Genomic DNA, 56,735 nt, shown 5'->3' on the forward strand with positions numbered 1-56,735 from the left:
CCGGTCCGTACAGGCTCTTTTCCAAAGTGACCCGCTGTAAAAGCGGAACCAACAGTGGCCGTGACCTAAATAACGGATATGTACTCGGTCTGATCCAGCATCCCGGTCGGCCCTGAAGCCGCCATCGGGAGCAAGCCCCCTCCCACATTTACCGCCCCCACATCCGAATCACGGGGCATCAGTGCAATGACGCCCGGGTAATCAGATAGCTCACCAACTGCGGCTCATCCTCCAGTTCAATCATCTGCACCGGACGCGGCAGGTTATCCAACACGGTGCGCCAGAATGCCTGGGATACCTCGTCCTGATCATAGAAACGCACCAGCCAATTGGCCGCGCCGCTGCACAGCACCTGGCTGGCGATGGCACGGCCGATGCCCTTGCGACGATAGCGCTTGAGAATGAACAGGTCGGCCAGCTCCAACGCGTCGATGCCCGGCAGTTCGCTGCCTTCAATCAACAGGAAACCAGCGATATAGCCATCGACCAGCAACAGGTTGGCGCTCCACTGCGGGTCTTGCCAATAGCGGGCCAGGTGTTCGTCATGGATATAGAAACGGCCATCGGCCTCGACATCTTCCTGCTCCCAATCCGAAGACTCGTAGGCGTAGTACTGGTACAGATTGCGAATCAGCTCGGCGTCTTCAGGGCCGGTCTGGATCAATTCAACGGTGGTTTCAGGCATGGGGCTCTCGGTGGAAAAACGCAGGGCGCCATTGTTCACAAAAGTGCCTGCCACGCCAATGGCTTGTCGAATCCTTTCTATTGGCTGAACCGAATGCAAATAGCGGTTGCCCTGGCCAAATTCCTGAAACATTTAGAATAAACTTCGCCGGTTTCCACCTTTCGCTCAAGGACACGTATTGTGACCAACGTCTGTACCGCCGGCCTGGATGTGGGCTTTGCCTCCCTGAATTACCTGCAAATTTTCATCCTGGGGGTAATCCAGGGCATCACCGAATTGCTGCCGGTGTCGTCCACCGCCCATATGCGCGTGGTGCCCGCCCTGCTCGGCTGGCAAGACCCGGGCTCGGCGTTTTCGGCGGCCATGCAATTGGCCGCGCTGGCGGCAGTGGTCAGTTACTTCTGGCGGGATGTGCGCCAGGTCACCACCGGCAGTATCAGTGCGGTGCGCCGGGGCGACTATAACGATCGGTGGTTCAAACTGGCGGTGGCGATCGTGCTGGCGACTATCCCGATTGGCATTGCCGGGTTGGCGCTGTCTTCGACCCTCAATGCATGCAACTCGCCATTGCGCGGGCTGATGGTGATCGGCATTTCCTGCGTGGTGATGGCGGTGTTGCTGGCACTGGCCGAAGTGCGCGCCCGCCATACCCGCGACGTAAGCCAAATGCGCTTGCGCGATGCGCTGATCGTGGGGGTGGCGCAGATCGGCGCGTTGATTCCTGGGGTGTCGCGTTCGGGCTCCACGCTGACCGCAGCGCTGTTCCTGAATTTCAAACGTGAGGAAGCGGCGCGCTTTTCTTTCCTGCTGGGCCTGCCGGCCATTGCCCTGGCCGGTTTGAAAGAACTGTGGGTGCTGCTGCGCGCCGACCTCCCTGCCCACGCCTGGCCGCACTTGATCTTCGGCCTGGTGGTGGCGAGCATCTCGGCGTTCTTTGCGATCTGGGGCCTGATGAAGTTCCTGGAGCGCTTCTCCACCTGGCCGTTCGTGATCTACCGTGCGCTGCTGGGGATCTTCCTGATTGTGGCGGTCAGCAGCGGGTTGTTGAGTTAAGCCGCCGGTTCGCGGTCGGCCAGCGCTTCGAGCAGGTCGGCCGAGGGCACGAAAAACAGGCCGCCAGTCACGGCGGTACTGAAGTCGAGCAAGCGGTCATAGTTGCCGACCGGGCGGCCAACGAACATGTTTTCCAGCATCTGCTCCAGAGGCTGCGGCGAGCGTGCGTAGCCGATGAAATAGGTGCCGAACTCGCCGGCACCGGGGCGGCCGAAGGGCATGTTGTCGCGCAGGATCTTCACTTCCTCGCCGTTCTCGTCAGTGATGACGGTCAAGGCACTGTGAGAGTTGCTCGGCTTGGTTTCTTCGTCCAGTTCGATATCTGCCAGTTTGGTGCGCCCGATTACCTTCTCCTGGGCTTCTACCGTCAAGCCGTTCCAGGCGCTCATGTTGTGCAGGTATTTCTGCACCACTACGTAGCTGCCGCCCTCGAACTGAGGGTCTTCGTCACCGACCAGGGTGAATCTTTCGGCCTTGCGCCCTACCGGGTTTTCGGTGCCGTCGACAAAACCGATGATGCTGCGCATATCGAAATAGCGGAAACCCTGGACCTCATCCACCACCTTGACGCTATCGCCCAAGGCAGCCATCAATTGGGTCGCCAGCTCGAAACACAGGTCCATCTGCTCGGCGCGGATATGCAGGAGGATATCGCCCGGGGTCGACACCGCCTTGCGCCCTTCTACACCGAATTCGCGGAACGGATGCAGCGACGCCGGGCGAGGCGCGCCGAACAGCCGGTCCCACGCATCCGAGCCAAACCCGCAGACGCAGGTCAGGTTGCCCGACGGCACGCGCTTGCCCACCGAGCGCACAAGGCCTGCGATGTCGGCGCACCAGGCACGCACGTTTTCAACTGCATCGGGGGCCAGGGTGGCGACCATGAAAATCGCGCTGCTGGTGATCGGGTGGCACACGGACTGCGGTTCGAGAGGTGGCTGGACAGGGCAGGTTTTCATCAGGCAGATCCATAGACTAAGGTCGGTTTGAACCGACGCAGGTTAGCAGATCAGCCGTGACAACTGGCCCACACCTGGCGAATCAGCGCTTTCATCTTGAGCGCCTCGGCCCAGCGATCAGTGAGTTCTCGCCCCATTGCATCGGTGATCGCATAGGGTGGCGGGCCCAGTTCGCAGGTGAAGGGCAGGCTCTGGGGCGCGTCGGCACGGGTCAGCCAGTCGTCGATCCCATAGCGCCACCAGCCGGTAAAGCGCTCGACCCAAGGCTGGTGCTGAGGAAAATCCAGGCCAACCTGCACCTGCTCACTGCTGGCGATGCGGCCATGAAAGCCCCAGCTATGGCGCAGGATCGTGCGTATCTGCTCGTCGTCTTCCAAGGCTCCAGGTTCTGGCAACTCGCGGCCGACGACGTAGTGGGACAGGTCTGCGAGCAGTTTCAGGTCGGGCATCTGTGCCAACAGGTCGAGGGTGAACAGCAGGTCGTTGGTCAGTCGATAACGGTGGGTTTCCAGCAGGATCGGGAAGTCCACCTGTTCGGCCAGGCGCTGCCAGCCTTCGATCAGCCTGACCGCCTCGGCCTGGGTACGCGGGCGCACATCGGCTTGCAGGGTGAGGTGGTGACAACCGTAGCGGCCGATCACTTCCAATGCCCTGGCCAGATCATCCACCGATTGCGGGAACAGTTGACCTTCGATCTGCAAGCCTCTGGCCGTGGCGGCAGCGTACAAGCGCGAGACTGCGGCCGGCGTCCAGTAATGGTCGGTGATGCCGTCAAAACCGGCGGCGACGATGCGGTCCAGTTGCGCTTCGAGGCTGCCGGGCTCGGTTTGCATGGCCCACAGTGATTGGAATACCAGGAGTTGGTGCATCTCAACCTCGCAGCAGGTGTTTGAGGGACGTATCGGCATCTGCCAGGCTCGCCACGTCAAGCGCAATGCTTGCAGTGATCAAGCGCTCGCACAGCTTGATGTCCCTGGCGGCGCGGTTGCCCGGAGCCCAGCCGAAAGCGCCTTGCAATCGGGCGTTGGTGTCTAGGTAAAACAGCAGCAGGCCACCGTCGGGCAACGTACGGCTGACCGACCGCGCAGTCATCGCCCCGACGGAATGCAAACCCCAGTCGTATTGGTCGGACCAGAAACCCGGGACCCTCTCGAACGGCAGTTCTTTGCCCAACAGATTCAACGCAGCGTGACGCCCCTGGGCCTCGGCGTTGCGCCAGGTTTCCTGACGCTGATAGACGCCGCCGAGACGAAACTCACAGACATCCCCCGCCGCGTAAATATCCGGTGCGCTGGTGCGCAGGCACGCGTCGACCCGAATGCCCTGCCCTACTTCCAGCCCGCCCGCCGCTGCCAGCTCAATGTTGGGTTGCATACCAATACCGACCGCCACCAGGTCACAGGGCACCCGTTGCCCATCGACCAGTTGCACGGCGTCGGCGTGGACGCACTCCAGGGCAACGTTCAAGTGCACATCCACACCCTGCTGACGATGCAGCGCCAACAGCGCTTCACTGATCATTGGCGGCAGCGCCCGGGCGGCCAGCCGCGGCCCCGCTTCCAGCACCGTGACCTCGCAGCCCAGGCCCCGCGCCGTAGCGGCCACCTCCAGGCCGATAAAGCCCCCACCGACCACCACCAACCTGGCGCCTGGCTTTAATTCATTGCGCAAGGCCAACGCTTCATCATGGGTGCGCAGGTAGAACACGTTGGCCTGCTCCTGGGGCAAGCGTCGCGCCCGGCCTCCGGTGGCCAGCAGCAGGCCGGCATAGGTCAACCATTGGCCGTCAGCCAGTTGCAGCCGATGATGCTGCGGCTCCAAACGGCTGGCGGGGTTGCCGGCGATATGCTCAATGCCAAGCGCAGCCAACCGTGCACTGTCGCACAGGCTGCATTCCGCCAGGTCCGTCGAGCCTTGCAGCACGCCTTTGGACAACGGTGGGCGTTCGTAGGGCAAGTGCGCTTCATCGCCGATCAGGATCAGGCGCCCGCTGTAACCTTCTTCACGCAAGGTCAGTGCCGCACGTCCACCGGCATGACCAGCGCCGACGATGATCAGGGTCTGGTTCATCATCCGGCCGTGACAGCGAGCAGTACCCGCCCCGCTTCGACCCGCACCGGGTAGGTCTTGAGGTTGACGCACACCGGCGCGCCCAGGGCTTGGCCGGAACGGTAATCGAAGCGCCCGTTGTGCTTTGGGCACTCGATCACATGGTCCATCACCAGGCCGTCCGCCAGGTGGATTTTCTCGTGGGTGCACAGGCCGGCGGTGGCGAAAAATTCATCCTCGGCCGAGCGGTACACCGCGTAGGTGTGAATACCGTGGTCGAAGCGCAGCACGTCTTCTGCTTCTATTTCGCCCACGGCGCAGACGTCGATCCATTGATCGTTCATGCATTTATCTCCAATGACTGGCTTTTACTGTGGGGCGAGCAAGCTCCCTCGCCACGGGTCGGGCGTTGGACGAAATAGCTGGGGTCGCTGCGCTGGCGCCAAATAGTCGGAATGATTTCCTGGTAGGCCTCCCACAGGTTGGCATACGGCGGCGGGCAGTCGCTGCGGATCTCTTCGTGCAGTTGACTGAGCGCGTGGTAAGGCACCATCGGGTACATGTGGTGTTCGAGGTGGTAGTTCATGTTCATGTAGATAAAGCGCAGCACCCGGTTCATGTAGATGGTGCGGCAGTTACTGCGATGGTCGAGCACATCTTCAGCCAGGCCCACATGCTGGCTGAGGCCGAACAGGTAGCCGAGCCAGGCACCATAGAGACTGGGCAAGCCCATCAGCATCAGCGGTAGCCAGCTGTGCAGGTACAACGCGGCGCCGATGATCAGCGCATAAATCCCAATCCATATACGTGCGGCACGGAATACCTTGGGCCATTCGGATTCAGGGATGAAGTCTTGCTCCTGGGCACTCATGCGCCCGAACGCATGGCGGGCCACGCCGCTGAAGGTCTTCCAGGCCAGGGGCAGGTTGAACAGGCTGAGGGCCATCATCCACAGGCTCGGCGGGCGCGGCTCGACGATCTCCGGGTCGCGGCCAACGACGATGGTGTCGGTGTGATGACGGGCATGGCTCCAGCGCCACACGTGAGGTTCGAACAGGCACATGAAGCTCGCCGCCTGGTACAACGCATCGTTCATCCAGCGGGTCTTGAACGCAGTGCCGTGGCCGGTTTCGTGCCAGCGCGGGTTGGACGCCGTTCCGTAGAGCACGCCATAGGCGAGAAAAAACGGTACGCAGGCCCAGGAGCCCCAGAACCAATAGCCGCCAAAGCCTGTGGCCAACAGCGTCGCAGCCCAGATGGCCGTGTCGAGCAAGGCCGGGCCATCGCGGCGTTGCATCAGTTCTTTCATGCGTTTGCGCGAGATGGGTGACTGGTACCAGTTGGCCGAGACCAGACCCTTTTCGGCGGCACGGGCCGCTTCGGGCCCGGTGAGGCTGTAGTCGCGTCGGGCGCGGTGAGCGGTGGGTTCAGGCATTGTTATTGTGCTCCGCTAGCGTGGGGTTTCAGGTGCTTTGCGGAACCAACCATAGAGCGCAGCCAAATCACCCTCAAGGCCTTGAATCCATTCCCTATCAAGCTATCATCCAGGCCCAGCGGGGCTTGATAGTTTTCTATCAAGACGCTCAAGGGGCCTGCCATGCACAACAATAAACGCCCAACCATCGCCACCGTTGCCGCCCATGCGGGGCTCAGCGTAGCCACCGTCGACCGCGTGTTGAACGCCCGCGCTCCGGTCAACCCCGGCACGGCCGAACAGGTGTTCCAGGCTGCCGAAGCGGTGGGCTATTTTGCTGCGCGCCTGATCGGCCAGCGCATCCGCGAACGGCGGCCCACCTACCGTTTCGGCGTGCTGTTGCTGGGCACCGCCCAGGCCTTCTATGCCAACCTCGCCCAGTCAATAAGCGATGCAGCGCAGCATCACGCCACCGCCAACCTGAGCTGCCAGTTCGACTACATCAACGACCGTTCACCGAATGCCATCGTCGCGCAGATCGAGCAACTGGCGGTGCAGTGCGACGCCCTGGCGGTGGTCAGCTTCGCCCATCCGCTGATCAACGCCTGCCTGGCGCAGATTCGTGAAGCCGGCGTACCAGTGGTTGCGCTGCTGTCGGATATCCATGAGCAGGCCCTCGAACCCTATGTGGGCCAGGACAACCACGTGGTCGGGCGCACCATGGGCTGGCTGCTGGCGCACACCTGCGGCGCACGCAAAGGCAGCGTGGGCATCCTGTTGGGCGGCCATCGTTTTCTCGGGCACCAGGCACGGGTCAAAGGCTTGCACAGCTACCTGGCCGAACACGCGCCAGGGCTCAAGCCGTTGGAGCCGCTGATCAACCTGGACAACTGCGACATCACCGAGGAAGCCACCCTCGACCTGCTTGCCCGCCACACCGACCTGCGCGGCCTGTGCGTGGTGGGCGGCGGTGGTGACGGCGTGATCAACGCCCTGGCGCAACTGCCCAAGCGTCCGGCGCTGTGTTGCATTCTGCAGGAGTCGACCGAACTGTCACGCCAGGCGTTGAGCCGCGGCTTGATCGATGTGGTAATGGACTCGCAGCCGCGGCAGACGGCGGCGGCGCTGGTGCAACTGCTGGTGCAGTTGCTGAATGACGAAGGCTTCGATCCGGTGCGGCATCGGGTGCATATACCACCGCAGATAGTGACCCCGGAAAACATGGGCACCTGAGACACAAAGAACACAATGTGGGAGGGGCGGTGCGACGATTCGACCTCGATGGCAATGAACCCGTCAAAAATTCAGAGGCTGAAACACCGCTATCGCGGCATGGGTATCTACGCAACTTTGTAGCTGCCGACCGTAACCACGATGCGAAGCGAGCCGCTCTTGATCTTGATCTCAGGCGCCCCGTTAAACCACGCTGGCCGGAATTCGACAGGGAATTTGGGGGGTAAACCGGCAGGGATGCCGGTTTAGCCGCCCCGCGCCATGGATGGCGCGTGGCGGCGGCCCCCCAAATCTCTGTCGGATTACGGGCACACCGAGCCTAAGCGAGGTGCCGAGTGGTGGGGCGAGGACCTTTTGCTTACTTTTGGCTGGGCCGGCATTCCGGTCCTTCCAAAAGTGAGCCGCTGTAAGAGCGGAACCCTAAGTAGCCGTTACCGCAGGAATGGATATGTACTCGGTCTGATCCAACATCCTGATCGGCTGTCAGGCCGCCATCGGGGGCAAGCCCCCTCCCACATTTAATCTGCACACGGGCAATCATTCACCGCCCGCGAAAATCCCCTGCATCCAAGCCAAACCGACCCATCTTGTTGTACAGCCCACCCCGCGACACGTTGAGTTGCCGGGCCGCCAGGCGGATATTGCCGCCCGTGTTTTTCAGCGCGGCGACGATGGCGTGCAGTTCATGACTGCTCAGATCCTGCGCGGGCTGGGGCTGGTAAAGGCGCAGCGTCGCCCGTTGCTGGGTTTCCAGCGGCAAGTCAGCCGGTTGGATCAACTCCCCCATCGCCAGGTTGGTCGCCCGCTCGATGGCGTTTTCCAATTCACGCACATTGCCCGGCCAGCCATGGGCTGACAGCAGCGCCAGCGCCTCCGGCGAGAAACCCTGCACTGGCTTACGCAACGAACGCGCACAGCGCTGCAGGAAATGCCGTGCCAACAGCGGGATATCCTCGCGGCGCATACGCAACGGCGGCACGGTGAGGTTCAACACATTGAGGCGGTAGTAAAGATCCTCACGAAACGCACCTTCGGCCACTGCCTGGCTCAAGTTGCGATGGGTGGCGGCGATGATGCGCACGTTCACTGGCCGCGAATTTTTCGCGCCCACGCGGGTCACTTCCCCCTCCTGCAACACCCGCAACAGGCTGACCTGGGCATCGAAGGACATGTCGCCAATTTCATCCAGGAAGATGGTGCCGCCATCGGCTAATTCAAACTTGCCCGCCGACCCACCTCGCGCCGAGCCGGTGAACGCGCCTTCGACATGCCCAAACAGTTCGCTCTGCACCAAGTCCCGGGGGATGGCGCCGCAGTTGACCGCCACGAACGGGCCGTTGCAACGCTCGCTGGCGTTATGAATGGCCTGGGCAAACAGCTCCTTGCCGGTGCCGCTTTCGCCGAGGATCAAGGTGGTGGCGTCGCCGCGACTGGCAATGCGCCCCAGGTGCAGCGCGTCCTGGATCGCCCGTGAGGTGCCCTGGATGGTGTCGAAGGTATAGCGCGCCTGGGTACCGATAAGGCGCCGGGTGATTTCGCGGATGCGGCGGTTTTCGCGCACCGACACGATCACCCCACCCTGCTCCAGCGGGCATACCGAGACCAGGCAGGCGAGTTGACTGCGGTCGTGCAACTCGAAGGTGCAGTCGAGGTCGCGCACCGGCTCACCCAGCACGTCGCTCAACTCACTGCGCCCCAGGCGCTGGAACGAACTGCCGATCAGCTCCAGCCCCACCCCGAACAACTGCCGCGCATAACGGTTGAGTGCCTTGATGCAGCCGCGCTCATCCAGCACCACCAAGCCTTCGTTCAGCACTTCGAGCACCGCTTGTTGTTCTTCCAGCAACACCTGCAGCGCCATCTGCCGCGACACCGCTTCGGCTGCCGCCTGGACGGTGCCCAGGGTATGGAAATGAAACCAGCCGGGCTCGGCGGTCAGCGTGAGCATGGCCAATGTCAGGCCCTGGGCATCCTTGATCGGCGCAGCGGCGCAGTGCATGCGGCGCTGGCGCAGGGCGCCGGCGAAGTTCTCCTCGGCCAACACGTACATCAGGCGATCTTCGGCCAGCGCCAGCCCGGTGCAGTTGGTGCCCTGTACCGATTCCAACAGGCGACTGCCCACCGGGGTGATATCCAGCCCACAGAAATACAGGGTGGTGCCCTCGGCATCGGTAAGGTTGATATGGCCGCGAGGGTTATAGGCCAGCAAGCCGTGCATGACTTGCGCGGCGACGGCGATCAGTACGCGGTGATTGGCCAGGGTTGCCGCCAGCGTTTGGGCGGCAACGAAACGGTAGTGGCTGTGACCGGGATCGATCCTTGCCTCGAGACTGCGCCGCCACGAATCCCAGATGACCTGGCGCACCTCGGCCGGGCGTTCGACCTGGCCGGACAGACACGCTCGCCAGCCCTGCTCCAACGCAGCGACGGGTCCGTCATTCAGCGCATCAGGTCCAAGGGCCGTGAGGTATTCGAGGTCTTGCACGCTGAATGTGAGGCTCATCAAGGCATCCATGTTCATATTTTTGACATGTCAGTATAGACATGTCATCTGAATGAACACATTTTGTTTACTGATTTTAATAACCTATTAAAAATCAGTTAGTTATGATTTGGCACACCCCTTGCTCTTACCTCTATGCCAGCCAGGACTGTCCTGCGGGCCAACAATAAAAAGGGGTCACTTCATGAGTACACAGAATATCCGCCTGGGCTTGATCGGTGCCGGTCGCATGGGCAGCTTCCACGGCCTTACGGCGGCCCGCCACATCCCCGGTGCCTGCCTCGCCGCCATCGCCGATCCTACCCCAGGCCAGGCCGCACGCCTGGCAGCAGAGCTGGGGGTGGACAAGGTCTACACCGACCCGCAACAGCTGTTGGACGACCCGGAGATCGACGGCGTACTCATTGCCGCCCCCGCCCGCAGCCACGCCGAACTGGTGATCAGCGCCGCCCGCGCCGGCAAGGGTATCTTCTGCGAAAAACCCATGGCGATCACCCTGGATGAAGCCGATCGCGCCATCGCCGCTGCCGCCGACGCCCGCGTGCCGTTGCAGGTCGGTTTCAATCGGCGTTTCGCCAAGAGCTTCCGTACCGCCCACCTCGATGTCGCCGCCGGCCGCATCGGCACGCCGCAGTTGCTGCGCTCGCTGACCCGCGACCCGGCACTGAACAACCCTGCCAACTCGCCGCAATGGGTGATCTTCCTGGAAACCCTGATCCACGACTTCGACACCCTGCGCTACCTCAACCCCGGCGCCGAAGCGGTGCAGGTGCATGTGATGGCCGACGCGCTGATCGCACCGGCGTACAAAAGCCAGGGTTTACTGGACACCGCCGTGGTCACGATCCGCTTCGACAACGGCGCCATCGCCACCGCCGAGGCTAACTTCCAGGCGGTGTATGGCTATGATGTGCGCGGTGAAGTGTTCGGCAGCCAAGGCATGCTGAGCATGGGCAGCCTCAATGACTGCGACCTGGTGCGCTACCTGGCCCAGGGCATCCAGGCCGACACCCAGCGGATGGACACCGACTTGCTGCGCGACGCCTATATCGCCGAGCTCAACCACTTCGTCGACTGCCTGGGCAGCGGCGCCAAGCCCTTGGCCAGCGGTGAGGATGCGCGCGCAGCCCTGGCAATTGCCCGCGCTTGCATTGAGTCGTACGAGACCGGCAAGGCCGTGGCCGTGCAAGAGGCGCGCCCATGATGCCGTTCACATTGGCCGTCAGCGCCGAGATGGTGTTTCTCGACCTGCCCTTCATCGAACGGGTCAAACGTATCCACGCCCTGGGGTTCAGCGCCGAAATCTGGAGCTGGACCGACAAGGACATCGACGCCCTGGCCGCTACCGGCGCGGACTTCACCTCGATGACCGGCTACATCAGCGGCACCCTCACCGACCCCGAAGGCAGTCGCCAACTGCTCGACAGCGCCCGCGAATCCCTGGGCATCGCAGAGCGCCTCAATTGTCCCAGCCTCAACCTGCACGGCACCGGCCTGGGCGCCGGCGGCCTGCCGGTGCAGCCGGTCAACCAGGCCACCGGCCGCATGTGGCTGAGCGCCTGCAAGACCCTGGAAAAAATCGCGCGCCAGGGGGAAGACGCCAGCCGTGTGTTCCTGCTGGAAAACCTCAACACCGCCGTCGATCACCCCGGTACGCCGTTTGCGCGTGCCGACGACACCCTGGCCCTGATCGAAGCCGTGGGCAGCCCGCATCTGAAGATGAACCTGGACCTGTACCACGCGCAGATCGGCGAAGGAAACCTGATCGAATTGATCCAGCGCGCCGGCAGCGCCATTGGTGAAATCCAGGTGGCCGACGTGCCCGGGCGCAAGGAACCCGGCACCGGCGAAATCCACTACCCGGCCATTGCCCGTGCGCTGCACGCCATGGGCTACACCGGCGTAATCGGCCTGGAGGGCTGGGCCAGCGGCACCAGCGAAGTGGCCCTGGAGCGCTTCCGCCAGGCATTCACCCTATAACAATAAAAGGAACACACTTATGCATCGTTATTCATTGCTAGTGGCCGCGCTGCTGTTGCTGTTCAGCCAATGGACCTTCGCCGCCTATCGCATCGGCGTGAGCATTGCCCGGGTTGACGATAACTTCATGACCTATGTGCGTAGCGGCCTGGAGGCGGCAGCGAAACAGCAGGACGTGCAGATCCAGTTCGAAGACGCCCAGGGCGATGTGGTGCGCCAGCTCAATCAAGTAGAGGGGTTTCTCAACCAGAAAGTCGACGCGGTGATCGTGCTGCCGGTCGACACCGCCGCCACTGCCAATATCACCCGCGCCGCCGTGGCGGCCAAGACGCCACTGGTGTACGTCAACCGCCACCCGGATGAACGCACGCTGCCAAAGGGCGTGGTTACGGTGGCGTCCAACGACATCGAGGCTGGGCAATTGCAGATGCGCTACCTCGCGGAAAAACTCGGCGGCCAGGGCAACGTGGCGATCATCATGGGCGACCTTGCGCAGAACGCCACCCACGACCGCACCGAGGGCGCCAGGCAGGTGCTCAAGGACTTTCCCGGTATCAAGATCGTCGAGCAGCAAAGCGCCGAGTGGCAACGCAACAAAGGCATGGACCTGACCAGCAACTGGCTGCTGGCAGGCACGCAGTTTGATGCGATCGTGGCCAACAACGATGAAATGGCAATCGGTGCGGCCATGGCATTGCAGCAAGCGGGCAAGGCCAAGGGCCAGATTGCGATCGTCGGCATCGACGGTTTGCCCGATGGTTTGGCGGCGATCAAGCGTGGGCTGCTTGCTGCCTCAGTGTTCCAGGACCCCAAGGCCCAGGCGACCCAGGCGGTGCAAGCGGCGATCAAAATGATCAAGGGCGAACCGATTGAAGCCGAAGTGTGGGTGCCGTTTGAACTGATCACGCCTGAGCAGGTGGCGGTATTCGAACAGCGCTACAAGTAAACCGAAGCTAAGGAGATCCAAATGTGGGAGGGCAAGCCCCCTCCCACACTGGATCTGAATCAGTCCAGGTCACTCGCGTCATGCCGTTCGGGCAACTGCTCCTCACCCGACACTCTGTTCACCCGCCGGCCGCGCTGCACCGCCGGCCGGGCGTCAATTGCGTCGGCCCAGCGCAGCACGTGTTTGTATTCATGCACCGAGAGAAACTCCGCCGAGTCGCCGTACAAGCGGCCTTTGACCAGCCCGCCGTACCAGGGCCAGATGGCGATATCGGCAATGGTGTACTCATCGCCGGCGATGTACTCGCTCACCGCCAGGCGCTTGTCCAGCACGTCCAGTTGGCGCTTGGCTTCCATGGCAAAGCGGTTGATCGGGTACTCCATCTTGCTCGGCGCATAGGCATAGAAATGTCCGAAACCTCCGCCCAGGTAAGGCGCGCTGCCCATCTGCCAGAACAACCACGACAGGCATTCAGCCCGGGCCGCAGGCTCGCTGGGCAAGAACGCGCCGAATTTCTCGGCCAGGTACTGCAGGATCGCGCCGGACTCGAATACCCGAATCGGCGTGGCACCACTGCGGTCCATCAGGGCCGGAATCTTCGAATTCGGGTTCACCGCCACGAAGCCACTGCCGAACTGGTCGCCGTCGCCGATCTTGATCAGCCAGGCGTCGTATTCGGCGCCGGTGTGCCCGAGGGCCAGCAACTCTTCAAGCAGGATCGTGACCTTCTGCCCGTTGGGCGTGGCCAGGGAATACAGCTGCAGCGGATGCTTGCCGATCGGCAGCTCTTTATCGTGGGTAGCACCCGCGATGGGCCGGTTGATACTGGCGAAGGTGCCGCCGCTCTCGGTGTCCCAGGTCCAGACCTTTGGGGGTAGATAGTCAGCCATGCCACTGCTCCTCAGGGATTGTGATCAACGAAGCGTTCCAGACTAAACCAAAGACGGGTGGTGCGTCACACCGGCATCCCGGTCTTGTCGAGGCACCTGTACGCGCAGGGCGATAAGCAAGGCCGCGAGCAACATCAATACACCCGCACCCACAAATACCCCACCAATGCCGCTGACGCTGAACATCAACCCGCCACCGGCAGCCCCTGCGGCAATCGCCGACTGCACCGAAGCGACCACCATGCCGCCGGCACTTTCGGCCTGGTCCGGCACGGCACGGGCGACCCAATTGGACCATGCCACCGGTACGCCGCCGAACGCCATGCCCCACAGCGCCAGGAGCAACGCCTGGCCCGGCAATGACACCGGCAGCCAGACCAGGGCCAGCGCCGCAATGCCTACCAGCACCGGCATCAACACCAACGTCCCACGCGGGTGGCGCACCAGCAGCCAACCGGCGAGCAAGGTGCCGACGAAATTCGCCACGCCGAAGCCCAGCAGCATCAGGGCCAGCCCTTGGGTATCGACGCCGGTGGTGCTTTCCAGGAACGGGCGAATATAGGTGAACAATGCGAAATGCGCGGTATGTACCAGCACGCAACCGAACATGCCCATGGCGATACCCGGGCGCAGCAGCACTTCCAGCACGGTACGCAGGCGCGCGGTACCATTGGGCACCAGGCGCGGCAGGGTGAACGCCTGGAACGCCAGGGTCACCGCACCTACTGCAGCCGCCGCGATAAACGCACTGCGCCAGCCGTACAGGCCACCCAAGTAGCTGCCCAGCGGCACGGCGACCACGGTACCCGCCGCAATTCCGCTGAAGATGATCGACAGCGCCCGTGGCAGGGAAGCCGCCGGCACCAGACGCATGGCCACTGCCGCCGCCATGCTCCAGAAACCGCCCAGGGCGATGCCCAGCAGGATGCGCATCAACAACAGCACGGCCAGGCTGGAAGACAACGCCACCAGCAGGTTGGAGGCGATCATCAGCGTGGAGAACCCCAGCAGCACCACGCGCCGGTCGATGCTTCGGGTCAGGCCGGGCACCAGCAAACCGGCAAACAACGCCACCACTGCCGTCACCGTCACGGCCTGGCCGGCGAGCGCCTCCGAGACACCCAGGTCCAAGGCCATGGGGGTCAACAAACTGGCCGGCAGGTACTCCGCCGTCAGCAAGCCGAACACCCCCATCGCCAAAGAAAACACCGCCAGCCAGGCCGGCTCCGTCACAATCCCGGCAGGGGCTTGGGCTGCATTGTCATTCATCACAGGTCATCCTCGGATCATTGGCAAGGCGGCCAGTCTAGGTTTGCCAGCCAGGATGATCTATGATGCAAACCCTTGAGTTTTTGACCGAAACCCCGAACATGACTGCCGCGCATGCTTTTACCCTGTCTTCCGACCTGATCAATGAGCTGCTGCGCGGCATGCGCCTGCGGGGCGTGCAGTACCGCCGCATCCAGGCCGGGCCGAGCTTCGGCATGGGCTTTGACGCCAAGCCCGGCCACGCCTATTTCCACTTTCTCGCGGCCGGCCATGCGACCTTGCGCGGCGAGGACGGCAACCTTTTCGAGCTGTCGGCGGGCAATGCGGTATTCATTGCCCATGGTGGCGCGCATGCACTGTTATCCGATGCGAGCGCCGGTGTGCACGATATCGGCGATTTCGACAGTGCCCCGTTGGGGGATGCGGTCTGCGCCGTGGATGCCTCCCCTAATGCGACGCCCAGCACCTTGCTGTTCAGTGCCTGCATGGAGTTCGAACTTGGCAGTATCCAGGGGCTCGGCAACCTGATGCCGGCGCTGATGCTGATCGATGCAGGGGGCCAGCGTTACCCCGGCCTGATGCCGATCCTGGCGGTGATGGAACGGGAAGTCTCCACGGCCCGCATCGGCTTTGCCGGCATCCTGGCGCGCCTGGCCGATGTGGTGGCGGCGATGATCGTACGCGGCTGGGTCGAATGCGCCTGTGGCAACGCCTCGGGCCTGGTGGCAGCGTTGCGCGACCCGCGCCTGGCCCGCGCCCTCCTCGCTCTGCACCAGCAACCGGGCCGCGACTGGAGCGTGGCGGAGCTGGCTGCGCACTGCCATACCTCGCGCTCGGTATTTGCCGATCGCTTCCAGGCCACTCTCGGTATACCGCCGTTGCGCTACGCTACGGAACTGCGCATGCGCCTGGCCACGCAGTGGCTGAGCCTGGAGCGCATGCCCATCGAAACCGTCGCGCAACGCCTTGGCTACACCTCCCAGGCAGCGTTCAGCCGCGCCTTCAAGCGCATCACCGGGCAACCGCCCGGGGCGGCCCGCAGTTCAATGTAGCGACCGCCCCTTCAAGCATTGCGCACCCTGATCATGAAGCCTTAATCTCGTCAGCCAATCACACCGCGAAAGCAATGGAGGCTGCATGAAACTGGTCGGAATGCTGGACTCGCCCTACGTACGCCGCGTGGCGATTTCCCTGGACTTGTACGGCATGGATTTTGTGCATGAACCGCTGTCGGTGTTCAGCACCTACGCGCAATTTGCCCAGATCAACCCCGTGGTCAAAGCCCCCTCCCTGGTGTTGGACGACGGGACGGTGCTGATGGATTCGAGCCTGATCCTCGATTACCTGGAAGCACTGGCACCGGCTGACAAGAAGCTGCTGCCCCAACAACCGGCAGCACGCGCCCACGACCTGCAACTGCTCGGACTGGCTCTTGCCGCCTGTGAAAAGAGTGTGCAGATCGTCTATGAACACAACCTGCGCCCAGCCGAAAAGTTACATGCACCGTGGATCGAACGCGTCAGTGGGCAATTGCTGGCGGCCTATGCCCTGCTGGACAAGCAACTGGCAGACAGTGAAGCGCTGACCCAGGCATCCATTACAGCAGCGGTCGCCTGGTCGTTCAGCCAGTTCACCGTGGCGTCGGTGGTGAAGGCGGATGCGTTCCCCAACCTGAAGCGCCATGCTGAACGCCTGGAACAGCACCCGGCGTTCAAACGCTATCCAATCGCCTAAGCATCGCAGTTCATATGTGGGAGGGGGCTCGCCCCCGTGACGGCCTGACAGCCGGCGCCTCTCTACCTGACACCCCAGGATCTAAATGTGGGAGCTGGCTTGCCTGCGATGACGTCGGCCCAGCGAACATTGATGTGGGTTGACCCACCGCTATCGGGGGCAAGCCCCCTCCCACTCGCGATCTTCACAATTTTTTGGAACCGCGTTTCTACACCCAGCCGCCGTCAACGATAAAGTTTTGCGCCGAACACATCGCCGAGGCATCCGAGGCCAGAAACAGGGCCATATTGGCGATGTGTTCCGGCATCACACTGCCAGGCAGGCACTGGCTACGGGCGATCAACTCCCGAGCCGCATCATCCACCCACATGGCCAATTGTTTTTCCGTCATCACCCAGCCCGGCACCAGTGTGTTGACGCGGATATGGCTCGGCCCCAGCTCCCGTGCCAGGCCTCGGGTCATGCCGTGGGCGGCAGCCTTGCTGGCGGCGTACACCGGGTAGCCGGCAGAAGCCATCATCCAGCCGACCGAGCCCAGGTTGATGATCGAGCCGCCACCCGCCTCTTTCATCATTGGCACCACCGCCTTTGCGGCAAAGAAGGCGTGCTTGAGGTTGACAGCGATCAACCGGTCAAACATTTGCGAGTCGATTTCTTCCAGGCTGTGGCGCACATCATTTGCCGCATTGTTGACCAGCACCGTGATCGGCCCGAGGGAATGCTCGAAGCGCCGGATTGCCGCACCGTAGCCAATCTCATCGGTGATATCGCAGCACTCGAACTCGACGGTGTGGCCCTTAGAGTTCAGCAGTGCCGCCAAGCGTTCACCCTGGCTTTGCGCGCGATCCACAAACGCCACTTTGGCACCCTGGGCGGCAAAGGCCCGCACCATGAATTCGCCAATCCCTGACGCCCCGCCGGAGATCAATACGCTCTTGCCCTTGAGGTCGGGATAAATGGCGTGTTCAGTACTCATAACGTAGTGCCTCGATCAATTAGTCTTATTTTATTTTACGAAATCGGCGTTAAAGGCTATAAATCTGCTGGATAACCGGTGAAATATCTCACATTAGTAGAACTATTCAACCCAAAAACAACAAAAGGAAGTTCGACATGAAGCACCCTCGATACCTGTTGTCCGGTCTGGCGCTGTCCATGCTGATCGCCAGCGGCGGCGCTCACTCCGCCGGCCTTACCAGCGAGCACAAGCCTTTCGGTAAAACCAATGACGGCACCGCCGTCGAACAGTACGTGTTGCGCAACAGCCATGGCATGCAAGCCACGGTAATTACCTACGGCGGTGTATTGCAGTCGCTGAAGGTGCCTGACAAAAACGGCAAGCTCGACGACGTAGTGCTGGGTTTCGATGATGTGCAAGGCTATCAAGGCGGTACTGCATTTTTCGGCGCAACCATCGGCCGCTTCGGCAACCGCCTGGCCGGCGGTGCCTTTGAACTCGACGGCAAACGCTACCAGGTGCCGCTCAACGACGGCCCCAACTCGCTGCATGGCGGCGCCCAGGGCTTCGACAAACAGGTGTGGCACGCCGAGCCCGTCAAGGACAAGGATTCGGTGGGCGTCACCCTCACCTACCTGTCCAAGGACGGTGAAATGGGTTTCCCCGGCAACCTGAAGACCGAAGTCACTTACCGCCTCAACGACAAGAACGAACTGCACATCGACTACAAGGCCACCACCGACAAACCGACGGTACTCAACCTCACCAATCACAGCTACTTCAACCTCGCCGGCGCGGGTAACGGCGACATTCTCAAGCAGGTCGCCACCTTGCACGCCAGCCACTACACGCCGGTGAATGCCACCTTGATCCCCACCGGTGAGCTGGCTCCGGTCAAGGGCACACCGATGGACTTCCTCAAGCCCACGCCTATTGGCCAGCACATCAAGGCGGACCATCCGCAGCTCAAATTTGCCGAGCCGAAACAAGGCGGGTTCGACTTTAACTGGGCCTTGGATACCAAAGGTGATGTGAAGCAGCTTGCTGCCCAGGTGCATGACCCTGAGTCGGGGCGGCGCTTGCAGCTTTACACCAGTGAGCCTGGGGTGCAGTTCTACACCAGCAACTTCCTGGATGGTTCGGTGAAGGGCAAAGGTGGCAAGACGTACCAGCACTGGAGCGGGTTTACCCTGGAGACCCAGCATTTTCCGGATGCGCCTAACCAACCCGGCTTTGCCTCAACTCGCTTGAATCCAGGGCAAACCTATATCCAGAACACCATTTTCAAGTTCACCGCCGATTAAAACTGTGGGAGGGCTACACCCCGATGAGCATAGGTATCTGCACAACTTGATAGCAACCGACGGTAACCACGATGCGAAGCGAGCCGCTCTTGATCTTGATCTGCTTTTGATCTTAGGCGCCCCGTCAAACCACGCTGGCCGGAATTCGACAGGGATTTGGGGGGTAAACCGGCAGGGATGCCGGTTTAGCCGCCCCGCGCCATGGATGGCGCGTGGCGGCGGCCCCCCAAATCCATGGCGGATTACGGGCACACCGAGCCCAGGCGAGGTGCCGAGTGGTGGGGCAAGAGCGTTTGGGTTACTTTTGCGCTTTTTTCAAAAGTGACCCGCTGTAAAAGCGGAACCAATATCAGCCGTTACCCAAATAACGGATATGTACTCGGTCTGATCCAGCATCCTGGTCGGCCCCGAGGCCGCCATCGGGAGCAAGCCCCCTCCCACAGGTCCGGCGTAACGCCAAAGTTGTGTAAATACCCATGCCCCCAGTAAAAGCTCGCACATTCCTCCCCACCCACTAAGCTCAATCTCGAACAAAAACAGCGAGCAGCCCGCCATGCCCCATCTCACCGAAACGTTCCGCAGCCGCTACCGCGCCAACGTGAGTCGCCATTACAACCCCTGGCTACACGCCGCGTTCGTCCTCGGCTACGGCATCACCTGTATCACCCTGGCCTGGTCCTCCACCGCACAGATCACCGCCCTGCAGTGGCTGACGGTGCCCTTGACGCTGGTGTTCTTCAACCTGTGCATCTACCTCGTGCACCGTCATCTCGGCCATCACAAACACTCATTCGCCCGGCTGTTCTACGCGCGCCACACCGGCGATCACCACAATTTCTTCACGCCCGGCCACATGACCTACGACAGCCCGCGTGACTGGCGCGTCATCCTGTTCCCCGCCTGGCTGATCGTACTGCACAGCCTGGCCATCACCCTTCCCGGCTGGTGGCTGCTCAAGCAACTGAACCCCAACGTGGCGGGGTTGTTTGCCGGGTGCATGATCCTCGGCTACCTGCTCTACGAGGTGTTCCACGCCTGCGAACACTTGCCCGCTGAACACCCGGTGGCGCGCCTGCCGTGGATTCGCCAAATGCATCGCCTGCACGCCCTGCATCACCGTCGCGAGCTGATGCAGGGGCGCAATTTCAATATCGTGTTGCCGTTGATGGATTACCTGTTTGGCACGCTGCATTGGGAGCCGGCCACAAAAAAAGGGAGCAGCCCAGATGGACTGCCCCCTGCTTCACATTCCTAGATCAATCAGCGCACGATGGTCTGGTTGCAAATGTGGCCCAGGCTGACGTATTGGGTGATATTGCCGCCTACGCCCACACCCGGAAACTCCTTGAGCTCGATGCGCCAGCCACCTTCGTTGAACCAGGTTTCCCAGTTGTAGGTCTGGCCCGACGCGCTGTCCGGGTACCGCACTTTATAGTCGCCGGAGCAAGTGCCCAAGGCGACATTGCCCGAAGCTGCACCCGTGATGCCGGTCTTGGCCTCATAGTTGACCCAGTTGTAAGTTGCACCAAAGTGCTTGTCGACCCGCAGCACTGGGGTGACCCCGCGCAATGGCTCACCGGTGCTGTCCGACCATTGGGTGCTCCAGCTCAGATTGCGGGCTGCCTGGGTGGCCAGCTGGAAGATCGAGCTGGGAATGCGCACTACGTTATCGCCGTTCACGTTGTGCTGGTTCAAGCGAGGCGCCGAACCCAGGGTCAACTTGTACTGCGCCTGAGGGTTCAACGCCACCGCCGGGTTCGCCCGCACACGTACCTTGACCGTGTAGCCCGGCGTCAGGTTCGGATAGGTGGAGGTGGAATCCGGCTGAATCACTACCCAGTTATTACCGTCGAAACGCTCGAAGATCCACTGGTTGCGCGTACCCGCACCATCATCACCCAGAAACATGCCGACACCCTGGCCACGCAGCGACGTGAAGGAGAAGTAATCCACATCATTGACGCTGTCGAGGTTACCGGTCACCTGATTCAGCGCATCCGGCAGGGCAAATGCGGTTTGCTCGGTATCGTTGGGCTCGTAGGCATCAATGTTGCTGTCTACCGCCACGCCGAAGCTGAACTGCGAGTTGCTCGCGGCATTGGCCACCATGAACCAGTAGTAGTCACCGGCCGGCAATACACCGTTGAGGTACTCATCGGCATTGCCGGCGTTATCAGACGTGCCCAACGGGGTCAGATTACCCTGCCCGTCATCGTGGAACAGGGTCAGCGACATGTCGGTGCCGACACTCTGGTTCAACAACTGCACCTGAATTCGCGCATTCTTCGGCAGGTTGAAGTGGTAGGCGATCTGCGCGCCGGTCTCCACCCCGGTCAGCGTGTAAAGGGTGTTGATATCCAGAGTTGGAAACAGCGGAGTGAAGGCAGCAACCGCCGCTTCCTTGAGTTTCGCCTGATCGGGCTTTACCAACTCGCCTACCTTGGCATCAACCACCGCATTACTGGCAATTGCCTTGCCGGCTGACACCTTGGGCTTGCCGGCCTTGGCTGCATCGAGCTTTTGCTTGAGTGCGTCCGAGACAATGGCCTTCTCCACTGTGCCACCTTGTTTCAACGCTTTGTCCACGGCCTGCTTGACCGTCTGCGCACTGAGCTTGGGAGGGGTTTGCTCGGCCAGGGCAAAGGCCGAAACAAAGCAGGAGGCCATCATGGCCGCGCCTAGCATAAGGGCTTTTTTCGATTTCATTTTTTATCCATCCATAGTTAAAAAATTGAAGCTCAGGTGACCGGTGACATCCGGTCACCTAGGATGGACTGTAGGACAATACTGTACGCATGAACAGTATTTTTTTTAAAATGTGAACCATGGTATTCAGGTCGTGGAAGCGAGCACCTCTAAAGCCAGGTGCACCAATAGCCCCAACTGATAGCCCAAATCATCGCAAGGCGATAAGGCCATACAGCCCAACGCCTGAGCGCTGACGGAATGGCGGCTGACTCTGCCTCAGTCATAAAGCCTTCTTTCACGGAGCTTTCTGGCGCGCGAAGGATATCAATCATCAGACACATACGATGAAATCTGATAAACCGCTGGTTTCGTCCCCAGCGTTGCCGATGTTTACGGACCTGCGGGTTTTCACTGAAGTAACCTTCCAACTCATCGAGTTTTGTTCGTTCGAAAAAAAGTATCAGTCCCAAAACCACAAACGTCCCGATAATCATCACAGCGGTATAGGCGAGAAAAAAATCCATGCTCAAGCCCCCCCTGGCTGGAATATCAAATCACCGTTGTTCTCTACAATTTTTCCACCCAGGAACGCCCCACCATCCCCGCCCTTCTTACCTCCTAGATACCCTGCCATCGCCCCCCCAATTATTGCGCAGGTCAGAGCACCGGTTCCTCTCGTCGCGACACCTAGAAAAATGTTGCATGCACGGCGTGTTAACTCAGCACCAAGCCCCCCTGCGCCAGCAGCCCCTACCACCCCACCCACCAACCTCCCCGTCTCCACATATTTCGCTCTTTTGCATTGCACCTCCCTTCCCACCACACACGCCTCCCTGATTTCCAAACCCGCCACGCCTACATCCATCGCCAGCCCTACATAAGTCCCATTCCCCAGCCATTTCGAAGCCTGCGCAACTGCCCCGATCCGCTGTGCATACCCTGCTATTTCGCCTTTATGCAGGTAGCTCTTGGTTGAAACGCCAAGCACCTTTTTCAATGACTGATTCCCCCTCAGCCCTGTCCCAAACCGCGCTGCACCTTGCAGTTGCCTATCCAGGTTCCCGAACAGCATCTGCCGTTGTCGAACAAACTCAACCCGGTCCAAGCCACCCCCTTTCAACCGCTGATGTAACTGTTCAATCGACTCGAGCGTAAGCACCACCTCATCCAGATGTCGCCCCCACGCAGATGTCGCACTCCCCACGCCTATCGAGCCATACCCCAACAGGCTCTGCAGCAGGTCATAGTCATTGATCACTGCTGGCCCAGCCGACGCATCCAGTGCCAGTCCCCGGCGAATTTCTTCGGCATAGCGCATCAACCAGGCTTCTTCGGCACTGCAAGTTACGCTGTAATTATCAGGAATAATCACCAACTGTCCTGGCGTCACCAGCTTATGGCGCAGGTGCCGATTCAACACATCGAAATGATCAGAGCGCTGCCGATTCAACGCCCCACCCATTAGCCTGGACTTCAAACTGAGGTAGTCCGTGGTGCGGTCGTTGAGGTATGCCTGCGCCATGCCTTACATCTCGAATGCCATGAAGATGGCATCGAAATATAAGCAAGCGCCTACAGCCCGGACACAAGCAGGCGGGGGTCAAACAATACGTTTGGGAAGTTGCCTACACAGCAAAAGATAAGCGCCTACGGAAGACGCCCTAATACCCCGTCATCTCCAAATACCCCACCCCACCCTCGAACTTCACCGGCCCTTCCCAGTAGGGAATCCCCAGGTTCATCCACGCTTGCGGATTGACCGCCTCGGTGGTGATGTCCAGGTGTTTGCCGGGGATCTTCAGCGACCAGCGCGTGGGAATGCTGCGCCCGTCAATCTCGGTTCTGGTCAGCGGCGCCAGTTGAATATCTGCGTTGTGCAGGGTCTCGGTGCGGCCCTGGGCGTCGATCCAGGTTCCGGTGAGGTACCCACCGCCGTCTTTGTCTCGCACGCGAAACAGCATCAGTTGCGCGCCCCGGTCCAGGTGCAGGGAGAACCAGTCCCAGCCGGTCTGGCTGGCGGCCAGGGGTTGGCTGCTCCATTCGCGGTCGAGCCAGGCCGGGCCGCTGACTTCGTACGTCTGGCCGTCGATACTGATGCTGCCGGTGGCAGTGAAAAACGGCTGGCTGTAGTAGTACGACGCCTGGCCCTGGTCGGATTTGCGGCTGTAGCCGTTGTCGCCTTGCAGCACCAACGGGCGGCTGGAGGTCAGTTGCAGGTCGTAGGCGAATTGCCCGCCACTGGCCTTGAGTTGCATATCGGCCAGAGCGCTAGTGGCGCCTGGGCGGGTGGCGAAGTTCCAATCGTCGATCCAGGCGTTGAACGGCAACGCTTGCGCTCCGGCCTGGCCGACACCACCACGGGCGAAGCGTTCGGCGGCGTAGTGGTGGGTGGCGCTGGTGACGGCGGCGTGGCCGAGCCAGATGGTGGAGTCGCGCCAGCCTTGCTGCATCGGCCCGGCATTCACGGCGTTGCGAAACAAGGTCCATTGCACGCCGAACACATTGCCCTGGGCATCCTTGAGGTTGGCGGTGACGTACCACCATTCGATGCGAAAGCCTGGGTGCGGGCCGTGATCTTCGGGGAAGCTGAAGACTTTGCCGGGGACCACTTGGGCAAATTCCGCCGCATCGCTGCCCAGCCCGGCGAAGCTTTCCTCGGGTGCAGGCGGCTTGTCACAGGCACTCAACAGCAGCAGCAACACCCCCCACGCCAACGCTTTAATCTTCATTTGCAAAGGTCCTCAACAAATCCGCCGGGCGGCTGCGGTAGAGCTGCCATAGCGGCCAGGCCGAGGCCAGCAATGTCGCAAGCAACGCCAGCCCCATCAACTGCGCAAGCTGCCCGGGGAATACCTGCAACGGCAGGCGCCAGCCGAACGCCTGGACGTTGATCACCGCATCCAGGCACCACGCCAGCAACAGCCCCAACGGCAACGCAAGGACCAGCGTCAGTACCGCCAGCAGCCAGGTCTGGCCAAGGTTGAGCAGCATCAGTTGGCGGCGTGTCACCCCCAGCGCCCACAACGGCGCAAGTTGCCCGAGGCGACTCTGGCTCTGGGTCAGCAGGCTGATGAACAATGCCACGCCCGCCACGCCCAGGGTCAGACTGTTCAACGCAGCAGTGGCGGCGAAGGTGCGTTCGAAGACCTGGCTGGACCACCCCTTGAGTTGTTGTTGATCGACGATACGGCTGTCTTCCAGGGCAAACTCGCGCTGCACTTCACCCACCAGCGGCTGCACATCCTGGGGCGCCACGCGCAGGTTGAATCGCACCGGTGACAGCGTCGGCCAATGAGCCAACAGGTGCTTGGCGTTGACCAGCAGATGGCCCTTGGGGTTGCCATAGTCGGCGTAGATTCCGACGATTTCCGGTGCCCATGTGCCCTGCGGGGTGGGGACTTGAACCCTGTCGCCCAGGCGCACGTTCAAGCGCCGCGCCAACTGCTCGCTGAGCATCACGCTATCGTCTTGCAGCAAGCGGTCCCAGGGTGTGCTCGTCGCCTCCAGCAACGGCCAGTGCTGACGATAGGTGGGGTTGTCGACCACACCAAACAGCTCCGCCGGCCAGCCTTGCAACTGCACCGCGACCTGCCAGCTGGGCAGCACCGCCTGCACCAACGGCTGCTGTGCCAACCATGTGTGCAGTTGCTGCGCCTGAGCCGGATTTTGCGGGTTGAGGTAAAGCTCGGCGGTCAGGCGTTGTTCCAGCCAGTGGTTGAAGGTCTGGCGAAAACCCGAGGTCATGGAGCCTGCGCCAATATTGGCCGCCAGGGCCAGCAACAGCGCCATGAGTGCCAGGCTCAAGGCTGGCAGTTGCTGGCGACAGTCGGCGAGGAACCACTGGCCCAGTACCGAACGACTGCGCCCCAGCACGCCGTTCAACAGCGCATTGAGCAACACCGGCAAACCCAGTGCAGCGCCCAGCAGCAAGGCCGCCATCAGCACGAATCCGGCGGCCAGGCTGTTGCCCAACTCCAGGGCCAGCAGTGCAATGAGCAGCGCCGCAACCGCCACCCAACCCTGGCGCCGCAACCAGCGCCCGTGGGCCTCATGCCAGGCTTGTGCATTGGCCAGCGCCAGCAACGGCAAACGCGCCGCACGCCACAGGCTGCTGGCCCCTGCGAGCAAGGCGCCGAGCAGGCTCAAGCCCAGCCCTGCAAGCCACCACCCCGGGCTCAAGCTCAGTTGACCTGCCACTTCGGCCCCGTACAGGCCGCGCAAGCTGGCGGCGACGTCCGGCAGCAACAGGCTGGCCAGCAGGTAACCGCTGGCGACCCCGAGTACACCGCCCAGCAATGCCAGAACGCCCAGTTCGACCCCCAGGCTCAGGATCAGCATTCGCGCACTGACCCCGCAGGCACGCAAAGTGCGCAACAGACCCCGCCGTTGTTCCAGGGCCAGGCCGATGGCTGCGTGCACGATAAACAACCCGACCACGAAGGACAAAAAGCCCAAGGCGTCGAGGTTCAGATGAAAGCTTTCGGTGAGACGTGAGAGGTTGTTGTCCTCGCCCTGCTTGAGTTGCAACCCGACGGGCGCTTGGGGATGGCGGGCGGCGAAGGCGTTGTCCAGCAGCAAGCGCGACAGCCGCCCCTGCATGTTCAGCACGGGTTGGGCAAAACCGATATCGGTAAGCAGCATACCGGGGGCCATGTCCGGCTGAACCTGCAACGGCGGCAAGCGCTGCCCGCTGGCCGTCAGCGGTTGTTCGCCTGCGTGCAAACCGAGCGCCTCCAAGGTTTGCGCGGCAACCCAGGTACGCCCCGGCGCCTGGAAAAACGCCAGCATCTGTGCCTGGCTCAAGCGCTGCCCGGCCACGCTGCCGCTGCCAGGTAACGATACCGGCTCAATGCCCATCAATTGCAGCCGCTGCTCCTCATGCCCCTTGAGTACCACCCGCCCCTGCACCACCGGTGACACCGGCCACCCGGCGCGGCGCAATTGCGCAAACAACGCTTGGGGGAAGGCGGCGCCGTCCGGTGCGCTCAAGCTGGCCTGCGGTTCGCCGCCGATCAATTGGCTGGCGCGCGCATAGCCGTCCCGTGCCTGGCTGTTGAGCGCCTGCACGCCCGTCAATAATGCGGTAGCCAGCCACAGGCCGGTCAGTACGCTGAAAAACTGCACCGGATGGCGTCGCCAGTGGCTCAACAACGCACGCAACGCCCAGCAGAACACCGCCATCTCAGCGCGCGTCCATCGGTACGACACGGCCATGGTGCAGCAGCACCTGCTGGTCCAGGCGTGCGGCCAGGCGTGGGCTGTGGGTAACCATCAACAGGCTGGTAGGGCTGTCCTGCAGCAGATCCAACAGCAACTGCAGCACCTCATCGCTGGTGGTTTCGTCGAGGTTGCCGGTGGGCTCATCGGCCAACAGCAAACCCGGACGCGAGGCCAGCGCCCGCCCTACCGCCACCCGCTGCTGCTGACCGCCGGACAGTTGCTCCGGATAACGCTTGAGCAAATCGCCCAGCCCCAGCCGTTCCACCAACTGCGCCTGCCAATGCGGATCGAAGCGCCCCGCCAGGCGCGCCTGGAATGCCAGGTTGTCCTCCACACGCAAGCTGCCGATCAGGTTGAACTGCTGGAACACCAGGCCGATTTCGGTACGGCGCCAATGGGCCAGTTGCCCTTCGTTGAGCTGGTCCAAGCGCTGCTCGCCAATGCGGATGCTGCCGCCGTCGATCCGATCCAGGCCGGCCACCAGGTGCAGCAAGGTGCTTTTGCCACTGCCCGACTCGCCCATCAGCGCCAGACTGCTGCGCGCCCCCAGGTACAGGTCGACACCGGCCAGCACGGCCAGCGGACCTTGGGGAGTGGCGTAGTGTTTGATAACCCCTTGTACCTGCAACATAGGAACGCTCATTTGAAGGACTGCCAACGAGAATAACGGCTGAGGGACATGCCCACGCAAATTTTTCACATGGATTTCACCGCCTGCCCATCCTCGACACTTTAAAGTGCGCTCCCAGCGGTGATAACTCGCAACTTGTTAGTTACTAATACTCACACTTTTTACGACGCGGATGTTCAGCAAAAAGACAGCAGCACTGTGACAGGCTGCTGCTCCACAACGGGCGATCGCCCATTAACTTCACTGGTTATAAGCACAACTAAAGGGCCGAGGGTGAATAGCGTGGCAGACATGATCCTGGCCAATCCAAAACCCAAATGGGCAAGGTTGAAGCGCCTGAAAAAATACCGCCTGCCTGTGCTGGGCATCAGCGTCATCGGCCTGCTGCTCACAGGTTTTCTATTGTGGCCCTCTTCCCCGCTTGACCTGGGTGTCGGCAATCGCCTGGTCACCTCCGGGGTGCTCGCCAGTTGGCGCCAGGGCGACCTGGTGGTTCTGGTGCGTCATGAAGAACGCTGCGACCGCTCGAAAAATCCTTGTTTCGGCCCTGTCAGCGGCCTCACGATCCAGGGCACGCAACGCGCGACCGAACTGGGCAAAGCCTTTGATTCATTGGGCATGGAGGCCACCGACGTGCTGAGCAGCCCGACCACGCGCACTGCCCAAACCTCGCTGTTCATGTTCGGCAAGACCGAGCTGTCCCCGGGCCCGCTCGCCATTTGCGGGGCTGCCATGGCGGAGGAAATCCTCAGCCATAAACAGCCGAGTCGCAACCTGATGTTGATCACCCACAGCGCCTGCATGAGCGACTTCCAGACGAGCCTGGGCTTTCCCCATGCCGCAGCGGCCGAATATGGCAGTGCACTGTTCGTCAAGGTATTGCCCAACGGCAAACTTGAGGCAATGGGCACTCTGAAAATCCAGCAATGGGCCGCAGTACTTAAACAACTTTAATTACACTTATTTACCTATCCAGCAGCTATTACGTTCAGCAAAACGACAGCCCTGTTCTGGCATGTTCAGTTGCGCCTCTTAGTTAGGTTCCCCCCCTCATTGATTCAGTGAACATCACGATGCTCGGCCCGATTAATTCAATACTCTTCTTGCACCTGTTTGAACGTCATGGAGCGACGTGCTCATGACCCGCCTGAACCCTCTGCTCTGGTTAATCCTGGGCTTTGCCGTTTTTTTCTTGCTGCCCCTGGGCTTTCACGGCCTGTGGATTCCGGATGAAACCCGTTATGCCCAGGTCAGCCAGGAAATGCTGATGAGCGGCAACTGGGTAGCGCCGCACTTTATGGGCGTGCGTTATTTCGAAAAGCCCGCCGCGGGCTATTGGCTGATTGCCCTGGGCCAGGCGGTGTTTGGCGAAAACCTGTTCGGCGTGCGTATTGCCTCGGTCCTGGCCACGGCGTTGAGTGTGCTGCTGGCCTACCTGATCGCGCAGCGCCTGTGGAACGACCCACGTAAAAGCTTCGCCTGCGCCCTGCTCTATATGAGCTTTGGCTTGGTGGCCGGGCAAGCCGGGTATTCCAACCTTGATCCGCAATTTACCTTGTGGGTCAACCTGAGCCTGGTCGCCCTGTGGTTTGCTCTCGACAGCCCCACCTTACGTGGGCGTCTGGGTTGCTGGGCCTTGTTGGGGCTGGCGTGCGGCATGGGGTTCATGACCAAGGGGTTTCTGGCATGGCTGCTGCCGGTATTGGTCGCGGTGCCTTACCTGATCTGGCAGCGCCGCATCGGTGAGTTGCTGCGCTACGGGCCGGTGGCGATTATGGTCGCGGTACTGGTTTGCCTGCCGTGGGCATTGGCGATCCATGTGCGGGAACCGGATTACTGGCGCTTTTTCTTCTGGCACGAACACATTCGCCGCTTCGCCTCCGACAATGCGCAACATGCGCGGCCGTTCTGGTTCTTCCTGCCGATCATGGTCGTGGCGTGTCTGCCGTGGGCCGCATTGCTGCCGACAACACTGTGCAAGGCCTGGAAAGAAAAACGCCAGCCGGCGATTGCCTTTCTCGCCCTGTGGTGGCTGCTGCCCCTGGGCTTTTTCAGCCTGAGCAAAGGCAAGTTGCCGACCTACATCATGCCCTGCCTGCTGCCCCTGGCGCTGCTGATGGGCCACGGCTTGATCGACCTGATCAAGCAAGGCAAGGCACGTACGATTGTGATCAACGGCACGGTCAATTTCGTTCTCGGCATGGCGGCCATGGTCGGGCTGATTTACCTGCAAATCACCGACCCGCTGTACGGCAACAGCCACGCCGAGATGTTCAGCCTGTCCCTGGCTTTTATCGTGCTGCTGGGCTGGATCCTCGCCAACCTGTTGCAAGCGGTGCGCCCGCTGACGTTGTGGGCGATGCCGGCGCTGGGCATTGGCTTGCTGATAGCCCTGCTGCCGGCGGGAATGCCGCAGTTGATAGCGGATAACGAAATGCCCGACCAGTTCGTGCTTGAGCACCTGGACGAACTGCAACACACCCGTGCTTTGCTGAGCAACGAACTGGGCCTGGCATCGGCATTGTCATGGCGCCTGCGTGAGCCAGAGGTAGCGTTTTACGGCACCGAGGGCGAGCTGCGCTACGGCTTGCATTACGAAGAAGCGGCGCACCGCAAGGTCACACTCGACAACGTGCAAGCCTGGTTGGCCGAAGCCCGCGAGCGAGGTTCGGTGGGCGTGCTGATGCGGGTCCGCAGCACCAGCGAGCACCGCGAAGAAGGGCAATTGCCGCCCGGCGGCAAGCGCTATCGCAAGGGCAACCTGGTACTGACGATTTACCCCCAACAACCTTGATCGCCTTTGCAGGAACAGCCCATGAGCCTATGGAAAACCGAACGCGGCGCCCTGGTTTTACTGCTGGGCGTCTCGGCCTTGCTTTTGCTGCTGGGCCTGGGCAGCCGCGACCTGTGGGGGCCGGAGACGCGCTGGGCCAACATCGCCTTGCAGATGCTGCAAAGCGGTGATTACTTCGACCCGTATCTCAAAGGCACGCCGTATTACGACAAACCCCTGCCCTCCTACTGGCTGATCACCGGCTTCGCCAGCTTGATGGGCGGCCTTGGCCCATGGTCGTTGCGCCTGTCATCAGTGATTGCAGCGTGGCTGAGTATCTGGCTGGTGTACCTGATCGGCGAACGGCTGTTTCGCAAAGGCACAGGCTTGATCGCCGGCTGGATGCTCGCCACCACCTTCTACTTCCTGTTCTGGGCCAGGGTCGCCACGGCCGACGTGCTGACCGTGTGCGGCGTGCTGGCAGCCGTGTGGTGGTATTGGCGCGGACCGGAAGACACCAGGCTTGGGCGCTACACGGTGTTTTTCCTGTTGCTGGCAGCGACGTCTCTGTTCAAGGGCTTGATCGGTTTTGTGCTGCCTGGGCTGGTGCTGCTGCCGCACCTGCTCAGCCAGCAGCGCTACAAACGCCACCTCAATCTGCGCCTGCTGTTGGCCATGCTGATCGCCGCGGCGTTTTACGCGATTCCTTTCGTACTGTCCCACCGCTACGGCGCGCCTCCTTATGGCGAGAGCGGTCTGGCATTGGTATTCAGGGAAAACGTGGTGCGTTTCTTCGATCCCTTCGATCACATGGGCCCGATCTACACCTACCTGATCTACCTGCCGGTCTACACCCTGCCCTGGGCCCCCTGCTGGCTACTGGGCCTGTGGCTGGCGGTGCGGCACTGGCGCCACACCCCACCCAACGTGCGCTGGCTGGTGTGGGGCCTGGGCCTGTTGTTTGCGTTCTTCACCGCCAGCGGCAGCCGCCGCAGCTACTACGTACTGCCGCTGGTGCCCTTTGCTCAACTGCTCGCCGCCTGGTGGCTGAGCGAACGCCTAAAGAAAAAACCGGCGAGCTGGCCGCGCTGGCAAAAAGGCTTCGGCATCAGCGCAGGCCTGCTCTTGCTGGTGCTGGGTGTAATCTACCCCTGGACTACCGGCAACGGCGGCGTGACCCGCTTCGCCGAGGATGTGCAAGCCCAAGCCGTGAAAAGCGCACCGTGGGACCAATGGCAAATGGTGCTGGTGGAGGTCGACAACAAGCTGCCCATGTACCTGCAAAACCACGGCAAGCCCTTCTACTACGTCAGCGAAACCCAGGACTACCCCCGCCAGGGCGACAGCGCCGCGTTCATGGCCTGGCTGGAAAAGACCAGCGGCCGAAGGTTCGATCCGCAACACACGATTATCGTCACGCAGTATTCCAGGGAAGACCCGATGCCGCTGGCGTTTCTGGGCGTGGATCATCGAGTGGTCACTACGCAATCGGATAATGGCGAGCGCTTGTTTCAGAAGCGTGAGGGAGGGAGCGTGGCGTTTGTTCCGATGCAACGCTGAGAATCGAAGAGGCGCTGTTTGCAAAGGCTTGGCGTGAGCACCCTACGGGGTGCATTTAAACTTCGCGCACAAACTCGTCAGCCTGCGCCTTGAGCCAATCAAACAACCGAGCGATATCCGGCTCCGACTGACGACCCTCTCGGCAAATGATGTAATAGGCAGCCGGCGACATCATCACAGGAGCTTCCAGCGCAACCAAGGCTCCCTCCTTCAACGCGTCATGTACCAGTGCAGTTCTGCCCAACGCAATTCCCCCGCCTTTTACCGCCAGGCTGATAGCCAAACTGGAATCAGGAAAGCGTGGGCCATGGTGATAGGGCGGTGCTGGGAGCCCCTGGAAGGCAAACCAGCTCTCCCACCCTGGACACACTTGATCATCCACCCGATGAATCAATGGGTACTGGGCGATATCCGCCAGGGCAATATCGCCGTGTATACGCGCAAACGCTGGCGAACATACAGGGAATACCGCATCGCGCATCAAAAGCTCGACATGGTGGTCCGGATAGTCGCCGTACCCCATCACCACGGCGACGTCATACTGATGCGCGCTCAAGCTGCTGCTGCTCATGTCCGCGCTGGTCAACACCAAATCCAGATTGAACGACGCGTGAGCATGAGAACCATGCATCCTGGGAATCAGCCAGGTTGAGCACAGAGAGGACGTACAGGCGAGGTAAAGCGGTTGAGGTTTACCGGGACTGAGCGAATGCAGCACAGCATCCAGGTCTTTGAAAAAACCTTCGGCCACCGGCAACAGTGCCTGCGCCGCCGCCGTGAGTTTGACGCCCCGTGAGTGGCGCTCGAACAACTGCACCCCCCACCAATCTTCCAGACCTGCGATTTGATGACTGATAGCGCTGGCTGTGAGGTTCAACTCGGATGCGGCACGCGCAAAACTGCCGGTCTGCGCGGCACTCACGAAGGCTTGAAGCATAGGGGTCGGGGGCGGACGTTGGGCCATCAGTTGCTCACTTTGATCAGGATGATCCCGCCAACAATGACGAATGCCGACAGCATTCGCCGCCAGCCAAACCGTTCATGAAAAAACAGTGCGGCAATAATGGTGCCGATAATAACACTGGTTTCCCGCAACGCGGACACCTTGGCTACCGCATCCAGGGACAACGCAAACAACACCAGGCCGTAGGACGCCAGGTAAAACACCCCTCCCAACATTCCCACCCGCCAGTGGCAGCGGATGGCCTGGGTGAATGCCGGACGCGCCTTGATCAACGCCAATAACGGGATCGGGATGCTCTGGAATACGGTCAGGTAAATGATGTATTGCAGCACCGTCTCACTGGCTCGCACGCCTTTGGCGTCCACCACCGTATAGGACGCAATGAACGCTCCAGCGCACACCGCCATCAGGATCGGCTTGAGCATGTGCGCCGTCATCCTGCGCACAAATGTCAGGCTGATGATCCCCACGCAAATCATCAGCACACCTGCCATCGCCTGAAACGACAGCTGCTCATGCAGTAAGAAGTAGGAAAAAAGCGCAACCAGTACCGGCGGCACACCACGCATGACCGGGTAAACCTGACCGAAATCGCCAGTCTCGTAAGCCTTGATCAGAAACAATCGATAGATCGTATTGAGCACTACGGAAACCAGCACATAGCCCCACACCTCCAGGCTCGGCACATGAACCAACGGCAGCGCTGCCAGACAGATCAGCAATGCGGTGCCATCGACCATTGCCAAAGTCATAAAGCGACTGCTTCCGGCGCGTACTACGGCATTCCAAGTGGCGTGCATGAAGGCGGAGATCAAGACCAGGGTGATCGCGATATCGGAGTTGTCCATGGGGCTCGGCTTTTGCTGAAAACAGGGAGGAATCAGTTATGCAGGACAAGCCAGGCATCATGGCTTGCGTAACCACATCCGTAGCATGTAGCGATTGAGATCGCTCAGCCGCTCATCATCATTGATCTGCGCACAGGGAACATTCCTGTCTATGAAATGCGTGCGGGTATGCAGGAACTTGTTGTCGGCAGAAATCAATACCTGCCCTGGTTCAAGCAGTATGCGATGTTGGACTGAAGACTGGTCGAGCTCAGCATCCAGTATATTCAGCGCCTGAGTTTGTGCGAGGGTCAACGGGACACCAGCCTTCAGATGAGCCGACTCAATGTAGACACGAAAATACCTGATCAAAGGAATGCCTGCGTCTGAAAAACTCAAGATGGGCGCTTTAAACAGCGTCTCATCCTCGGCCATGCCTCGATTCTCAAAAAAGAAATCGCATTTCAGCTGTGTCAGTACACCTGGAAACGTCATCAGCTCTGCGTAGACCGCGCTCGCATCAATCAGAATGCTCTCACCACCCAGCAGTGCTTTCTGACCACACGCCAAGATCAAATAGTCGATAGGTAGCGGGTCACTCACACCATCGTTGTGTACGTAAGCACCCTGCCGGGTTTGGTGGTATCTGGCACCCTCTTCAATACTCTTACCGCCCCGATCGTATACTTCAATAACCTTATGACCGAGATGATTCTGCACCATTGGCTTTCCCAGCAAAGAGCCAAATGTCCAAATGAGTGATTTGAAGACTGCGAGGCTATCGACTTTAAAGCCATCCAAGATCAACACATAAGTTTCATGGTCAATCATGTTTCGAATATTGTTTAATTCCGCATGCAGGATGGGTGAGCTAAGCGGATTGATGCAGGCAGGTGTTGTATCGAAGCGATGATCTTGACCACTGGACTCGACTATATTCTTTGCGCACAACAACTCATCAAATGCGGCTTTTGAAAGTCTGACTTTGGCTGCCTCTTGACGAAAATGACTGACATCCATGTTCATCGCAATCCTTTACGGTGGTGAGTAGGAGCCTCCATTTAACTAAGCTCAACCTTGTCCGAAAAAGCGAAACCTCATCAGGGTAGCCATCAACGCTCGTCATGACAGATTTTTCCTACGCCAAAATATGAGCTGTCACTGCTGGCGTTTTGTCATGGTTTGTAAAGAGCCAGCAAGCCGTCTCTCTTTAAATTGCAGGACATTTCCGAGACAATCCCCGCCGCCTTGTGCCGGTTGGAATCGGTGGCTAGTCTGCGATCCGTCACTGCTCATCAGTGATCGGGTTTAGTCGCCCGGATTCCAGTTGTGCGCAAGCTGTCACCCTGTTCATGGTGGCTGTGCGCAGGGCACCTTTGGGTGCGCCGGATCCAACTGGCCGGTCGACTAACCTGCGTACAGCCGCCACCCTCCGTTTAGTCGCGAAGGGGTCGGCTCCTTATCTACCAGTTGGAGCTACACCATGAATAAAGTCTTACCCGACCCACCCTTCGACCCCGCAAAAACCCGTGCCGCGTTCAACCGCGCCATTGACCATTACCTGCCCAGGCAGGGTTTCCACAGCGTCAACGACGATCTGAGTTTTGAAGATGCGTTGCTGTACACCGCCAGCCTGCTCGACAGTGCCTCAGCGACAGCGCTCGATTGTAGCGAGCTGCTGGACAGCCCCGTGCGGGCGAAGATTCTGGCGGTGTGGCATTTGCTGGAGATCGCCAGAACCACAGTGGATCGCTCTATCGAGTGCATGAAGCCCTTGAAGGCAGCACCGTAAAATGTGGGAGGGGGCAAGCCCCCTCCCAGATTGAATGCATTCCAATCCTCAGATCCTGCGGCGGCGGTTGAGGGCGGGAATGGCGGTTTGCGGCACTTCAACGCGCTGGACCTGCGCCACGGTCCTGGCGGCGAGTTGCGCCAGGGTTGGCTGGCTGAACAAGGTGCGTGCGTCCACTTCCAGCCCGGCCTTGCGCAGGCGGGCCACCAGGTTGACTGCCAGCAGCGAGTGCCCGCCCAGTTCGAAGAAGTGGTCGTGGCGCCCTACCCGCTCCAGTTTCAGTACGTCGGCCCAGATGCCGGATATCAAGGTTTCCACTTCGCCCTGGGGCGCTTCGTAGGCACGGCTGAGCACCGCGTCCAGGCCCGGCTCCGGCAGGGCCTTGCGGTCGAGTTTGCCGGCGGGGTTCAGGGGCAGTGCGTCGAGTTGTACGAAGGCGGCCGGCACCATGACTTCCGGCAGTTGCTCCAGCACATGGGCGCGCAAGGCTTGCAGGCTCGGCGCCTGGCCGCGCAGGGTGAAGTAGGCGACCAGGCGCTCATCGCGAATCAGCACCGCCACTTCACGCAACGCCGGGTGTGCACTCAGGCGTGCTTCGATTTCTCCCAACTCCAGGCGCACGCCGCGCAGTTTGACCTGGAAGTCATTACGCCCAAGGAACTCCAGATTGCCGTCCGGCAGGTAGCGCACCAGGTCGCCCGTGCGATACAGGCGGTCACCGACAACGAAGGGGCTGTCGATAAACCGCTCGGCAGTCATCTGCTCCAACCCCAGGTAGCCACGGGCTACTCCCACACCACCGATATGCAGTTGACCGCTGATGCCTATGGGGACCGGTGCGTCATGGGCATCCAACACGTACAGGCGGGTATTGTTGATCGGCCGGCCAATCGGCAGCTGCACCGCGGGTACCGGCGCGCCGGGTTCGAGGGTCCAGGCGCTGCTGTCGACCGTGGCTTCAGTAGGGCCGTAGACGTTGTGCAAGCGCACCTTGGGCAAGCGCGCCTGCACACCGCGGGCCAGGGCTGCGGTCAGTTCGCCGCCGCCGCACAACACATCGGTGAGGCTGGTGCACAGCGCCGACTCGTCCAGCTCAAGAAACTGCTGCAACATCGCCGGCACAAACTTGATCACGCTGATGTGCTGCTCGCGAATCAACTGGGCCAGGTACGCAGGTTCACGATGACCATCGGGCCGCGCCAGCACCAGGCGCATACCGTTGCTCAATGGCCAGAACAGTTCCCACACCGAACCGTCAAAGCTGAATGGCGCGCGCTGCAACAAGGCGCCGCCTGCGGCGTCGGGGCACAATTGCGAGCCCCAGTGCAGCAGGTTACCCAGGCCGCGATGTTCGATCATCACGCCCTTGGGGATGCCGGTGGAGCCCGAGGTGTACATCACGTAGGCCAGATTGGCGACGCTCAAACCCGGTACCGACGGATTGTCGGTCGGCGCCTGGCTCCAGGTGCAGTGGTCGAAGTCGATCACGGGGATTGCAACCTCGCCCGGCACTTCGCGGGTAGCGCCGTGTACCAGCAGCGCCACCGGCTGGCTGTCGGCGAGCATGTAGGCCAGGCGTTCGCGTGGGTAGCCCGGGTCGAGGGGCACATAGGCACCGCCCGCCTTGAGAATGGCCAATAACCCCACCACCAGCTCCAACCCACGCTCCACACACAGTGCCACCCGCGAGTCGGGCTCTACCCCGTGCTCACGCAAGTGAAAGGCCAACTGGTTGGCGCGTTCGTTGAGTTCGCGATAGGTCAGTTGCTGTTCGCCGGCCTGCACCGCGATGGCATCGGGAATGTCCCGCGCATGGGCTTCGAACAGCGCCTGGACGGTGAGGGTTTGCGGGTAGTCCGTGGCGGTGGCGTTGAAGCCTGACAACTGGGTGTGCAACTCGCTGGCGGGCAACACCTGTATGTCGCCAAGCGGCATTTTCGGCGCCTGCTCAAGCGCATCCACCAGGCCGTTGAGCACCGTGTCAAAGTAGCTCAGCACCCGCTCGGCACCGACTGTGCACGGCGCCTTGGCCTTGAGCCGGAAACCGCTGGCCACGTCATCCACCGTCAACATCAGCGGGTAACTGAGGATGTCTTCACTGTTGAGCAAGGCCATGCCCGGTACCAGTTTGAGTTCGGGATCGGCCGAGGTGTGGCGGTAATTGAGCAGACTGTTGAACAACGGTGACACGCCGCTGCAACGCTGGGCCAACGCCAGGGAGGCTTGTTCGTGAGCGAGCAAGGCGCTCAGTTGTGTGTGGGTGTCGTGCAGTGCATCCACCACGTTTTGCCCGACCAGGCGCAGGCGCAGCGGCAAGGTGTTGATGAACATGCCCAACGCCCGCTCGGCACCCTCGCCGGCTTGCAAGCGGCCAAGCAGTACGGTGCCGAACACCACATCGTCGCGACTCGCCACCCGGCTGAGTACCTGGGCCCAGGCCAGGTGGAACAGGCTCGCGGCGCTCACGCCAAGAACGCGGGCCTGGCTGCGCAGGCGCAGGTTGAGCGCGTCACTGAGCAGGCGTTCGGCTTCTTCGGTCTCGGCACGCTTGGCCTGGCGCTCCTGCACGCCGAACGCCAGAGTCGGCTCATCCACCTCTGCCAACTGCTGGCGAAAGAACGCCTCGTGCGCAGCCTGGCGCACGGCTGATCGGGCTTGCGCCACCACATTGCGGTACGGCACCGGCACGGGCAGTTGCGCCTGTTGGCCGAGCAGATGGGCGCGGATCTCGTCCACCAACAGGGTGGTCGAAGTGGCATCGTTGACCAGGTGATGAAAGCGCAGCCTGGCGATCCAGCGCTGATGGTGAGGTTCTTCGGCGTAGTCCAGGGCCATCAGCGGTGCCTGGCGCAAGTCCAGCGGTTGAGCCGGCTCGCGCAGCGGTTCGACCCGCAACTGCGCTTTTCGCCACACCACCTGCATCGGTTGTTCAAGGGCATCCCACACCAGGCTGGTGCGCAGGATGTCATGGCGGTCGATCACTTGTTGCAGGGCGTGGGCGAAGGCATCCAGTTGCTCGCGGCGCGCAAAGCTGAACAGAGCCTGTTGCTGATACGGGTCGTGTGCATCGGTGATGTGGTGATAAAGCAAGCCTTCCTGCAACGGCGCCAGCGGGTAGATTTCCTGCACATTCGCTGCGCCACCAGGGATGCTTGCGACGATGCGGTCGAGGCTGGCTTGATCCAGCTCGGCCAAGGCGAGCAGATCGGTAGTGATATGCGTACAGCCTGGCGGGATTCGATTGTCTGGCACCGCCATTTCATTCCCGCCACACGCTGCCGCCAGCGCCACCAACGTTGGCTGGCCGAACAGCACCTGCACATCGGCACGCAGCCCGGCCTGGCGCATGCGCTGCACCAGTTGCACCGCCAACAGTGAATGCCCGCCCAACTCGAAGAAATGGTCGTGGCGCCCTACTTGCTGCACGTGCAGCAACTCGGCCCAGATCTGCGCAAGGGTAGCTTCCACACCCGCCTGCGCAGCTTCGAAGCGGCGAGTGACAAAGGCTTCCTGGCTGGGTGCGGGCAAGGCTTTGCGGTCGAGCTTGCCATTGGCGGTCAGGGGCAACGCCTCAAGGCGGACATAGGCCGCCGGCACCATGTAGTCAGGTAACGAGGCCTGCAGATGGGCGCGCAGGGTTTGGATATCGACTGGCTCGCGCGGGATAAACCAGGCCAGCAATTGCCCTTGGCGAAACTGCACTACCGCGTCCTTGATCGCCGGGTGGGCGGCCAGGGCCGATTCGATTTCCCCCAGTTCGATGCGTACACCGCGGATTTTTACCTGGTCGTCGTTGCGTCCCAGGTACTCAAGATTGCCGTCCGGCAGCCAGCGCGCCAGATCGCCGGTGCGGTACATACGCGCGCCGTTGAAAGGATCGTCCAGGAAGCGTTCGGCATTCAGTTCAGGACGGTTCAGATACCCCCGCGCCACGCCCTTGCCGCCCACATACAACTCCCCCACTGCGCCAATCGGCACCGGGCGTTGTTGCGCATCCAGCAGATAAACCTGGGCGTTGGCGACCGGCGCGCCGATGTGCAGCGGCTGGCCCACCTCAATGGCTCCGGAGGTGGCAACCACAGTGGCTTCGGTAGGGCCGTAGTTGTTGATCAGTGCAAACGTCTGCGCCTGGGTGAACGTGCGCAGGCGATCGCCGCCAATCAGCAAGGTGCGCAAGGTAGGATGCCCAAGCTGCTGGCTAAAGGCGTATTCGGCCACAGGCGTGGGCAGGAAACACACGTCCAATGGCTGCGCGCGCCACCAGTCGAGCAGCGCATCGATATTTTCCGCACCGTCGTGGGCCGGTGGCAGGTGCAGCGTTGCACCCACGCATAACGCCGGCCAGACTTCCCAGGCCATGGCATCAAAACCAAAGCCGGCGACGCTGGCGGTATGGCTGCCCGCGTGCAGGTCGAACGCCCGGCAGTGCCAGTCCACCAGGTTCGATACGCTGTGGTGCTCCACCATCACACCCTTGGGCAAGCCGGTGGAGCCGGAGGTGTAAATTACATAGGCCAGGTTCGACGGCGAGACCGCAACCTGGGGGTTACTGTCGATGTGCGAGGGGACCTGCTCCAGCACGATCACTGGCACCGTGGAGACAGGCAGGCGCTGGCGCAAATCCTGCTGGGTCAGGATTGCCACAGGCGCACTGTCTTGCAGCAGGTAGTCGAGGCGTTCAGCCGGATGGGCCGGATCCAGCGGCACGTAGCAGGCGCCGGATTTGAGCACTGCCAACAACCCCGCCAATGTGTCCAGCCCGCGTCGGGCCAGCACGGCCACGCGATCATCCGGCTGTACGCCGTGTGCCAATAGTTGATGCGCCAGGGCATTGGCCTGACGGTTGAGGTGGGCGTAGGTCAGCTGATGGCCCTGATACACCGCGGCAATGGCGTCGGGCGTGTGTGCGGCTTGCGCTTCAATCCGCCGGTGCAAGGTTTGCGGCAGTGCGTTGGGCTGCGCGGTGGCGTTCCAGTGCAGCAGCCGAGCCTGAGCTTCAGGCGCCAGCATGGAAAACTCACCGACTGGCAGCGAGGGGTCTTCCAGCCCTTGCTCCAACAGCCAGGTGAAGCCGCGCGCCATCGCCTGGACTTCGTCGTGCTGGAAGTACGCCTCGTTGTAGACGCAATGCAGCCACGCGCTGTCCTGGTAGCGGTTGCTGCGCAGGTGAATGGCGATCGGCAATGCTTCATGGTGGTTGGACACCTTGATGGCACGCGCCTGCACCTGACCAAAACGCAGGTCATGGTCGTCCTGCTCGAACGACACCGACAGGTCGAACAACTGCCCGCGATCGGTTCGTCGCAGGCCCAGCTCACGGTTCATCTCGCTTAACGGGAAGCGCTGATGGCGGAAATCCTGCTTGAGCTGATCGCGTATGCCGCGCACCAGCTCACCAAAAGGCAACCGTTCGCTGAACTGAAAACGCACCGCACTGACCTGGGCAAACATGCCGACGGTGGCGCGAAAACGCGCGTTGGAGCGGTTGAGAATCGGCAGCCCCACTACCCATTCCTGGCGTTGACTGGTGCGGCTGAAATACACGTACATCGCCGCCAGCAACACATGAAAAGCCGACGCCTGGCAGCGGTTGGCGACCTGCTCCATACGGTCGAGCAGCGCCACCGCAAAGCCTTCCAGGAAGGTGTTGCTCGACGCCTTGGTGGTTTGCTTGGGCGTCAGCAGTGGCTCGGGCAGTACCTGGAACTTGTCCAGCCAATAGTCGCGGTCACGGGCGTAACGGGCCGAGTGCAGGTAGCGCTGGTCGTTGTCGATAAAGTCGATATAGGACGGTGCGAACGGCTCCACGTGACGGCCCTGCTCCAGGGCGGTGTACAACTGCGCGAGGGATTGCAGCAACTGGCCGAAGCCCCAACCATCGAGAATCAGGTGATGGGCCTGGATACCGAGGTGGTAGTGGTCGTCGTCGAGTTTGACCAGCAGGACGCGCACCAGCGGCGCGCCGCTCATCATGAACGGTCGGGCCATTTGCGCCTGCATCAGGGCCCGGCTCGCGGCGCACGGGTCGGGTAACGCCGCGAAGTCATGCAAGGCCACGTCCACCGTCAGTGCCGAAGCGAAGGTTTGCCGTGCCAGCCCCTCGGCGTCGGTATGCAATTGAATGCGCAACGCATCGTGCCTGGACACCAGCTGCGCTACGGCCTGCTGGATGCGCTCGGGCATCACTGGGCCGGCAACATCCAGATAGCCGCCAATGTTATACAGCGGCGAATCGCCCACGCGCATCTGATCAAGCCAAATGTCCTGTTGGGCGGCAGTGAGGGGGAAGCTGGCCGGCTGGCGGGAGGAATACTGCATAAGATCCTTCTCATGGGGGTCAGGCACTGGCCGCGCAGGGTGGCCCATTACGCCGAATTTGCCGGATTTGAGCATGGGGGGGCCGCAGGCGTCTGTCACCCGAAACCCGGACATTCAAATGGATGGAACGGGCTTGGTGGGTCGTTCACTGCTGAAACGATTAAAGCGCTGTAGGAGATTGGCTATACATGGCCGATGCTGGCACTTTGAAATTCTGCAAAGTTTTAAACTTTTACCTTAAATATCATCCAGTTACTTAAACCTAAAAATACCATTCGAGCGTTCGTTGCCGGTTTTATTGGCCAGAAACGTCGGAATAATGACGCAGATTTTATGGCAGCTTGTGTCCCTCGTTTCCGCTACATACGTAGGACAAATCCATATGGCTAAATAAAATCTCGAACGCCGAGTTACGTTCAAGCAGTACGGATCGCCCCGCCGCAGCCCGGAGCCTCCGCAGACGGTTTTCGACATCAAGGATGAAATGGCTATGAGTCTGACCCGTAGTATTGGCGACACACAGGGCCCGCATTTTTATGCCGAAATGGGCGAGTTGATTTCAAACAGCGGCCATGAACGCTTCGCCGCAGACATGTTGCACCTGGTAGACAAATGGGTGCCGATTCACCTGGTGGACCTCAGCGAATGGACGCTCGATGAGCTGCGCGACCGCGTGCTCGACATCAAGCTGCTGGGCAGCGCCGGGCTGAAAAAGGAGTTGTCTGTACCCCAGACACTGCACCCGTTGAACGACCACCCGCTGATGCGCGAAATGCTGCGCATGCAAGACCCGTTGTTGATCCAGATGAAAGCCAAGGCCAACAGCGCGCACCCGTTGGGCAGTTCGCACCAGTGCAACCTGGTATCGCGCCAAGGGAATCGACGCTGTGTGATTTCGTTCTACCGGCCGCCAACCCAGCGTGGGTTTTCCCTGGCTGAGTTGTCGTTTCTCAAGTGCTTGTCGGACACCCTGTTGCCTTTGATGGAGCGGCACGCGCAACTGCTGCGTCAGGTGCCGCACGCCGAGACGGAGCCGGCCCACACCCTGCTGGAACAATCGCAATTGCAGCGCGAGTTCTACAAGCGCCTGGCTCTGAGCGATATCACCCTTTCGGCGCGCGAGCAGGAAGTGTGCCTCGGCCTGCTGACCGGCGGCACCGTGCCGCAGATCGCGGAAAAACTCAGTGTAAAAAACAGCTCGATCGAAACCTACCTCAAGCGCGCCGCCGCCAAGCTGGGCGTGAGCGGCCGGCATGGCCTGGCCAAATGGATGGTGGGTGCCTGATGAACAAACGGATGCTTTGCTGCGTCGGGGTGGCGTGGACGCTCAGTGGCTGTTCGCTGATCCCCGAGTATCAGCGGCCAGCAGCGCCGACGCCTGCGCAGTTTCCTCAAGGCGGCGTGTACAGCCTGGCGCAGGCCGGCGACCTGACGCAGAATCCGGATTGGCAGCAGCTGTTCCACGACCCGGCGCTGCAACGGTTGATTGCCGATGCCCTGGTCAACAACCGCGACCTGCGGGTAGCCGCCCTGAATGTAGAGGCGTTCCAGGCGCAGTATCGTATACAGCGCGCCGACCTGTTCCCGGCGATCTCCGCCAGCGGTGCCGGCAAGCGTCAGAAATTGCCGGGTAACGTGACAGGCACCGGCAAATCGGCGATCACCTCCAACTATTCCGCCACCTTGGGCCTGAGCGCTTATGAGCTGGACCTGTTCGGCCGCGTGCGCAGCCTCAGCGAACAGGCGTTGCTGACTTACCTGGGCACCGAAGAAGCCCGGCGCAGTGCGCAATTGAGCCTGGTGGCGAACGTGGCCAACGCCTACCTGACCTGGCGCGCCGATCAGGAACTACTGGCCCTGGCCGAGCAAACCCTGGTGGCCAACGACCACAGCTGGCAACTGACCAGCCGCAGCAAAAACGCAGGCAAAGCTTCGGCGCTGGAGGTGGTGCAAGCCCGTACCGCAGTGGAAAGCACCCGCGCCAGCGTCGCTCGCTATGAACGCCAGGTCGCCCAGGACCTTAACAACCTCGTGCTGCTGGTGGGCGGTCCGGTGGATGAGCATCTGCCCGCTCGCCCGCTGGCCGATGATCTGGTCGCCCGCGTCCCCGCCGGGTTGCCCTCCGACCTGCTGCAACGCCGCCCGGATATCCTCCAGGCCGAATACCAGTTGCAGGCGGCCAACGCCAATATCGGCGCCGCCCGTGCTGCGTTCTTTCCGTCCGTGACCCTCACGGCCAATGCCGGCAGCACCAGCAAGGAGCTGTCGGGGCTGTTCAAGGGCGGCTCGGGCACCTGGACCTTCCAGCCGCAAATCAACCTGCCGATCTTCAACGCCGGCAGCCTGCGTGCCAGCCTCGATTACGCCAAGTTGCAGAAGGACATCACGGTGGCCCAGTACGAAAAGTCCATCCAGAGCGCCTTCCAGGAAGTGGCCGACGGCCTTGCCGCTCGCCAGACCTTCAACGACCAACTGGATGCGCAACGGGATTTCGTTGCCGCCAACCAGAACTATTACGACCTGGCCCAGCACCGCTACCGCAGCGGCGTGGACAGCAACCTGACGTTCCTCGATGCGCAGCGTGCGTTGTTCAGCTCGCAACAGGCGTTGATCGTGGACAGGCTGGCGCAGCTGGTGGCGGAGGTGAACTTGTATACGGCGTTGGGTGGAGCGTGGCGCGTCAACGCAACGCCGACTGCCGCAACCGATACTCCCCCGGCGTCATCTGCGCATACCGCAGGAAAAACCGGCTGAAATACGCCGGGTCCTTGAACCCCAGCTGGTAGCAGATTTCATTTGCGGAGCTGCCGGTAAACAACAGAAGGCGTTTGGCCTCTTGCATCAGGCGTTCAAGAATCAGGCGCTTGGAGGGCAGGTCGGCGATGCGTCGGCACACCTCATTGAGGCGCGCCTGGGTCACGCCGATGGCCTGGGCATAACGCGCCAGCGGCCAATGCTCCAGGTAATGGGCTTCGATCAGTTCGTTGAAGCGGTGAAAAATCCGCAGGTCTTCATGGGCCGTCGGCCGTGCCGGCAGGGCGTGGGCGCACAGGCGCAGCAGGCGGATCATGATCAAGCGCGTCAGGCTGTCGAGGGCGGCTGCGCGGCCTGCCCGTTCGGCGTTGATCTCGCCGCACAGTTCTTCGAAAAGCTGGTCCAGCCCATCGGCGTCGGCGCCCAGCGCGACACACGCAGCCCCGGAGGCGAGGCTGGGGTCGGCGTCGATCAAGCCCCACACCAGTTGCTGGCGCACCGTCAGCACATGCCCGTCGGCATCGGCTTCGGTGACGAAGGCGTGGGCCACCGTGGGCGGCGTGAGAAAAAACATCGGCCCTGCTTCGACGTACTGGCGGTCGTCCAGATACACCCGCACCGCGCCACTCTTGACGTAATGCACCTGGAAAAACCGGTCATGGCGATGCACGGCCATATTGCGCCCGAAAAAACCTGCCAGGTTGCCCAGCTTGTCGTAATGCACCTCGGCGTCGCTGTAACGCTGGTCGTAGACCTGCCCGAGGTTGATGTTGGGAATCGGCTGCACGTCGCCCTCCTCTTGTTGTTGTGATGCCATCGGAGTGTGCCACGCTTGACGGTAGTTAACATATTAATTATAACGTTAACAACTTAACGAACTGCCTATGCAGCCGTCGTCACCGCCAGGAGAAACGCATGAGCCGTACCCTGCATGATGTTGCCAGCGGCACCCTGTTCGGCGTTGCGCTGAACTACCAGGGCCTGCTGGACCAACATCTCGCCGCCTTCGAGCAGGCGCCCTACCAGAAGCCGCCAACCAAGCCAGTGTTGTTCATCAAGACGCCCAACACCCGTAATGCCCATGGCGGCGTGGTGTTGCAGCCTGCAGGCGAGCGCCTGCAACCGGGCCCGGCGCTGGGCGTGGTGATCGGCCAGCGCGCCAGCCGCGTCAGCCTGGACAATGCCATGGCCCATGTCGCCGGGTATGTGGTGGTCAACGAATTCAGCCTGCCGGAAGACAGCTATTACCGCCCTGCCGTCAAAGCCAAATGCCGCGATGGGTTTTGCGCCTTGGGCCCGCAAGTGATTGAGCGGGATCAAGTGGCCAACCCCAACGAGCTGTCCCTCAAGCTCTTCGTCAATGGCGAGCTGCGCCAGCAAAACTCCACCGCCCATTGGGTGCGCGACATCCCACAATTGATCGCCGAGATCAGCGAGTTCATGACCCTGCATCCCGGTGACGTGCTGATCACCGGTACACCGGAGGGCCGTGTGGATGTGCAGCCGGGTGATCGTGTTGAAGTTGAAATCACTGGCGTCGGCCGCCTGCTCAATATCGTTCAGGCGGAGGCACTGGCATGAAGCGCGCACGTATCCGTTTTGAAGGTCAGATCCATGCCGTGCAGGTAGACGACGATCACAGCGTGCGCCTCAGCGATGGCCGGCGGCTTGCCGAAGATCAGGTGCAATGGCTGCCGCCCGCCACCGGCAATATGTTCGCCCTGGGCTTGAACTACGCCGATCACGCCGCCGAACTGGCCTTCACACCGCCGACCGAACCGCTGGCCTTTATCAAGTCGGTCGGCACCTACACCGGTCACCGCCAGGTCAGCTGGCGCCCGGACAACGTCGCCTACATGCACTACGAGTGCGAACTGGTGGCGGTGATCGGCAAGACCGCGCGCAACGTCAAGCGCGCCGACGCCCTGGATTACCTGGCCGGCTACACGGTGTGCAACGACTACGCGATCCGCGACTACCTGGAGAACTACTACCGCCCCAACCTGCGGGTTAAAAACCGCGACGCCACCACCCCGGTGGGCCCGTGGATCGTCGACGTGGCCGATGTGCCCGACCCAGGCAACCTGAAATTGCGCACCTGGATCAACGGCGAGCTGCGCCAGGAAGGCAGCACCCAAGACATGATTTTCGATATCCCCTACCTCATCGAATACCTGTCCAGCTTCATGACCCTGCAACCCGGCGACATGATCGCCACCGGCACGCCCGAGGGCCTGGCCGATGTGGTGCCGGGCGATGAAGTGGTGGTGGAAGTCGAAGGCGTGGGCCGCCTGGTCAACCGTATTGTCAGTGAGACGGAGTTTTTCTCCGTGCGCAAAGAGGCTTGAACAACATGATCAAACACTGGATCAACGGCCGTGAGGTCGAGAGCAAAGACGTATTCATCAACTACAACCCGGCCACCGGCGAGGCCATCGGCGAAGTCGCCAGCGGTGGTGCCGATGAAGTCGCACAAGCCGTGGCGGCGGCCAAGGAGGCGTTTCCCAAGTGGGCCAACACCCCGGCCAGGGAGCGCGCACGCTTGATGCGCAAGCTCGGCGAATTGATTGAACAGAACGTGCCTCGCCTGGCCGAGCTGGAAACCCTCGACACCGGCCTGCCGATCCACCAGACCAAAAACGTGCTGATCCCACGGGCCTCGCACAACTTCGACTTTTTCGCCGAAGTCTGCACCCGCATGGACGGCCACAGTTATCCGGTGGACGACCAGATGCTCAACTACACCCTGTACCAGCCGGTAGGCGTGTGCGGGTTGGTGTCGCCATGGAACGTGCCGTTCATGACCGCCACCTGGAAGACCGCGCCGTGCCTGGCGCTGGGCAATACCGCCGTATTGAAAATGTCGGAGCTGTCGCCACTGACCGCCAATGAACTGGGACGCCTGGCGGTGGAAGCCGGGATCCCCAACGGCGTGCTCAATGTGATCCAGGGCTACGGCGCGACCGCTGGTGATGCACTGGTACGCCATCCGGATGTACGGGCGATTTCCTTTACCGGCGGCACTGCCACTGGCAAGAAAATCATGCAGACCGCCGGCCTTAAAAAGTACTCCATGGAACTGGGCGGCAAGTCGCCGGTGCTGATTTTTGAAGACGCCGACCTAGAGCGCGCCCTCGACGCCGCACTGTTCACGATCTTCTCCCTGAACGGCGAGCGGTGCACCGCCGGTAGCCGGATCTTTATTCAGGAAAGCGTCTACCCGCAATTTGTCGCCGAGTTCGCGGCGCGGGCCAAGCGCCTGATCGTAGGCGACCCGCAGGACCCCAAAACCCAGGTCGGTTCGATGATCACCCAGGCCCATTACGACAAGGTCACCGGCTACATCAAGATCGGTCTGGAGGAAGGCGCCACACTGCTGGCCGGCGGCCTGGAGCGCCCGGCCAACTTGCCGGCGCACCTGAGCCGCGGCCAGTTTATCCAGCCAACGGTGTTTGCCGATGTGAACAACCGGATGCGCATCGCCCAGGAAGAAATCTTTGGTCCGGTGGTGTGCCTGATCCCGTTCAAGGACGAAGCCGAAGCGCTGCAACTGGCCAACGACACCGAATACGGGCTGGCGTCCTATATCTGGACCCAGGACATCGGTAAGGCTCATCGGCTGGCGCGCGGTATTGAGGCGGGCATGGTATTTATCAATAGCCAGAACGTGCGCGATTTGCGTCAGCCCTTTGGCGGGGTGAAAGGCTCGGGCACCGGGCGCGAGGGTGGCCAGTACAGCTTTGAAGTGTTTGCCGAGATCAAGAACGTGTGTATTTCCATGGGCAGTCATCACATTCCGCGCTGGGGTGTGTAGCCCAGGATCAAACAAGCCTCCTGTGGGAGCCGGGCTTGCCCGCGATGCAGACACCGCGGTCCTTCAGCCTTACCGAGTCGATGCAATCGCAGGCAAGCCAGCTCCCACAGGGACGTCACAAGCCTTACAAGAATAATTATTCAGGAGAATCATCATGGGCGAAGTGGTTCTGGCAGCGAAGATCTGCCACGTACCGTCGATGTACCTGTCGGAACTGCCCGGCAAGCATCACGGCTGTCGCGAAGCGGCGATTGCCGGGCACAAGGAAATCGGCCGGCGCGCCCGCGAACTGGGGGCCGACACCGCCGTGGTGTTCGACGTGCACTGGCTGGTCAACAGCGGTTATCACGTCAACTGTGGCGAGCAGTTCCAGGGCACCTACACCAGCAACGAGCTGCCGCACTTCATCAAGAACATGGATTACGCCTACCCCGGCTGCCCCGAGTTGGGCGAGCTGATCGCCGCCGAAGCCAACCTGGCCGGCGTGCGCAGCATGGCCCATAACATCCCGAGCCTGGAGCTGGAATACGGCACGCTGGTGCCCATGCGTTACATGCACATGGGCGTGCCCGAGGATGAAAAATTCAAGGTGATTTCCATTGCCGCCTGGTGTGCCTGGCATCGTCTGGAAGACAGCTTCGCCTTTGGCGCCGCCGTGCGCCGAGCCATCGAAAAGAGTGACCGCAAGGTGCTGGTGCTGGCGTCCGGCTCGTTGTCCCACCGTTTTTCCGACGACCGCCAGGCCGAAGCGAATATCCACAACTGGACCCGTGAGTTTGACAAGCAGGTAGACCTGCACGTCGTCGAGATGTGGCAGCAAGGCCGCTTCAAAGAGTTCTGCGCGATGCTGCCGGACTACGCCGAACACTGCTTTGGCGAAGGCAAGATGCACGACACCGCCATGCTCCTGGGCCTGCTGGGTGGGCCGGACTATGCCCAGCCGGCCGAGATCATCACGCCGCCGTTCGGCAGTTCGGGCACTGGCCAGATCAACGCGATTTTCCCGCTGTAGCTTTGGGAGAAACCTATGCCGCACTTTATCGCTGAGTACACCGACAACCTTGAACCTCAGGCCGATTTGCCTGGCCTGTTTGAAAAAATCCACCGCGTGCTGGGCGACAGTGGCGTGTTTCCGTTGGGCGGCATCCGTAGCCGTGGTGTGCGCCTGGACACCTGGCGCATGGCCGACGGCAAGCATGACTACGCCTTCGTGCACATGACCCTCAAGGTCGGCCACGGCCGCGACCTGGCCACGCGCCAGGCGGTGGCCGAAGCCGTGTTCGCGGTGATCACCGCGCACTTCGCCCAATTGCAGGCGCAGCGGTTGTTGGCGCTGTCGTTCGAGATGGTCGAGTTGCACCCACAGCTCAACTTCAAGCAGAACAATGTGCATGCGTTTCTGAATAACGCGGCGGGATAAAAACCTGCCCTCCCCCCACGGCCACTCAGACAAAAAGTACAACATCATGAGCACAGCCCACTCCACTGCAAGCCTGCGGCTTGCCGAGCACGACCGCACCCATCGTTTGGTGACCTGGCGCCTGATGCCCTTGTTGCTGGTGTGTTACCTGTTCGCCCACCTGGACCGTATCAACATCGGCTTCGCCAAGATGCAGATGAGCCACGACCTGCAGTTCAGCGACACGGTGTACGGCTTTGGCGCCGGGCTGTTTTTCATTGCCTACGCGCTGTTTGGCGTGCCCAGCAACATGGCCCTGGACCGGGTCGGACCACGGCGCTGGATCGCCTGCCTGATGGTGGTGTGGGGCCTGCTCTCCACCGGCATGTTGTGGGTGGAAAGTGCTAGGGGCTTCTACGTGCTGCGCTTTTTGCTGGGGGTGGCCGAAGCCGGATTTTTCCCGGGGATCCTGGTGTTTCTGAACCGCTGGTACCCGGCGCGGCGACGTGCCCAGGTCACCGCCTTGTTTGCCATTGCCGTGCCCATGGCCGGGGTGTTGGGCGGGCCGATTTCCGGGGCGATCCTGGAGAACTTCCACGACGTGGGCAGCCTGCGCGGCTGGCAATGGATGTTCCTGATCGAAGGTGCGCCCGTGGTACTGCTGGGGCTGGTGGTGCTCAAGTGCTTGCCGGACAGTTTCGAAGTGGTGCATTGGTTGAGCAGCGAACAAAAACAGCAACTGCGCACCCAGTTGAGCAACGAAGAACAGCGCAAGACCATCACCTCGTTCAGCGGCATCCTGCGGGACCCGCAAGTGTGGCTGCTGGTGGCCGTGTACTTTGCGGTGATGCTGGCGGTCAACACCCTGGCGTTCTGGATGCCGACCCTGATCCACGGCGCCGGCATCGGCCGCGACAGTCAGGTCGGCTTGCTCAGCGCCGTGCCCTACCTGGCCGGCTGCTTCTTCATGCTCGGCTGCGGGCGCTCGTCCGATCGCCAGCGCGAGCGTCGCTGGCATTTATGCGTGCCCCTGCTGATGGCCGCTGTCGGCATTGCCGTCGCGGGCCTGGCGCCCGGCAATGCGCTGCTGGTGATGAGCGGGTTGGTGGTCGCCGGCATGGGCGCCAGCGCGGCGCTGCCGATGTTCTGGCAACTGCCGCCGGCGTTTCTTTCCAATACCACTCAGGCGGCGGGCATCGCCATGATCAGCTCGTTCGGCAGCATCGCCGCGTTCCTCGCGCCCTACCTGATCGGCTGGATGCGCGACGCCACCCAGAGCGCCAGCCTGGCCCTGTACGTACTCGCCCTGTTTATCGCCCTCGGTGGCCTGCTGGTGCTGCGCACTCAGGCCGCCATCGTCAACCCACACTAGAGACCGTTGCCATGCTCGACTCCCAGCAAATCCTCGCGGCCGCCGCCCACCTGGACCGCGCCGAACGCAGCCGCGAACAGGTGCGTCAGTTTTCCCTCGACTACCCCGGCATCACCCTCGAGGATGCGTACGCCATCCAACGCGAATGGGTTGCGCAAAAGATCAAGAACGGGCGCACGCTCAAGGGCCACAAGATCGGCCTCACTTCACGAGCCATGCAGGTTTCTTCGAACATCACCGAGCCCGATTACGGCGCCCTGCTCGATGACATGTTTTTCGACGAAGGCAGTGATATTCCCTTCGAACGCTTCATCGTGCCGCGTGTGGAAGTGGAACTGGCGTTCATCCTTGGCAAGCCGCTCAAGGGCCCCAACTGCACGGTGTTCGATGTGCTCGACGCGACCGAATGGGTGATCCCGGCGCTGGAAATCATCGACGCACGCATCCAGCAGGTCGACCCACAGACCAACGCCACCCGCAAGGTCTTCGACACCATCTCCGACAACGCCGCCAATGCCGGCGTGGTACTCGGTGGCCGGGCTGTGCGCCCCACCGAGATCGACCTGCGCAAAGTGCCGGCGGTGCTGTATCGCAATGGCGTGATCGAAGAGTCCGGCGTCTCGGCGGCAGTGCTCAACCACCCGGCCAAGGGCGTGGCGTGGCTGGCCAGCAAGCTGGCGGCACATGACGTCACCCTACTGCCGGGCCAGGTGATTCTCGGCGGCTCGTTTACCCGTCCGGTGGCCGCTCGCCCCGGGGATACCTTCCACGTCGACTACGACCTGCTCGGTTCGATCGCCTGTCGCTTCGTCTGAACACTGGAGGATTGTCATGGACATGCCTATCAACCGCTTCAAACAACGCCTTCACAACGGCGAGGTGCAGATCGGCCTATGGCTTGGCCTCGCCAATGCCTATAGCGCCGAGTTGGCCGCCAATGCCGGTTTCGACTGGCTGTTGATCGACGGCGAACATGCGCCCAACCACCTGCCGGGGATGCTTGCGCAATTGCAGGCCATCGCGCCCTACCCCAGCCAGGCGCTGATTCGCCCGGTGGTCGGCGACACGGCATTGATCAAGCAACTGCTCGATATCGGCGCGCAGACGCTGCTGGTGCCCATGGTCGAAAGCGCTGCCCAGGCCCAAGAACTGGTGCGCGCCCTACACTACCCGCCCCAGGGTATTCGCGGCGTCGGCAGTGCCCTGGCCCGTGCTTCGCGCTGGAACAGCATCACCGACTACCTCGACCAGGCCGACGCGCAGATGTGCCTGCTGGTGCAGATTGAAAACCGCGAGGGCCTGGCCAATCTGGACGCTATCACCGCCGTCGAAGGCGTGGACGGTGTGTTCATCGGCCCGGCGGACTTGAGTGCGGCCATGGGGCATCGCGGTAACCCCGGGCATCCTGAAGTGCAGGCGGCGATAGAGGACGCCATCGTGCGCATTGTTCGAGCGGGCAAGGCGGCAGGGATTCTCAGTGCGGATGAACGCCTGGCGCGGCGCTATATCGAACTGGGCGCAACGTTCGTGGCGGTGGGAGTGGATACCACCGTGTTGATGCGCGGGTTGCAAAGCCTGGCCGGGAAGTTCAAAGACGTACCGGTGGCTGCCAATACCGGTGGTGTCTACTGAGATCCAATGTGGGAGCTGGCTTGCCTGCGATAGCGGTGTATCAGCGACAAATAAGCCAGCTGACCCGACGCTATCGCAGGCAAGCCAGCTCCCACAGTTGACCGGCGGTGGTTCAGTCATTAGTTCAGCGCTTGATGTTCTTCAAGTCATCCAACAACCCCAGCAAGGTCTGGAATTTCTCTTCGCCAAGCTGATCCTGCAAGCGCTGGTAGTTGGCCTCCATGCACTGGCTCATGGACGCGAAACTCGCCTTGCCCTTGTCCGCCAGGGTAATGAGCACCCGGCGCTGGTCCTGTTCGGCCTTGCGTCGGTGCACCATGCCGGCGGCTTCCATGCGCACCAGCACGCCGGTCATGCTCGGCTTGAGGATGCACGCCAGTTCCGCCAGTTGGTAAATCTCCAGCTCACCGTGCTGTTCGAGGATGCGGATGATGCGCCATTGCTGTTCGGTCAGGCCGTGTTCATTCAGGGACGGGCGGAAAAAACTCATCGCGGCCTCACGCGCTTGCAGCAAGGCCAGGGTCAGGGATTGTCGAGGTTTGGACATAGGATCAGGGTCACGAAGTATTTAGTTAATAATTTAACGAAACTCTAACATTCCCCGCCAGCGAGCGCGCTATAACTTGTGTGTGCCCTCGCCCGTGGCGCGCTGAATCAAAAACCCGGGCACGCAGGATCAAGACTTCCAGCCCGTCAGGGGCCCTAATGGAGGCATCCGCTTTAGCGCCTTCCTTCACTTTTTCAGGCTGCGCCATGATCAACATCGAAACCCCTACGTATTACACCGCCACCAAGAAATACAACCTCAGCTTCCCCACCCTGGAGCAAGACATCGACGCGGACGTCGTGGTGATCGGTGGCGGCTTTTCCGGGATCAACACCGCGCTGGAACTGGCGGAAAAAGGCATCACCAATATCGTGGTGCTTGAAGCGCGCTACCTGGGCTTTGGCGGCACCGGCCGCAACGGCGGGCAGATCATGGCGGGCATCGGCCATGACTTGGAGAAGATCAAGAAGGACGTGGGCGAAGACGGGCTGCGCCAGGTGTTCGAGATCAGCGACCTGGGCGCCGACATCATCAAGAACCGCATCGCCAAGTACAACATCGATGCCGATTTCTGCCACGGCTACGGCTATATGGGCTTCAACGCCCGCCAGGAAAAAACTCTGCGCGCCTGGGAGAAGGACTTCAAGTCGGTCAACAGCCAGCATGAAATCCGCTTTCTCGGCGGCTCGGATGTGCAGCAGATCATCGGTTCCAACGCCTACACCAGTGCGCTGCTGCACATGGGCGGCGGGCATGTGCATTCGCTGAACCTGCTGCTGGGCGAGGCCACCGCGCTGGCCGGCCATGGGGTAAGGATTTTTGAGAACAGCCCGGCCCTGGAGGTCAGCTACGGCGAACGCATCACCGTGCGCACCGGGCGCGGTTCGGTACGCGCCGGCAAGTTGCTGTGGGCCTGTGACAGCTTTCTCAACAAGCTCGAACCGGAACTGCACCGCTCGACCATCAACACCTACGCTTTCCAGATGATGACCGAGCCGTTGTCCGAAGAATTGATCCAGCGCATCAGCCCGATCCGTGGCGCCTACAGCGATATCCGCCCGGTGATCGACTACTACCGCGTAACCAATGAAAACCGCCTGCTGTTCGGCGCCGCGACGCCTTTGGTCGAGCATATTCCCGGCGACCTGAAAGCCTGGAACCGCCACCTGATGCTGAAGATTTTCCCCTACCTCAAGGACGTGAAAATCGACCTGGCCTGGGGCGGCCCGATGGCGTGCAGCCCGAATCTGTTCCCGCAGATCGGCACCTTGCCGGGGCGCAGCAATGCGTTTTTCGTGCAGGGCTATTCAGGCTTTGGCGTCACCCCCAGCCACATCATCTGCAAGGTCCTGGCCGAAGGCATGAGCGAAGGCTCGGCGCGCTATGACCTGGTCAGCTCGATCCGCCGCCCGACCATCATCGGCAAGGACGCAATTCGCCCTCTGCTGCTGACGGCGGGCAAATCCTGGCACCAATTGTCCGGCTACTGGAACGGGCGTCGTTGATTCGCTTTTTTTCACTCATCAGGAACCACTGCCATGACCCTCACCACCGTCAAACATAACGTCCAGCTGTCGGAACTCGATGCCTGGGGCACCGTGGCCGACCTCGGTTCACAGATCCTTGAAGGCGAGGTGCGCGCCTTCGGCAAGATGACATTCGGCGCACCTACCGATGCGGTCAGCAGCGCTTACTTCGGCACCACCCAGGGCAAATTCCGCATGGTCTACCCGTTCGCCGAACAAGCCACGGTGGTCACCGGCGAGGTGATACTCACCGATGAGTCCACCGGCCAGTCCACCCGCTACAAGGCCGGTGACAGCTGGTTTGTGACCAAGGGCACGCCGGTGCTGTGGGAAGTGGTCAGCGAGAGTTTCGTCAAACACTACTTCGCCGTCGTGTAAGGAGCCTTGCCATGAGCACTTCTTCTGACTGGATCACCGTGGGCGCCCTGGCCGACGGTTTTGCACCCGAAGCGTTCATCCTGCCGAACCTCGCCGACCTGGCGGGCCAGACCTTCACTCTGCACTTTGCCAATGGCTGGCAGATCGAGCATCGCTTCGAACAGGAGCGCCTGGCCTGGCACGCCGCCGACGGACACTCCAGCGGCAGTGCAGCCTACCGCGCCAGCTCGATTCGCCCGGGCCTGTACCTGGTGGACTTCATCAAGCACGAGGCCGGGCAAAGCTGGTCGATCAGCCTGGTGCTGGACACGCCAACTGCCTCCTTTACCGCGGTGATTGGCCGTATGCCGGAGCCGGCAGAGACCCACGAAGGTCTTTACCACCGCGCCCTGGCCGGCAAACCGCTGACCTCGGTGCACGCCGAGTTCCTCCACGGCAGCCTCGACCGGCCGTGGCAGGAGGGCCATTGCCTGCACGCCCCCACCGAGGAACTGGTGGGCCTGCGCAACCACTACCGCTACAGCCCCAGCGAGGTCTACGAGCACATCTACCTCAACCCGCGGTTCTATGCCTGGCAATGCCTTGAGGGTGTGGAGAAAGGCTTGTGCGACACCGACCGCTGCCATTACTACAAGATCGCCGAGCAGCTGTACCTGTTCGTCTGGCAGGAGAAGATCGTGCCCACCCTCGGCCTGGTGCTGATCGACCTGCAACAACACCGCAGCGACGGCAAGATCTTCGGCTACGCGGGGGCATCCTTCGACGCGCTGTCGAACTTCCCGATCAGTTCCTATTGCCAGGTGCTCAACCGCACGGAGTACCCCCGTGACTGAGCCGCGCACGGTAGTGATCACCGGGGCCGGCACCGGCATCGGCGCCGCCTGTGCCCGGCTGTACGCGCAGGAAGGCGCACGGCTGGTACTGATCGGCCGGCGCCGCGAGCCACTGGAACAGGCGGCGCAGGCCAGCGGCGGCCTGATCCTGGTGGGCGATGCCGCCTGCCCCGACACCTGGGAGGGCTTTATCCGCGAGATTCACGCCCACTACGGGCGTATCGATGTACTGCTGGCGTGTGCCGGCGGTCATGGCCTGGGCAGCGCGACCCAGACCAGCCCGTCTACGTGGGAAGCGGCGCTGCGCAGCAACCTGGACAGCGCGTTCTACAGTGCCCGCGCCTGCCTGCCGCTGTTGCAGCAAAGCGCCGGCAGTGTCGTGCTGATCGGCTCCATCGCCTCGCTCGCGGCGGGGCCCGAAGTGTGCGGCTACACCACGGCCAAACATGCGTTGCTCGGGCTCAATCGCTCGCTGGCACGGGACTACGGCCCCCACGGCGTGCGCGTGAACGCGGTGTGCCCGGGCTGGGTGCACACGCCGATGGCCGATGCCGAGATGCAGCCGTTGATGGAGGCGTACGGCGACACCTTGCAGCAAGCGTACGAGCGCGTGTGTGCCGATGTGCCGCTGCGCCGCGCCGCCCGGGCCGAAGAGATCGCCAAGGTATGCCGCTTCCTGGCCAGCGACGACGCATCGATCATTACCGGGGCGACCTTGGTGGCGGACGGT

General features: G+C 61.5%; 49 protein-coding genes (1 of these 49 running past the window's edge). 27 read left to right on the forward strand and 22 right to left on the reverse strand.

Annotation, left to right across the window (positions count from 1 at the left end; translation table 11 throughout):
• Nucleotides 1–178: 178 nt before the first annotated feature.
• Nucleotides 179–817 carry a GNAT family N-acetyltransferase gene (locus tag E4P01_RS27025; RefSeq protein ID WP_078821755.1) on the reverse strand — a complete coding sequence of 213 codons (639 nt, stop codon included), beginning with the start codon at nucleotides 815–817 and terminating at the stop codon, nucleotides 179–181.
• Between the two features lie 48 nt (nucleotides 818–865).
• Between E4P01_RS27025 and E4P01_RS27030 the strand changes: the two genes are divergently transcribed.
• The gene (locus E4P01_RS27030) at nucleotides 866–1,738 is read left to right on the forward strand and encodes an undecaprenyl-diphosphate phosphatase (RefSeq protein WP_103735484.1); all 873 of its coding nucleotides are present in this window, start codon (nucleotides 866–868) and stop codon (nucleotides 1,736–1,738) included.
• Here the strand turns inward: E4P01_RS27030 and E4P01_RS27035 are convergent.
• Genes E4P01_RS27035 through E4P01_RS27055 form a run of 5 tightly spaced genes read right to left on the reverse strand, consistent with a single transcriptional unit; the run spans nucleotide 1,735 to nucleotide 6,181 of the window.
• On the reverse strand, nucleotides 1,735–2,697 hold the full coding sequence (locus tag E4P01_RS27035; protein WP_032880448.1) for a Dyp-type peroxidase: 963 nt from the start codon (nucleotides 2,695–2,697) through the stop codon (nucleotides 1,735–1,737). The two genes, E4P01_RS27030 and E4P01_RS27035, sit on opposite strands and share 4 nt — an antisense overlap.
• A gap of 50 nt (nucleotides 2,698–2,747) precedes the next feature.
• A complete protein-coding gene (locus E4P01_RS27040) occupies nucleotides 2,748–3,566 on the reverse strand; it encodes a sugar phosphate isomerase/epimerase (RefSeq protein WP_078821758.1) in 819 nt (272 codons plus the stop codon).
• Between the two features lies 1 nt (nucleotide 3,567).
• Nucleotides 3,568–4,767 carry an FAD-dependent oxidoreductase gene (locus tag E4P01_RS27045; protein ID WP_216091765.1) on the reverse strand — a complete coding sequence of 400 codons (1,200 nt, stop codon included), beginning with the start codon at nucleotides 4,765–4,767 and terminating at the stop codon, nucleotides 3,568–3,570.
• Nucleotides 4,767–5,090, reverse strand: a complete 324-nt coding sequence (locus tag E4P01_RS27050; protein WP_032880442.1) for a MocE family 2Fe-2S type ferredoxin — start codon at nucleotides 5,088–5,090, stop codon at nucleotides 4,767–4,769. The genes E4P01_RS27045 and E4P01_RS27050 overlap by 1 nt, the downstream gene beginning before the upstream one ends.
• A complete protein-coding gene (locus E4P01_RS27055) occupies nucleotides 5,087–6,181 on the reverse strand; it encodes a fatty acid desaturase family protein (protein WP_216091766.1) in 1,095 nt (364 codons plus the stop codon). Before E4P01_RS27055 ends, E4P01_RS27050 begins: the two co-directional genes overlap by 4 nt.
• 162 nt (nucleotides 6,182–6,343) lie before the next feature.
• Here E4P01_RS27055 and E4P01_RS27060 point away from each other — a divergent pair, with 162 nt between their 5' ends.
• Nucleotides 6,344–7,393, forward strand: a complete 1,050-nt coding sequence (locus tag E4P01_RS27060) for a LacI family DNA-binding transcriptional regulator (protein ID WP_216091767.1) — start codon at nucleotides 6,344–6,346, stop codon at nucleotides 7,391–7,393.
• A 541-nt stretch (nucleotides 7,394–7,934) separates the two neighbouring features.
• Here E4P01_RS27060 and E4P01_RS27065 read toward each other — a convergent pair.
• Entirely contained in the window at nucleotides 7,935–9,896 is a 1,962-nt protein-coding gene (locus E4P01_RS27065; RefSeq protein WP_216091768.1) for a sigma 54-interacting transcriptional regulator, read from the reverse strand.
• 184 nt (nucleotides 9,897–10,080) lie between these two features.
• Here E4P01_RS27065 and E4P01_RS27070 point away from each other — a divergent pair, with 184 nt between their 5' ends.
• From E4P01_RS27070 to E4P01_RS27080, 3 genes are read left to right on the forward strand one after another with little or no spacing between them, the layout of a single operon-like run.
• Nucleotides 10,081–11,100 carry a Gfo/Idh/MocA family oxidoreductase gene (locus E4P01_RS27070; RefSeq protein WP_216091769.1) on the forward strand — a complete coding sequence of 340 codons (1,020 nt, stop codon included), beginning with the start codon at nucleotides 10,081–10,083 and terminating at the stop codon, nucleotides 11,098–11,100.
• A complete protein-coding gene (locus E4P01_RS27075) occupies nucleotides 11,097–11,876 on the forward strand; it encodes a TIM barrel protein (RefSeq protein WP_216091770.1) in 780 nt (259 codons plus the stop codon). Before E4P01_RS27070 ends, E4P01_RS27075 begins: the two co-directional genes overlap by 4 nt.
• Before the next feature lie 19 nt (nucleotides 11,877–11,895).
• Nucleotides 11,896–12,822 carry a sugar ABC transporter substrate-binding protein gene (locus tag E4P01_RS27080; RefSeq protein WP_216091771.1) on the forward strand — a complete coding sequence of 309 codons (927 nt, stop codon included), beginning with the start codon at nucleotides 11,896–11,898 and terminating at the stop codon, nucleotides 12,820–12,822.
• 59 nt (nucleotides 12,823–12,881) lie between these two features.
• Here E4P01_RS27080 and yghU read toward each other — a convergent pair whose 3' ends face one another.
• On the reverse strand, nucleotides 12,882–13,712 hold the full coding sequence (gene yghU, locus E4P01_RS27085; protein ID WP_046072168.1) for a glutathione-dependent disulfide-bond oxidoreductase: 831 nt from the start codon (nucleotides 13,710–13,712) through the stop codon (nucleotides 12,882–12,884).
• 42 nt (nucleotides 13,713–13,754) lie between these two features.
• Nucleotides 13,755–14,981 (reverse strand): MFS transporter, encoded by a 1,227-nt coding sequence (locus E4P01_RS27090; protein WP_078821767.1) that lies wholly within the window; start codon nucleotides 14,979–14,981, stop codon nucleotides 13,755–13,757.
• A 65-nt stretch (nucleotides 14,982–15,046) separates the two neighbouring features.
• Here E4P01_RS27090 and E4P01_RS27095 point away from each other — a divergent pair, with 65 nt between their 5' ends.
• Nucleotides 15,047–16,033, forward strand: coding sequence for an AraC family transcriptional regulator (locus E4P01_RS27095; protein WP_216092178.1), 987 nt, complete (start codon nucleotides 15,047–15,049; stop codon nucleotides 16,031–16,033).
• Nucleotides 16,034–16,118: 85 nt separating this feature from the next.
• Nucleotides 16,119–16,715, forward strand: a complete 597-nt coding sequence (locus E4P01_RS27100) for a glutathione S-transferase family protein (protein ID WP_078821768.1) — start codon at nucleotides 16,119–16,121, stop codon at nucleotides 16,713–16,715.
• A 208-nt stretch (nucleotides 16,716–16,923) separates the two neighbouring features.
• Here the strand turns inward: E4P01_RS27100 and E4P01_RS27105 are convergent, their stop codons facing one another.
• Nucleotides 16,924–17,691 carry an SDR family oxidoreductase gene (locus E4P01_RS27105; protein WP_032880421.1) on the reverse strand — a complete coding sequence of 256 codons (768 nt, stop codon included), beginning with the start codon at nucleotides 17,689–17,691 and terminating at the stop codon, nucleotides 16,924–16,926.
• A 137-nt stretch (nucleotides 17,692–17,828) separates the two neighbouring features.
• On the opposite strand from E4P01_RS27105, the gene E4P01_RS27110 reads away from it, so the two are divergent.
• Nucleotides 17,829–18,977, forward strand: a complete 1,149-nt coding sequence (locus E4P01_RS27110) for an aldose epimerase family protein (protein ID WP_148853572.1) — start codon at nucleotides 17,829–17,831, stop codon at nucleotides 18,975–18,977.
• Nucleotides 18,978–19,530: 553 nt separating this feature from the next.
• Nucleotides 19,531–20,232 carry a sterol desaturase family protein gene (locus E4P01_RS27115; protein ID WP_216091772.1) on the forward strand — a complete coding sequence of 234 codons (702 nt, stop codon included), beginning with the start codon at nucleotides 19,531–19,533 and terminating at the stop codon, nucleotides 20,230–20,232.
• A 5-nt stretch (nucleotides 20,233–20,237) separates the two neighbouring features.
• On the opposite strand, the gene E4P01_RS27120 is transcribed toward E4P01_RS27115, so the two are convergent.
• From E4P01_RS27120 to E4P01_RS27145, 6 genes are all read right to left on the reverse strand, one after another.
• Entirely contained in the window at nucleotides 20,238–21,683 is a 1,446-nt protein-coding gene (locus E4P01_RS27120; RefSeq protein ID WP_216091773.1) for an acid shock protein, read from the reverse strand.
• Between the two features lie 149 nt (nucleotides 21,684–21,832).
• Nucleotides 21,833–22,189: a hypothetical protein gene (locus tag E4P01_RS27125; RefSeq protein WP_078821772.1), complete on the reverse strand. Its 357-nt coding sequence runs from the start codon at nucleotides 22,187–22,189 to the stop codon at nucleotides 21,833–21,835.
• Nucleotides 22,190–22,191: 2 nt separating this feature from the next.
• Nucleotides 22,192–23,187: a hypothetical protein gene (locus E4P01_RS27130; protein ID WP_216091774.1), complete on the reverse strand. Its 996-nt coding sequence runs from the start codon at nucleotides 23,185–23,187 to the stop codon at nucleotides 22,192–22,194.
• 139 nt (nucleotides 23,188–23,326) lie between these two features.
• A complete protein-coding gene (locus tag E4P01_RS27135; protein WP_216091775.1) occupies nucleotides 23,327–24,394 on the reverse strand; it encodes a lipocalin-like domain-containing protein in 1,068 nt (355 codons plus the stop codon).
• Entirely contained in the window at nucleotides 24,384–26,846 is a 2,463-nt protein-coding gene (locus E4P01_RS27140) for an FtsX-like permease family protein (RefSeq protein WP_216092179.1), read from the reverse strand. The genes E4P01_RS27135 and E4P01_RS27140 overlap by 11 nt, the downstream gene beginning before the upstream one ends.
• Nucleotide 26,847: 1 nt before the next feature.
• The gene (locus tag E4P01_RS27145; protein ID WP_216091776.1) at nucleotides 26,848–27,516 is read right to left on the reverse strand and encodes an ABC transporter ATP-binding protein; all 669 of its coding nucleotides are present in this window, start codon (nucleotides 27,514–27,516) and stop codon (nucleotides 26,848–26,850) included.
• A 273-nt stretch (nucleotides 27,517–27,789) separates the two neighbouring features.
• Here E4P01_RS27145 and E4P01_RS27150 point away from each other — a divergent pair, with 273 nt between their 5' ends.
• The 3 genes from E4P01_RS27150 to E4P01_RS27160 all read left to right on the forward strand — a co-directional run bounded on the left by E4P01_RS27150 (nucleotide 27,790) and on the right by E4P01_RS27160 (nucleotide 31,849).
• Nucleotides 27,790–28,470: a histidine phosphatase family protein gene (locus tag E4P01_RS27150; RefSeq protein ID WP_216091777.1), complete on the forward strand. Its 681-nt coding sequence runs from the start codon at nucleotides 27,790–27,792 to the stop codon at nucleotides 28,468–28,470.
• A gap of 184 nt (nucleotides 28,471–28,654) precedes the next feature.
• The gene (gene arnT, locus E4P01_RS27155) at nucleotides 28,655–30,310 is read left to right on the forward strand and encodes a lipid IV(A) 4-amino-4-deoxy-L-arabinosyltransferase (protein ID WP_216091778.1); all 1,656 of its coding nucleotides are present in this window, start codon (nucleotides 28,655–28,657) and stop codon (nucleotides 30,308–30,310) included.
• Between the two features lie 21 nt (nucleotides 30,311–30,331).
• Complete coding sequence (locus E4P01_RS27160; protein WP_216091779.1) at nucleotides 30,332–31,849, forward strand: glycosyltransferase family 39 protein; 1,518 nt, start codon at nucleotides 30,332–30,334, stop codon at nucleotides 31,847–31,849.
• Nucleotides 31,850–31,904: 55 nt separating this feature from the next.
• Here E4P01_RS27160 and E4P01_RS27165 read toward each other — a convergent pair whose 3' ends face one another.
• From E4P01_RS27165 to E4P01_RS27175, 3 genes are read right to left on the reverse strand one after another with little or no spacing between them, the layout of a single operon-like run.
• Nucleotides 31,905–32,813 carry a LysR substrate-binding domain-containing protein gene (locus E4P01_RS27165; protein WP_216091780.1) on the reverse strand — a complete coding sequence of 303 codons (909 nt, stop codon included), beginning with the start codon at nucleotides 32,811–32,813 and terminating at the stop codon, nucleotides 31,905–31,907.
• Entirely contained in the window at nucleotides 32,813–33,661 is an 849-nt protein-coding gene (locus E4P01_RS27170; RefSeq protein ID WP_148853579.1) for an EamA family transporter, read from the reverse strand. Before E4P01_RS27170 ends, E4P01_RS27165 begins: the two co-directional genes overlap by 1 nt.
• 57 nt (nucleotides 33,662–33,718) lie before the next feature.
• A complete protein-coding gene (locus E4P01_RS27175; protein WP_248130192.1) occupies nucleotides 33,719–34,660 on the reverse strand; it encodes a TauD/TfdA family dioxygenase in 942 nt (313 codons plus the stop codon).
• Between the two features lie 463 nt (nucleotides 34,661–35,123).
• On the opposite strand from E4P01_RS27175, the gene E4P01_RS27180 reads away from it, so the two are divergent.
• Nucleotides 35,124–35,432 carry a hypothetical protein gene (locus E4P01_RS27180; protein WP_005789528.1) on the forward strand — a complete coding sequence of 103 codons (309 nt, stop codon included), beginning with the start codon at nucleotides 35,124–35,126 and terminating at the stop codon, nucleotides 35,430–35,432.
• Nucleotides 35,433–35,480: 48 nt separating this feature from the next.
• On the opposite strand, the gene E4P01_RS27185 is transcribed toward E4P01_RS27180, so the two are convergent.
• Nucleotides 35,481–41,750, reverse strand: a complete 6,270-nt coding sequence (locus tag E4P01_RS27185; protein ID WP_216091782.1) for a non-ribosomal peptide synthetase — start codon at nucleotides 41,748–41,750, stop codon at nucleotides 35,481–35,483.
• A gap of 490 nt (nucleotides 41,751–42,240) precedes the next feature.
• Here E4P01_RS27185 and E4P01_RS27190 point away from each other — a divergent pair, with 490 nt between their 5' ends.
• Together E4P01_RS27190 and E4P01_RS27195 are read left to right on the forward strand one after the other, a co-directional pair.
• Entirely contained in the window at nucleotides 42,241–43,035 is a 795-nt protein-coding gene (locus tag E4P01_RS27190) for a helix-turn-helix transcriptional regulator (RefSeq protein WP_216091783.1), read from the forward strand.
• Entirely contained in the window at nucleotides 43,035–44,504 is a 1,470-nt protein-coding gene (locus E4P01_RS27195; RefSeq protein WP_143508466.1) for an efflux transporter outer membrane subunit, read from the forward strand. Before E4P01_RS27190 ends, E4P01_RS27195 begins: the two co-directional genes overlap by 1 nt.
• On the opposite strand, the gene hpaA is transcribed toward E4P01_RS27195, so the two are convergent.
• Nucleotides 44,431–45,321: a 4-hydroxyphenylacetate catabolism regulatory protein HpaA gene (hpaA, locus tag E4P01_RS27200; RefSeq protein ID WP_179119839.1), complete on the reverse strand. Its 891-nt coding sequence runs from the start codon at nucleotides 45,319–45,321 to the stop codon at nucleotides 44,431–44,433. The two genes, E4P01_RS27195 and hpaA, sit on opposite strands and share 74 nt — an antisense overlap.
• 98 nt (nucleotides 45,322–45,419) lie before the next feature.
• Between hpaA and E4P01_RS27205 the strand changes: the two genes are divergently transcribed.
• The 8 genes from E4P01_RS27205 (at nucleotide 45,420) to hpaI (ending at nucleotide 52,721) form a co-directional block, all read left to right on the forward strand.
• On the forward strand, nucleotides 45,420–46,085 hold the full coding sequence (locus E4P01_RS27205) for a fumarylacetoacetate hydrolase family protein (protein WP_078821785.1): 666 nt from the start codon (nucleotides 45,420–45,422) through the stop codon (nucleotides 46,083–46,085).
• Nucleotides 46,082–46,852, forward strand: coding sequence for a fumarylacetoacetate hydrolase family protein (locus tag E4P01_RS27210; RefSeq protein WP_078821786.1), 771 nt, complete (start codon nucleotides 46,082–46,084; stop codon nucleotides 46,850–46,852). Before E4P01_RS27205 ends, E4P01_RS27210 begins: the two co-directional genes overlap by 4 nt.
• A gap of 5 nt (nucleotides 46,853–46,857) precedes the next feature.
• Entirely contained in the window at nucleotides 46,858–48,318 is a 1,461-nt protein-coding gene (gene hpaE, locus E4P01_RS27215; protein WP_032880382.1) for a 5-carboxymethyl-2-hydroxymuconate semialdehyde dehydrogenase, read from the forward strand.
• A gap of 154 nt (nucleotides 48,319–48,472) precedes the next feature.
• Nucleotides 48,473–49,330, forward strand: a complete 858-nt coding sequence (gene hpaD / locus E4P01_RS27220; RefSeq protein WP_078821787.1) for a 3,4-dihydroxyphenylacetate 2,3-dioxygenase — start codon at nucleotides 48,473–48,475, stop codon at nucleotides 49,328–49,330.
• A gap of 15 nt (nucleotides 49,331–49,345) precedes the next feature.
• Nucleotides 49,346–49,738, forward strand: a complete 393-nt coding sequence (locus tag E4P01_RS27225; protein ID WP_005789539.1) for a 5-carboxymethyl-2-hydroxymuconate Delta-isomerase — start codon at nucleotides 49,346–49,348, stop codon at nucleotides 49,736–49,738.
• Between the two features lie 46 nt (nucleotides 49,739–49,784).
• Entirely contained in the window at nucleotides 49,785–51,089 is a 1,305-nt protein-coding gene (locus E4P01_RS27230) for an MFS transporter (protein ID WP_078821788.1), read from the forward strand.
• An 11-nt stretch (nucleotides 51,090–51,100) separates the two neighbouring features.
• Nucleotides 51,101–51,904: a 2-oxo-hept-4-ene-1,7-dioate hydratase gene (gene hpaH, locus E4P01_RS27235; protein ID WP_216091784.1), complete on the forward strand. Its 804-nt coding sequence runs from the start codon at nucleotides 51,101–51,103 to the stop codon at nucleotides 51,902–51,904.
• 16 nt (nucleotides 51,905–51,920) lie between these two features.
• On the forward strand, nucleotides 51,921–52,721 hold the full coding sequence (gene hpaI / locus E4P01_RS27240; protein WP_078821790.1) for a 4-hydroxy-2-oxoheptanedioate aldolase: 801 nt from the start codon (nucleotides 51,921–51,923) through the stop codon (nucleotides 52,719–52,721).
• A 124-nt stretch (nucleotides 52,722–52,845) separates the two neighbouring features.
• Here hpaI and hpaR read toward each other — a convergent pair whose 3' ends face one another.
• Nucleotides 52,846–53,268 carry a homoprotocatechuate degradation operon regulator HpaR gene (gene hpaR, locus E4P01_RS27245; protein WP_078821791.1) on the reverse strand — a complete coding sequence of 141 codons (423 nt, stop codon included), beginning with the start codon at nucleotides 53,266–53,268 and terminating at the stop codon, nucleotides 52,846–52,848.
• A gap of 206 nt (nucleotides 53,269–53,474) precedes the next feature.
• On the opposite strand from hpaR, the gene E4P01_RS27250 reads away from it, so the two are divergent.
• The 4 genes in view from E4P01_RS27250 to E4P01_RS27265 are tightly spaced (at most 33 nt apart) and all read left to right on the forward strand, a layout consistent with a single transcriptional unit that may run on beyond the window.
• On the forward strand, nucleotides 53,475–54,773 hold the full coding sequence (locus E4P01_RS27250) for an FAD-binding oxidoreductase (protein ID WP_103733833.1): 1,299 nt from the start codon (nucleotides 53,475–53,477) through the stop codon (nucleotides 54,771–54,773).
• 33 nt (nucleotides 54,774–54,806) lie between these two features.
• Nucleotides 54,807–55,172: a cupin domain-containing protein gene (locus tag E4P01_RS27255; protein ID WP_078821793.1), complete on the forward strand. Its 366-nt coding sequence runs from the start codon at nucleotides 54,807–54,809 to the stop codon at nucleotides 55,170–55,172.
• An 11-nt stretch (nucleotides 55,173–55,183) separates the two neighbouring features.
• On the forward strand, nucleotides 55,184–56,005 hold the full coding sequence (locus tag E4P01_RS27260) for a molybdenum cofactor biosynthesis F family protein (RefSeq protein WP_078821794.1): 822 nt from the start codon (nucleotides 55,184–55,186) through the stop codon (nucleotides 56,003–56,005).
• Nucleotides 55,998–56,735: the 5' portion of an SDR family oxidoreductase gene (locus E4P01_RS27265; protein ID WP_216091785.1), read on the forward strand. It continues 66 nt past the right edge of the window; only the first 738 of its 804 coding nucleotides appear in the window; its start codon is at nucleotides 55,998–56,000; its stop codon lies off the right edge, out of view. Before E4P01_RS27260 ends, E4P01_RS27265 begins: the two co-directional genes overlap by 8 nt.

This window comes from Pseudomonas sp. NCIMB 10586 (assembly GCF_023127895.1).
Lineage (GTDB): Bacteria > Pseudomonadota > Gammaproteobacteria > Pseudomonadales > Pseudomonadaceae > Aquipseudomonas > Aquipseudomonas synxantha_A.

What these genes read in the sequence shown, in the direction of transcription:
- E4P01_RS27260 (WP_078821794.1), top strand. Translation starts at nt 55,184, where the DNA reads ATGAGCACTTCTTCTGACTGGATCACCGTGGGCGCCCTGGCCGACGGT.
- E4P01_RS27055 (WP_216091766.1), bottom strand. Translation starts at nt 6,181, where the DNA reads ATGCCTGAACCCACCGCTCACCGCGCCCGACGCGACTACAGCCTCACC.
- E4P01_RS27195 (WP_143508466.1), top strand. Translation starts at nt 43,035, where the DNA reads ATGAACAAACGGATGCTTTGCTGCGTCGGGGTGGCGTGGACGCTCAGT.
- hpaI (WP_078821790.1), top strand. Translation starts at nt 51,921, where the DNA reads ATGGACATGCCTATCAACCGCTTCAAACAACGCCTTCACAACGGCGAG.
- E4P01_RS27230 (WP_078821788.1), top strand. Translation starts at nt 49,785, where the DNA reads ATGAGCACAGCCCACTCCACTGCAAGCCTGCGGCTTGCCGAGCACGAC.
- E4P01_RS27135 (WP_216091775.1), bottom strand. Translation starts at nt 24,394, where the DNA reads ATGAAGATTAAAGCGTTGGCGTGGGGGGTGTTGCTGCTGCTGTTGAGT.
- E4P01_RS27100 (WP_078821768.1), top strand. Translation starts at nt 16,119, where the DNA reads ATGAAACTGGTCGGAATGCTGGACTCGCCCTACGTACGCCGCGTGGCG.
- arnT (WP_216091778.1), top strand. Translation starts at nt 28,655, where the DNA reads ATGACCCGCCTGAACCCTCTGCTCTGGTTAATCCTGGGCTTTGCCGTT.
- E4P01_RS27160 (WP_216091779.1), top strand. Translation starts at nt 30,332, where the DNA reads ATGAGCCTATGGAAAACCGAACGCGGCGCCCTGGTTTTACTGCTGGGC.
- E4P01_RS27075 (WP_216091770.1), top strand. Translation starts at nt 11,097, where the DNA reads ATGATGCCGTTCACATTGGCCGTCAGCGCCGAGATGGTGTTTCTCGAC.
- E4P01_RS27250 (WP_103733833.1), top strand. Translation starts at nt 53,475, where the DNA reads ATGATCAACATCGAAACCCCTACGTATTACACCGCCACCAAGAAATAC.
- hpaD (WP_078821787.1), top strand. Translation starts at nt 48,473, where the DNA reads ATGGGCGAAGTGGTTCTGGCAGCGAAGATCTGCCACGTACCGTCGATG.
- E4P01_RS27210 (WP_078821786.1), top strand. Translation starts at nt 46,082, where the DNA reads ATGAAGCGCGCACGTATCCGTTTTGAAGGTCAGATCCATGCCGTGCAG.
- E4P01_RS27090 (WP_078821767.1), bottom strand. Translation starts at nt 14,981, where the DNA reads ATGAATGACAATGCAGCCCAAGCCCCTGCCGGGATTGTGACGGAGCCG.
- E4P01_RS27225 (WP_005789539.1), top strand. Translation starts at nt 49,346, where the DNA reads ATGCCGCACTTTATCGCTGAGTACACCGACAACCTTGAACCTCAGGCC.
- E4P01_RS27180 (WP_005789528.1), top strand. Translation starts at nt 35,124, where the DNA reads ATGAATAAAGTCTTACCCGACCCACCCTTCGACCCCGCAAAAACCCGT.
- hpaH (WP_216091784.1), top strand. Translation starts at nt 51,101, where the DNA reads ATGCTCGACTCCCAGCAAATCCTCGCGGCCGCCGCCCACCTGGACCGC.
- E4P01_RS27050 (WP_032880442.1), bottom strand. Translation starts at nt 5,090, where the DNA reads ATGAACGATCAATGGATCGACGTCTGCGCCGTGGGCGAAATAGAAGCA.
- E4P01_RS27120 (WP_216091773.1), bottom strand. Translation starts at nt 21,683, where the DNA reads ATGAAATCGAAAAAAGCCCTTATGCTAGGCGCGGCCATGATGGCCTCC.
- E4P01_RS27095 (WP_216092178.1), top strand. Translation starts at nt 15,047, where the DNA reads ATGCAAACCCTTGAGTTTTTGACCGAAACCCCGAACATGACTGCCGCG.
- E4P01_RS27110 (WP_148853572.1), top strand. Translation starts at nt 17,829, where the DNA reads ATGAAGCACCCTCGATACCTGTTGTCCGGTCTGGCGCTGTCCATGCTG.
- E4P01_RS27045 (WP_216091765.1), bottom strand. Translation starts at nt 4,767, where the DNA reads ATGAACCAGACCCTGATCATCGTCGGCGCTGGTCATGCCGGTGGACGT.
- E4P01_RS27105 (WP_032880421.1), bottom strand. Translation starts at nt 17,691, where the DNA reads ATGAGTACTGAACACGCCATTTATCCCGACCTCAAGGGCAAGAGCGTA.
- E4P01_RS27170 (WP_148853579.1), bottom strand. Translation starts at nt 33,661, where the DNA reads ATGGACAACTCCGATATCGCGATCACCCTGGTCTTGATCTCCGCCTTC.
- E4P01_RS27130 (WP_216091774.1), bottom strand. Translation starts at nt 23,187, where the DNA reads ATGGCGCAGGCATACCTCAACGACCGCACCACGGACTACCTCAGTTTG.
- hpaA (WP_179119839.1), bottom strand. Translation starts at nt 45,321, where the DNA reads ATGGCATCACAACAACAAGAGGAGGGCGACGTGCAGCCGATTCCCAAC.
- E4P01_RS27145 (WP_216091776.1), bottom strand. Translation starts at nt 27,516, where the DNA reads ATGTTGCAGGTACAAGGGGTTATCAAACACTACGCCACTCCCCAAGGT.
- E4P01_RS27255 (WP_078821793.1), top strand. Translation starts at nt 54,807, where the DNA reads ATGACCCTCACCACCGTCAAACATAACGTCCAGCTGTCGGAACTCGAT.
- E4P01_RS27040 (WP_078821758.1), bottom strand. Translation starts at nt 3,566, where the DNA reads ATGCACCAACTCCTGGTATTCCAATCACTGTGGGCCATGCAAACCGAG.
- E4P01_RS27065 (WP_216091768.1), bottom strand. Translation starts at nt 9,896, where the DNA reads ATGAGCCTCACATTCAGCGTGCAAGACCTCGAATACCTCACGGCCCTT.
- E4P01_RS27115 (WP_216091772.1), top strand. Translation starts at nt 19,531, where the DNA reads ATGCCCCATCTCACCGAAACGTTCCGCAGCCGCTACCGCGCCAACGTG.
- E4P01_RS27025 (WP_078821755.1), bottom strand. Translation starts at nt 817, where the DNA reads ATGTTTCAGGAATTTGGCCAGGGCAACCGCTATTTGCATTCGGTTCAG.
- E4P01_RS27140 (WP_216092179.1), bottom strand. Translation starts at nt 26,846, where the DNA reads ATGGCGGTGTTCTGCTGGGCGTTGCGTGCGTTGTTGAGCCACTGGCGA.
- E4P01_RS27035 (WP_032880448.1), bottom strand. Translation starts at nt 2,697, where the DNA reads ATGAAAACCTGCCCTGTCCAGCCACCTCTCGAACCGCAGTCCGTGTGC.
- E4P01_RS27125 (WP_078821772.1), bottom strand. Translation starts at nt 22,189, where the DNA reads ATGGATTTTTTTCTCGCCTATACCGCTGTGATGATTATCGGGACGTTT.
- E4P01_RS27070 (WP_216091769.1), top strand. Translation starts at nt 10,081, where the DNA reads ATGAGTACACAGAATATCCGCCTGGGCTTGATCGGTGCCGGTCGCATG.
- E4P01_RS27175 (WP_248130192.1), bottom strand. Translation starts at nt 34,660, where the DNA reads ATGGATGTCAGTCATTTTCGTCAAGAGGCAGCCAAAGTCAGACTTTCA.
- E4P01_RS27190 (WP_216091783.1), top strand. Translation starts at nt 42,241, where the DNA reads ATGAGTCTGACCCGTAGTATTGGCGACACACAGGGCCCGCATTTTTAT.
- E4P01_RS27185 (WP_216091782.1), bottom strand. Translation starts at nt 41,750, where the DNA reads ATGCAGTATTCCTCCCGCCAGCCGGCCAGCTTCCCCCTCACTGCCGCC.
- hpaE (WP_032880382.1), top strand. Translation starts at nt 46,858, where the DNA reads ATGATCAAACACTGGATCAACGGCCGTGAGGTCGAGAGCAAAGACGTA.
- E4P01_RS27080 (WP_216091771.1), top strand. Translation starts at nt 11,896, where the DNA reads ATGCATCGTTATTCATTGCTAGTGGCCGCGCTGCTGTTGCTGTTCAGC.
- E4P01_RS27165 (WP_216091780.1), bottom strand. Translation starts at nt 32,813, where the DNA reads ATGGCCCAACGTCCGCCCCCGACCCCTATGCTTCAAGCCTTCGTGAGT.
- hpaR (WP_078821791.1), bottom strand. Translation starts at nt 53,268, where the DNA reads ATGTCCAAACCTCGACAATCCCTGACCCTGGCCTTGCTGCAAGCGCGT.
- E4P01_RS27205 (WP_078821785.1), top strand. Translation starts at nt 45,420, where the DNA reads ATGAGCCGTACCCTGCATGATGTTGCCAGCGGCACCCTGTTCGGCGTT.
- yghU (WP_046072168.1), bottom strand. Translation starts at nt 13,712, where the DNA reads ATGGCTGACTATCTACCCCCAAAGGTCTGGACCTGGGACACCGAGAGC.
- E4P01_RS27060 (WP_216091767.1), top strand. Translation starts at nt 6,344, where the DNA reads ATGCACAACAATAAACGCCCAACCATCGCCACCGTTGCCGCCCATGCG.